Genomic DNA, 54,298 nt, shown 5'->3' with positions numbered 1-54,298 from the left:
CTGCCGGCGCATGCCGGGACATGCTCGTAAATTCGGTTTTCCCGTCGTTCCGGCGCGCGCCGGAATGCCGGGTCAGGGAGTACGTACCGCGACGCCCCGCGCCTGCAAGTATCGCTTGAGTACAGGAATCGCGATCGCGCCGGAATGGAACACGCTGGCCGCCAGCGCGCCGTCCACGTCGGCGTCGGCGAAGGCGTCGCGGAAATGCTCCGGTTCGCCCGCGCCGCCGGAAGCGACCAGCGGCACCCGGCAGATCGCCCGCACGGCCTTGAGCTGTTCGATGTCGTACCCCTGCCGCACGCCGTCGCTGCCCATGCAGTTGAGCACGATCTCGCCGGCGCCGCGCCGCTGCGCCTCGGCCGCCCAGTCGAGCGTGCGGCGTGCCAGTGCGCGCGTCTTCGTGGGGTCGCCGGTGTACTGGCGCACGCGCCATTCGCCATCGGCGTCGCGCAGCGAATCCACTCCCACCACCACGCACTGCACGCCGAAGGCGGCGGCCAGTTCGTCGATCAGTTCCGGCCGTTCCAGCGCCGGCGAATTCACCGATACCTTGTCCGCACCGGCGTGCAACACGGCGCGCGCCTCGTTCACCGAGCGGATGCCGCCGGCCACGCAGAACGGGATGTCGATCACCCGCGCCACCTTCTCCACCCAGCCGCGGTCCACGCTGCGCCCCTCGGGGCTGGCGGTGATGTCGTAGAACACCAGTTCGTCGGCGCCTTCGTCGCGGTAACGCAGCGCGAGGTCCACGATGCCGCCCATCGCCACGTGGTCGCGGAACCGCACGCCCTTGACCACCTGGCCGTCGCGCACGTCGAGGCAGGGGATAATGCGCCGGCTCAGCATGCCAGCGCTTCCGCTAGGCTGAAACGACCTTCCAGCAGCGCACGTCCGAGGATCACCCCCCGCGCGCGCGCCTCGCGTGCCGCGCGGATGTCTTCCAGCGAACGCACGCCGCCGGAAGCCTGCACGGCCAGTTGCGGCGCGGCTTCCGCAAGGTGGCGGTACAGCTCGAGGTTGAAGCCGGCCAGCATGCCGTCGCGGTCGATGTCGGTGCACAGCAGGTGGCGCGCACCTTGTGCGGCGTACCACGGCGCCAGTTCATCCAGCGTGCGCGACTCGGCCTCCGTCCAGCCCGCGCTGGGCAGGCTCCAGCGGCCGTCGACGCGGCGGGTGTCGAGCGCCAGCGTGAGGCGTTCGGCGCCATGTTCGCGCAACCAGCCAGCCACGCGTTCGGGATCGCGGATCGCCACGCTGCCCACCACCACGCGGCTCACACCGGCCTCGAACAGCCGCTGCAGGTCGGCATCCTCGCGCACGCCGCCGCCGGCCTGCACCTGCATGCCGTCCCTGGCGATCGCCTCGATCACGCCCAGGTTGTCCAGCGTGCCGGAGCGAGCGCCGTCGAGATCGACCAGGTGCAGCCAGCGCGCGCCGGCCGCGGCGTAGCGTTGCGCCAGGGCGCGCGGATCGTCCGCGTAGGTTGTCTGCTGGGCGTAGTCGCCCTGCTTCAGGCGCACCACGCGGCCGCCGCGCAGGTCGATGGCGGGAATGACAGCAAAAGTCATACGGTGCTCGTCATAGCGCAAGGAAATTCCCGAGGAGCTTCGCGCCGACGGCGGCGGAGCGCTCGGGATGGAACTGCATGCCGTGGAAGTTGCCGCGCGCGACCACGGCGGAGAACGCATCGCCGTAGTCTGCGGTGGCCAGCGTCCACTCGCCCGTGGGCACCGCGTAGCTGTGCACGAAATACGCCTGCTCGCCCTCGCCCAGGCCGGCCAGCAGCGGATGTTCCCGCTGCACCGACAGCGGATTCCAGCCCATGTGCGGCACGCGCAGGCCGGGACGCTCGACGAAGCGACGTACCCTGGCCGGAATCAGGCCAAGGCACTCGGTATCGCCCTCCTCCGAATGCGCGCAGAGCAGCTGCATGCCCAAGCATACGCCCAGCACCGGCTGGGTCAGCGAGCGCAGCAGGTCGACCAGGTCCAGTTCGCGCAGGCGCGCCATACCCGGCCCGGCCGCACCCACGCCAGGCAGGATCACCTTGTCGGCGGCGCGGATCGCCGCCGCGTCCGAGGTCAGCGCCGCATCCGCGCCCAGGCGCTGCAAGGCATAGCGCACCGAGCCGATGTTGGTGCCGCCCGCATCGACCAGGACCACCGTCATGTGCATCCTCCACGCAGAAGCCCACCCTGCGCGCGATGGCTCTGGCGCTTGTCGAAGCATGAGCATTCGCGCACAAGGTGCGCTCCTGCACCCGGGCGTGTCGATTGCGGCATCACAGGCTCCCCTTGGTGCTGGGGAGTTCGTCGCCCTCGCGGCGGATCGCCTGGCGCAGCGTACGCGCCACCACCTTGAAGCAAGCCTCCACCATGTGGTGCGCGTTGTCGCCGCGCACCGCGAGATGCAGGTTCGCGCCCAGCGTCTCGCACAGCGAGCGGAAGAAGTGCGGCACCAGTTCGGTGGGCACCTCGCCCACGCGCTCGCGCGGGAAGCTGCCCTCGAACACGAAATACGGCCGGCCAGACAGGTCCAGCCGTGCCTCCGCCGCACTCTCGTCCATCGGCAGCGAGAAGCCGTAGCGGCCGATGCCGCGCTTGTCGCCCAACGCCTGCTTCAGCGCCTGGCCCAGCGCCAGGGCGCAGTCCTCGATGGTGTGGTGCTCGTCGATATGGGTATCGCCGTCGCAGGCCAGCTCCAGCGCGAAGCCGCCGTGCTTGCCGATCTGCTCCAGCATGTGGTCGAAAAAGCCGAGGCCGGTGTGCACCTTGGGCTCGGCGACCTTGTCGAGATCGACCCGCACGCTGATGCGGGTTTCCCGGGTGTTGCGCACCACCGCGGCAACGCGCGGCGCATCGAGCACCTGGTGCGCCAGCTCGTCCCAGGCCAGGCCTTGCGCCCCCACCCGGAAGCCACGCACGCCGAGGTTAGCGGCAAACCGGAGGTCGGTCTCGCGATCGCCCACCATCACCGAAGCGGCCCGGCTCCAGCCGTCGTCGGCGAGCCAGCCGCGCATCAGGCCGATGCCCGGCTTGCGCGTGTCGAGGCCCTCGTGCGGGAAGCTGCGGTCGATCAGCACCTCGCGGAAGCGGACGCCCTGCGAGGACAGGATGCGCATCAGCAGCTCGTGCGGGCCGGTGAAATGCGCCTCGGGAAAACCGTCCGTGCCCAGCCCGTCCTGGTTCGTCACCATCACCAGCTCGTAACCGGCGGCGACGAAGCGCTGCAAGGCAGCGATCACGCCTGGCAGCAGGGCCAGCTTCTCGTAGCTGTCGATCTGCTCGTCTGCCGGCTCCTCGATCAGGCAACCGTCACGGTCGACGAAAAGAATTCTCCGACGGGTCATGCCGCCCCCCGCGCAGCCATGGGAGTTGCCAGGGCGGCCAGCACCCGCTCGTTCTCCGCCGGCGTGCCGATCGTGATGCGCAGCGCATCGTCCAGGCCCGGATAGCGCCGCACGTCGCGCACCACGATGCCGGCCTCGTACAGGCGGCGATACGTGGCGCCGGCATCGTCGAAACGCACGGCGAGGAAATTCGCCTGCGAAGGCAGCACGACGCGCACGCCAGGCAGGCGAGCCAGGGCCACGCGCATGCGCGCCCGCTCGGCACGCACGATGTCGATGTGCGCGCGTGCGTTCGCTTGCCCCCAACCCGACAGCGCAAGCAGGGCCGCGTTCACGCTGGGCAGCGGCAGCGGATACGGCGGGATGATCTTGCGCAACAGGGCCACCACGTCCGGGTGCGCCAACAGGCAGCCGATGCGCGCACCGGCCAGCGCCCAGGCCTTGGACAGCGTGCGCAACACGGCGAGGTTATCGTGGCGGGCGAGCAGATCAACCAAGCTGCCCTCGTCGGCGAACTCCACGTAGGCCTCGTCCACCACCAACAGCGCGCGGCCGGCCAGCTCCCGCGCCAGCTTCTCGATGTCGGCGCGCGGCACCACGCTGCCGGCAGGGTTGTTCGGCGTGCAGACGAACACCAGCTTCACCGCGCTGGTCACTGCGGCCAGCGTGGCGTCCACGTCCAGCGTGAAGTCGCCGCGCAGCGGCGCCTCGACCACGCCCGCATCCTGGATGCGCGCGCATACCGCGTACATGCCGAAGGTGGGCGGCTGGATCAGGACCGCGTCGCGTCCGGCACGGCAGAACGCGCGCACCAGCAGGTCGATCGCCTCGTCGCTGCCGCGGCTCACCAGCAGTTGTTCGCGGCGCACGCCGTACAGGCGCGTCAGGGCGTCCACCAGGGCCGCCGGCTGCGGTTCCGGATAACGGTTGCAGCCGGTGCCGCCGTCGCCGGTGGGCTCCCATGCGGACTCGTTCGCGTTGAGCAGCAGCTCGCCGCCGCTGGCCTCCATGCGCGCCGAGGAATACGGCTGCAAGGCGCGGATCTCCGCCCGCGCGAGATCGAGCACACTCATGTCATTGACTCCAGTTCGGCCAGTCGCAGGGTCACCGCGCGGCGATGCGCCTCCAATTGCTCGGCGGCCGCCAGCGTGGCGGTGCACGGGCCGATGCCGCGCAAGCCGTCTGCGCTGAGCTCCTGCACGGTGATCTGTTTCTGATAGCTGGCCACCGACACGCCGCTGTAGCTGCGCGCATGGCCGTAGGTGGGCAGCACATGGTTGCTGCCGCTGCAGTAGTCGCCCACCGACTCCGGCGTCCACGCGCCGAGGAAGACCGAGCCGGCACTCTCGATGCCGTCGAGCAGGCGCCGCGGCGCCGTCACCTGCAGGATCAGGTGCTCGGGCGCGTAGCGGTTGCTCACCTCCACCGCCTGCGCCAGCGAAGCCACCGCGATGAGCCGGCTCTGCGCCAGCGCCTGTCGCGCGATCTCCGCACGCGGCAGTTCGGCACACTGCCGCTCGACCTCGCGCGCGACGCGATCCAGCAGGGCGGCCGAATCGCTGAGCAGGATCACCTGCGAATCCGGTCCGTGCTCGGCCTGCGACAGCAGATCGGCGGCGACGAAGGTGGGATTCGCCGCCACGTCGGCGATCACCAGTACCTCGGACGGCCCGGCCGGCATGTCGATCGCCGCGCCGTCGGGTTCGGACGACACCTGCAGCTTGGCCTCGGTGACCCAGGCGTTGCCAGGACCGAACAGCTTGTCGCACTTGGGCACGGAAGCCGTGCCGTACGCCATCGCCGCGATCGCCTGCGCGCCGCCCAGCTTGAACACCTTGTGCACGCCGACCAGACGCGCGGCATACAGCACCGCCGCATCGCAGCTTCCGTCGGCGCGCGCGGGCGAGCACAGCACCACCTCGCGGCAGCCGGCGATGCGCGCGGGAATGCCCAACATCAGGGAGGTGGACGGCAGCGGTGCGCTGCCCGCCGGCACGTACAAGCCTACGCGCTGGATCGGCCGCAGCATGCGCTCCACCCGCACCCCGGGCGCGGTATCCACACCCACCGGCTGCGGTGCGGTCGCGCGGTGGAAAGCCTCGATGCGCGCCGCGGCCTCGCGGATCGCCGCCTTCAGCGCGGGATCGAGCGCCACCTCGGCGGCTGCGAATTCGTCGGCGGCGACTTCGATCTCCGTCAAGGCGCAGCGGTCGTATTTCGCGCTCAGCTCGCACAAGGCCGCATCACCCCGTGCACGCACTTCCGCGATGATGCGGCCCACGCCTTCGCGCAGTTCCACCGCACGCGACTGCGCCGGGCGCGCCAGCGCCTCGCTGCGCCCTTGTTCGTCCAGCGCATTCCAGTCGATCCGTTTCATGCAAGCCAGCTCTTCATGCCAACATCTTCTCCACCGGCAGCACGAACATCTCGCGCGCGCCGGCCTTCTTGATCTCTTCCAGCTCGCGCCAGCTCACCTCGCCCGCGCACAGGGCCTGCAACATCAGCTGGTCCGGCTGGCCGGCCACGGGAAGCAGGGTCGGCTGCGGGCCGCCGGGCAGCAGCCGGATCACCGCATCGAGCGCAGCGCGCGGCGCCTGCAGCAGCAGCAGGCGCGACTCGCGCACCTGGATCACGCCGTCGAGCCGCTTCAGCAGCAGCTCGGCAAGGTCGCCGCGCTCGTCCGCCGGCAGCGCCTGCGGGCCGGCCAACACCGCTTCGCTCTCCAACAGCACGTCGACCTCGCGCAACTGGTTCGCCACGAGGGTGCCGCCGCTCTGCACCAGGTCGCAGATCGCGTCCGCGGTGCCCAGCTTCGGCGCGATCTCCACGGAGCCGGCCAGGGTCACCACGCCGGCGGCGACCCCACGCTCGCGCAGCCACGCGCCGAGCAGGCCGGGATACGAAGTGGCGATGCGCTGGCCGGACAGCTGCGCGGGCTCGCGGTAGTCGAATTCCTGCGGCACCGCGATCGAGAGCCGACAGCGCCCGAAGCCGAGCGGACGCAGCTCGGCCAGCGGCTCGCTCTCGCGGCCGGCGGTGACGCGGAACTCGTCGAGCACGTTGCGCCCCACGATGCCCAGCTCGCACACGCCCTGCGCGATCAGCCCCGGGATGTCGTCGTCCCGCACCAGCAGCAGATCCACCGGCTCGCCCTCGCCGAAGCAGAACAGCTTGTCGCGGCTTTGCCGGAAGGTAAGCCCGCAGCGCTTCAGCAGCTCCAGCGCCGGCTCGGTGAGCCGGCCGGACTTCTGCATGGCGATGCGCAGGCGGTCGCGCGGCTTCATGCGCGCACCTTCTTCGCCGCCGCGCGACGGCGCGAGGCACGCGCCGCGGCCGCCAGGTAGCCGCCATTGCCCTGGGTGAGGAAACGCGCCACCCGGCCTATCGTGGTGATGCTTACCGCGGTGCGCTCGTGGATCTCTCGGTAGGCCACGCCGTCGAGCAGGTACGGCACTACGCGCCAGCGGTCCACCAGCACTTCCAGCTCGGCCGGCGTGCACAGGTCGTGCAGGAAGGCAGCCATCTCGTCCGCGTCCTTCAGCGACAGCAGCGCCTGGCACAGGCTGAGCTCGGCCGACTCGATGGGCGTCTCGGGATCCAGCGATCGACGTTTCATAATGTATTAGCGCATTAGTACAATGGAACACATTGTAGGCAGCCCCGCCGGCCGGCGCAAGCGGCCGGCGCCGCGCCGCATTCAGCGCACCGTCACGGGCCGGCCACCGATCGGAGTGCCCGTCCGCTCAAGCGCGCACGAAGCCGCCGGAGACGCTCTCCGCCCGCGCGGTACCGAGGGACGAACCCCAGGAATGCCGGGCACAAAAAATCGCCCGGAGCGATTTTTGACATCGCATCGCGATGGCCCGAAGGGTGCCTGCCAGGGATGGCGGGCACAAAAAAACCCCGCCTGGGCGGGGTCTTTCGTGATGCATGGTAGCCGCGGATCAGGCCGACTTCTTCTTCGGCGCGGCCTTCTTCGCTGCCGCCGGCTTGGTCACGGTCGGCTTGGCGCCGACCACGGCCGGCTGAGCACCGTGCACGCGGGTGTTGCCGTAGCTGCCACGGTAGGTCTTGCCGCGGCGGGTCTTGCGATCGCCCTTGCCCATGGGAATCTCCTCAATGCGTGATGGCTGCCCATGATAGCAGCGCCGCCGGCGGCGCCATAGCGGGAAACGGCGAACTCAGCCTTGGCCGTGACCGCTGCAATTCCGTGGCTGGTCGAGGCAGGCCTCCGTATCGATCTGCACCGTGACGTGCCGTATGCCGAAACGCTCGCCCAGCAGGCGATGGATCGCCCGCAGCGCCTGCGTGGCGGCGGCCGGATCGTGCAGCTCGGCATGCAGGGTCGCCATGCGCGAACCGGAGGCCAGTTGCCATACATGCAGATGATGGATGCCGCGGATCGAGGCATCGGCACTGCCCAACGCAGCCTCCACCTCGCGAGTGTCCATGCCGTCCGGCACCCCTTCCAGCAGGATATGGGCGGAACGGTGCAGCAGTCGCCAGGCGCTGGCCAGGATCAGCACCGCCACCAGCAACGACAGCAGCGGGTCGGCCCACAGCCAGCCGAACCTCCGGATCGCCAGCGCGGCGAGCACTGCGGCCACCGAACCCAGCAGATCGCCCAGCACGTGCAGGCTGGCGGCAGCCATGTTCACGTCGTCGTGCGCGTGGCCGTGCAGGCTGCGCAATACCAGCAGGTTCACCAGCAAGCCGACGACGGCCACGGCCAGCATCAGGCCCGACAGAATCTCCCCCGGATGCAGCAGGCGCCGGACGGCTTCATACACCACCCAGGCCACGAGCACGAACTGACTGAGCGCGTTAACGAAGCCGACCAGCACCTCCATCCGTCCGTAGCCGTAGCTGCGCCGCGCGTCCGCCGGTCGCAGCGCCATGCGCGCACCGACGAAGGCCATCAGCAGCGCCAATGCGTCCACCATCATGTGGCCGCCATCGGTGAGCAGGGCCAGTGAGCCCGACCACAGGCCGCCAACCACCTCGGCCAGCATGGTCAGCGTGGTCAGGACGAAGGCAAGCAGCAGCTTGCGGCCGCGCATGCCGGCATGCGAAGCGTGATCGTGCCCCTGCGCATCTGCCGAATGCGGGTGCCCGTGACGGTGCGGATGGGGGTGTGTGGCGTTCATGCACTCATGCTAGGAAGCGCAAGCGGCGTTACACAATCACCGCGCGGGCTGCCGACGCTCGTTCACCAGGGTACGACCCGGCCAAAACGATCGAGATACTCCAGGCCGGGCGCGCCGCGCTTCGACATCAGCACGTCAACCAGCAGCGGCACGCTCTCGTCGAGCGTAAACGGCGCGTCCGGCCCGCCCAGGTCGGTGCGAATCCACCCCGGAGCGAGCACCACCATGGCCCGCGGATGCGCGCCTTCGCGCGCCGCGAAGCTGCGCATGAACATGTTCAGTGCGGCCTTGCTGCCGCGGTAGACCTCGCGCATCCCGGTTTCGTTGTTGGCGATGCTGCCCTGCCCGGACGACATGGCGCCGATCAGTCCATCCGCCGGCACGAGATCCTGCAGTGATTCGATCACGCGCATGGGGCTAAGCGCGTTCGTCACCATCACGCGGATGAACTCTTCCGTCGCCACGTCACCGACGCGCACACCCTGGTCACGCGTGGTCGTTCCCGCGTTGACGAACAAAATGTCGAGCGCCCTGCCGGCAAGGCGTCCGCGCAACGCGGCGATCTCGTCCGGCGCGTTGATGTCGAGCGTTTCGACCTCGACGCGGCCCGGGTGCCTGTCCGCCAGGTCATGCAGTGCGGTTCGAGGGCCCGCCCTGACCGTGCCGATGACGTTCCAATCCCGTCCCAGGAATTCGGCAGCCAGAGCAAGACCCAGCCCCCGCGAGGCGCCGACGATCATGGTCGTGGCAGCGGATGGCACGGATTGGTCTCAATGCGCGCACTGCGCGCCGTGGACGTGCGCCGCCGCATGGCCACGTCGGCGATCGATATACAGGTTCACGAAATGCGCCGACGCGACCAGCAGGCCGCCGCAGGTCACCAACGTGCTGTGCACGGCGATCGGATACGCCAGGCCCCAGGTGACGCCCAGCAGCAGCAGCGCCAGCCCCGGCAGCGCCAGCAGCAACGGCAACAGCCGGTGGTGCCGGCGATAGCCGCTGAGCAGCACGAACAGCGCCAGCGTGGCGGCGAACGTCACGAAGCCGCGCTCGAAGCGGTGCCCCGCCAGAAAGCCGAGGCCGAGCAGCGGCAGCACGGTCAGCACGAAGGGCAGCAGCGCGCAGTGGACCGCGCATAGGAACGAGGCCGTGGCCCCCACGCGATCAGCCAAGTGCCACCAGCGCGCGGATTTCGTCGCGTCGGCGACGGGCCCCATCGCCACGGGGTCCAGCAGCACCTGGTCGGCTTCGGCGGAGCTTGCGGTCCTGTCCATGCAGTCAATGTTACTTTATAACAATCACGCCACACAAGCGGCCGGGCTTCCCAGCGGCGGCGCCCGATCAGGACTTGCGGCAGCGCTTGCAGACACCGTGGACTTCCAGCGTCTGCGCCTGGGCGCGGAAGCCCAGCGCCTTGGCCTGCGCCTCGATCAGTTCCGCGACGCGTTCGTCGCAAACTTCCTCGGCACCGGAGCAGACATCGCAGATCAGGAACGGCACCTGGTGTGCCTCGGCCGGGTGATGGCAGGAGACGAAGGCGTTGATCGATTCCAGCTTGTGGATGAAGCCCTGCTCCAGCAGGAAATCCAGCGCGCGGTACACCGTGGGCGGTGCCGCGTTGCCATGCTTCTCGCGCAACTGGTCCAGCAGGTCGTAGGCCTTCACCGGCTTGGCCGCGGCAGCGACCAGCTCCAGCACTTCCATGCGCAGCGGGGTCAGGCGCAGGCCGCGCTCCTCGCTGACATGCGCCACCTCGCGCACGAAACCCTTCGCGTCATGATGGTGCGAATGATGGGCTTGCGGCTTGTGGGTGACGTCGTGTGCCAAGGTGCTCTCCTCGCGGGGATGATACATGCCCGCCGGCGGAAGATCGCAAGCCGGCCCGGTCCGTCAGCGCGGCAGTGGCGGCGGCACGGGACGTGCGCGGACACGCGTGCGCAGCCACAGCACGATCCAGCCGATGGGCCCCAGCACCCAGGCCCACGCGATGCCTTCCCAGAGGCGCCCACGCCACCAGCCCAGCAGCGCGCCCACCGCCACGAACAACAGGTTCCACCAAAACAGCGCGGCCCATGGCACCATCGCCCACAGGTTGAGGAAGACTCTCCAGAACGCTCCGGGAGCGTCCGGATCGACGCCCTGCAAGGCGCGGTTCAGCAACTCGTGCACGACGTCGCCCCGCCCGCCTGCGGCTTCAGCCGCGCGCCAGCACCAGCGCATGCTGGACGCGCTTCAACGCCTCGGCACGGCCGCACAGATAGATGGTGTGGTCGATCGACGGCGACACTTGGGTGCCGGTCATCGCCACGCGCAGCGGCTGGGCGACCTTGCCCATGCCCAGTTCAAGCTTCGCGGCCACTTGCTCGATCACGCCATGGATCGACTCCGGCTTCCAATCGACCTCGGCCAGCAGGTCCCCGGCTGCCTGCAGCACCGCGGCGGCGCCATCGTTCTTCAGGTGCTTGGCGACGGCCTTGTCGTCCCATTCCACGATGGGGCCGTACCAGAGCTTCGCGCGCTCGGCCATTTCCTTCAGGGTGTGCACGCGGTCGCGCAGCGCCACGATCACATCGGCTGGCGCAGGTCCCTTGGTCGCGTCGATGCCGGCGCGGGCCAGCTGCCATTCGAACTCGGGCGCCAGCGCGGCGGGATCGTCGGTCTTCAGGTAGTGCTGGTTCAGCCACTTGAGCTTCTCGGTATCGAAGCGCGAGGCGGCCTTGTTGACGTCGGCGACGTCGAACAGCGTGATCATCTCCTCGCGCGAGAAGATCTCCTGGTCGCCGTGCGACCAGCCCAGACGCACGAGATAGTTGAGGATCGCGTGCGGCAGGTAGCCCTCCTCGCGGTACTCCATCACGCTCACCGAATTGGTGCGCTTGGAGAGCTTCTTGCCCTCCTTGTCGAGGATCATCGGCAGGTGCGCGAATTCCGGCACCGGCTTGTCGAGGGCCTTGTAGATGTTGATCTGGCGCGGCGTGTTGTTGACGTGGTCGTCGCCACGGATCACCTCGGTGATGCCCATGTCGACGTCGTCCACCACCACCGCGAAGTTGTAGGTGGGCCAGCCGTCGGAACGGAAGATCACCAGGTCGTCCAGCTCGGCGTTGGACCACTCCACCCGGCCCTTCACCTTGTCCTCGAAAACCACCGAGCCTTCCAGCGGGTTCCTGAAGCGGATCACCCGGTTCGGATCGTCGCGGTACGGTTCGTTGCGGTCGCGGTAGAAGCCGTTGTAGCGGGGCTTCTCGCCCTTCGCCATCGCGGCTTCGCGCATTGCCTCGATCTCCTCCTTGCTCTCATAGGCGTAGTAGGCCTTGCCTTCGGCGAGCAGGCGTTCGGCCACTTCCTTGTAGCGGGCGAGACGATGCGTCTGGTAGACCGCAGCCCCATCGGCGGAGAGATCCAGCCAGGCCATCGCGTCGAGGATCGCCTGCACCGCCTCGTCGGTGGAGCGCTCGCGATCGGTGTCCTCGATCCGCAACAGGAACTCGCCCCCGCGCCGGCGCGCCTCCAGCCAGCAGTAGAGCGCGGTGCGCGCGCCGCCGATATGCAGGAATCCGGTGGGACTGGGGGCGAAGCGGGTGCGGACGGTCATCGGGACATGGCAACGATTGGAAACGCGCGATTCTACCCGATGGCCGCACGGCGTTTAGCGCCGGCCGAGGGCCTCGCAGGCCCAGCTTTCGCAGATTTCCGCGTTCGGTCCGGGGCCGGGCAAGCCGAGCCGGCGATAGGCCTGCCGCCCCCGGGACGGCGGCACGACCGCGGGCGCCTGGTCGTCGAACTGGATCCGCGGCAGACTGCCGTCACGCGCCGGCGCCGGCCGCAGCACAAACTTCAGCTCGAACAGATGTGAATGACGGCCCGCACCGGCGGACGGCTCCGGCGCGTCCTGCTGCATCGGCAGGCCGACCTGGGCAGCGCAGGGCATGGACAGGGCCAGGACAAACAGCATGCGCTTCACGGCGCGCCTCCGCGGGGACCGGATGGGCCGAGCCGCATAGTACGCTCGCGCGTGGTACCCGTCATGCCGACATCGCACCCACCACGGAACCCGGACATGAGATACCGACGATACGGCGACCGCTTGCAGTGTGCGCCTGCCGTGCTTGCGGCGCTGTTCGCGCTGGCGTTGCCGCATGCGGCCAGGGCCGACGACAACCCCGGTTATGACCGCCCCGGCCTCGGCTTCACGCCGGCCGTGCTCAAGGCCGGCGACCTCACCTGGGAACAGGGACTGCCCGACTGGAGTCGCGGCCGCGAGGCCGGCGTCACCAACGCTCAATACACCGCCGACGGCCTGTTGCGCGCAGGCCTGGGCGCCTCGCTGGAACTGCAGCTGGGCAGTGCGTGGAATAGCCTGCGCCAGAGCGGCGCAGGCACGGACCTTCGCAGCAACGGTCGCAGCGACAGCACACTGGGCGTGAAATTCGCGTTGCCCGCTTCCGGCGCCTTCAGCTGGGGCATGCTGGGCAGCGTGGAGTTCACCGACGGCGCACGTGCGTTCCGCAACCCACGGCGGCAATACCTGCTCGGCGCTGATTTCAACTGGCAATGGAATGCACGCAACACCGCGGCGCTGTACCTGCAGGACGTTCGGTCGGCCGGGCGCGACAGCAGGTTGCTGGCCTTGAATGACAGCTATGCGCTCACCCCCTCCCTGGGCGTCTATGCCGAAGCGGTGTTGTTGCAGGACGCCACGACCGGCCGCGGCAGCCTGGTCGGCGCCGGCGTTGCCTGGCTGGCCACGCCGCGCCTGCAACTGGACGCCAGTGCGCGTCATCACCTTTCCGGCCACACCGACGAATGGCAGGCCGGACTCGGCGTGTCGGTGTATTTCGGCCGCTGACCGCTGCAAGTGCGCGGCAGTCCGCCTGGACACCAGCGGCAGATCGAGTGATTGCCATCGTCCGGTTCCAGCCACAAGGCATGCGTGCCCGGCGGGGCCCCAGCTCCCGAGGCCGAGACGCCCGGGGCCAGCCACGTCATCGTCGCGTCACGCGGCAGCCACGCCTGCGCAAACCAGGGCCACGACACTGCACGCAATCCACGCGAGGGCCACCGTCATGCGTATCGGTATCGCCAGCGAGACCTGGCCACCGGAGATCAACGGCGTGGCGCTCACCGTGCACGGACTTGCCTCCGGACTCGCCGCGCGAGGCCATTCCATCGACGTGGTGCGGCCGCGCCAGGCGCGGCAAGGTGTGGCCGAACCGGGCTTCGACACCTTGTTCACGCGCGGCGTGGCGCTGCCGCGCTATCCCGGCCTGCGCTTCGGCCTGCCGGCCGGGCAGGCCCTGCGCGAACGCTGGACGCAACAACGTCCGGATGCGATCTACATCGCCACGGAGGGTCCGCTGGGGGTATCGGCGCTGCGCGCGGCCAACGCCTTGCGCATTCCGGTGGCGACCGGCTTCCACACACGCTTCGACAGCTATGCCAGCCACTACGGTCTGCGCTGGCTCACCCCGCTCGTACGGGGTCACCTGCGCCGCTTCCATCGTCGCGCCGGCGCCACGCTCGTGCCTACCGATGCGCTGGCGCAGGAACTCGCCGAACTCGGCGTGGACAACACCCGCCTGCTGCGCCGCGCGGTGGACACGCGACTGTTCCACCCCGGCCGGCGCGACCCGGCGCTGCGCGCGCAGTGGGGTGTCGATGCCGGCGCCCCGGTGATGCTTTACGTGGGCCGCATCGCGTCGGAAAAGAACCTCGAGCTGGCGGTGCAGTCCTTCCGCGCCGCGCAGCAGAACCTGCCCGCCATGCGCTACGTGTGGGTGGGCGACGGCCCGGCGCGCGCCGCGCTGCAGGACGCGAACCCGGATTTCGTCTTCGCCGGCACGCAACGCGGCGAGGCGCTGGCACGGCACATCGCCAGCGCGGACCTGTTCCCCTTTCCCAGCCTCAGCGAAACGTTCGGCAACGTGATCCTGGAGGCGCTGGCCAGCGGCCTGCCGGTGGTGGCGTATCGCGAAGGCGCGGCGCGCGAACACCTGCGCAGCAACTACAACGGCTATTGCATCGCCACCGGTGAGGCGGCCGCCTTCGTCGAGGCCACGGCCCGGCTGGCGGCCAACCCCGGCCTGATCCGCCACATGGGCCGGGCCGCGCACGAGAGCATGGCGCGGCTGTCGCCGGAAATGGTGATACGCGAATTCGAAACCCTGCTGCGCGAACTGGCCGAGGAGCGCGACCATGGGCACGATACAGTCGCCATCCATGCCTAGGAGCCTCGCGTTCGACCGCCGCGTCTGCATGGCGGCGAACCGCTGGGGCGCGCGCCGTGCGGTGGGCGTGTTCTTCGGCACGGTCAGCCGGCTCGGCAACGGCGTGTTCTGGTATGCGCTGATGCTGGCACTGGTCGCGCTGGATGGCTGGCGCGGCCTGCTCGCCGCCACACACATGGCCGCCACCGGCCTGGCCGCCCTGCTGCTCTACCGGCTGCTGAAGCGGCACACGCGCCGGCCACGCCCGTTCCGCGCCTGCCCAGGCGTGATCGCGCACGTGCCGCCGCTGGACGAGTTCAGCTTCCCGTCCGGCCATACCTTGCAGGCGGTGGGCTTCACCATCGTCGCGCTGGCCTGGTATCCGTTGCTGGCACCGCTGCTGCTGACGTTCACCACGCTGGTCGCCGCATCGCGCGTGATCCTGGGCCTGCACTACCCCAGCGACGTGCTGGCCGCGATCGGCATCGGCGGCTCCTTGGGGGCCGTATCGCTGTGGCTGCCACACGTCGTGACCGCAATCGCCTGAGCAACTCCTGCGCAAGCCGTCGCACTGCGCTGCACGCTCAAGCACTTGCGACACCTATCCACAGGCTGTGCCCATGCGCTTCCACAATCGCTGTGGAAAACGCGCGGCGCGCTGCGCAGAAAATCATCAATGCGTGCCAAGTGCTTGTCGCCAAAGCAGCGAACCGGGCTTGTCCACAGCTTTGTTTGGCAGGCATCCACACCGCTTGTGGAAAACCGCCGCGCCGGAAACGACGATGCCGCCCGCAGGCGGCATCGTGCGCGCGATGCAGCGGGTCGTCACGCCGCGCGCGGCGCCTTCTGCAGCAGGTTGAGCACATCGGCCACTTTGTCGCGCATCTCCCGGCGGTCGACGATCATGTCGATCGCGCCGTGTTCCAGCAGGAACTCGGAGCGCTGGAAGCCCTCGGGCAGGGTCTCGCGCACGGTCTGCTCGATCACGCGCGGGCCGGCGAAGCCGATCAGCGCCTTCGGCTCGCCGATGTTGATGTCGCCCAGCATGCCCATGCTGGCGGAGACGCCGCCGGTGGACGGGTTGGTCAGCACGCTGATGTAGGGCACGCCGGCATCGCGCAGCTTCGCCAACACGGCCGAGGTCTTGGCCATCTGCATGAGCGAGTACAGGCCTTCCTGCATGCGCATGCCGCCGCTGGCGGCGAAGCACACCAGCGCGCTCTTCTCGGCCAGCGCGCGCTCGCCGGCACGGGCGAATTTCTCGCCGCCCACCGACCCCATGGAGCCACCCACGAAGCCGAACTCGAACGCGGTGGCGACCAGGGGCCGGCCCTTCAGGCGGCCGCTCATCGCGACCAGCGAATCCTTCTCGCCGCTGGACTTCTGCGAGGCCACGATGCGGTCGCGGTATTTCTTGGAATCGCGGAACTTCAGCGGATCGGTGGCCTCCATGCTCGGCCACAGCTCCTGCGCGGAGCCTTCGTCCAGGAACGCCAGCAGTCGCGTGCGGGCGCGGATGGCGTGGTGGTGCCCGCACTTCGGGCAAACCATCAGGTTGCGCTCCAGCTCTGGCTTGTACAGCACCGAACCACAGCCCGCGCACTTTTCCCACACGCCCTCGGGCACCTTCCCCTTGCCGGCGGCGGGGCCATGCGTATGCACGCGCGGGGTCATGATCTTCTGCAGCCAGTTCATAGCGACGCCTCTGGTGAAGCGCGCATTCTAGCCGAGAACGAAGGAACGCTCCGGACGCCGGCGTGTGGTGTGGCGCGTGGCGCGCTCAGCCGGCATCCAGCGCCGCGCGGATCGGCGCGAGGAAATCCCTGACCCGTTCCTCGACCTCCACCACGGACGCCGCGCCTTGCAGCCGTTCCACCAGCGCGCTGCCGATCACCACCGCGTCGGCGAAGCCGGCGATGGCCTTCGCGCTCTGCGCGTCGCGCACACCGAAGCCCACCGCCACCGGCGCATTGGCGCGGCCGCGGATGTCGGCCACGCGCGCGGCGATGTCGGTGGTGCTCAAGCGCGCGGCGCCGGTGATGCCGGCGAAGGACACGTAATAGAGGAAGCCCTCCGCCGCTGCGCACAACTGCGCCAGGCGCTCCGGCGCCGTGGTGGGTGCGGCGAGCAGGATCTGCCGCAGTCCCGCGTTGCGCAACGGCGCCAGCACCGCCGATTCCTCCAGCGGGCAATCCACCAGCAGCACGCCATCCACGCCGGCCTGCACGGCCTCTTCGGCAAAGCGCGCGTAGCCGTGGATCTCGATCGGGTTGAGGTACCCCATCAGTACCACCGGCGTGTCGGCATCGCGCCGGCGGAATTCGGCCACCCAGCCCAGCACGTCGTCCAGACCCACGCCCCTGGCGATGGCACGCTCGCTGGCGTGCTGGATCACCGGACCGTCGGCCATCGGATCGGAGAACGGCACCCCCAGCTCGATCAGGTCGGCACCGGACTCGACCAGCGCGTGCATCAACGCCACCGCGTGTTCGGGCGAGGGATCACCCGCGGTGACAAAGGGAATCAGGCCGGTGCGGCCGGCGGCCTTCAACGCGGCGAAACGACGATCGATGCGACTCATACCTGCACCCCTTCGCGCGCGGCAATCGTGTGCACGTCCTTGTCGCCACGACCGGAAAGGTTGCACAACACGATGCCGTCCTTCGGGTACTCGCGTGCCAGCTTGATCGCCTGCGCCACCGCGTGGCTGGACTCCAGTGCGGCTAGGATGCCCTCGGTGCGCGCCAGCAGGTGGAACGCCGCCAGCGCCTCGTCGTCGGTGACGCCCACGTACTCGGCCCGTCCTGCGTCCTTGAGGAAGGCATGCTCGGGGCCGACGCCGGGATAGTCCAGGCCGGCCGAGACCGAGTGCGTCTCGGTGATCTGGCCATCGTCGTCGCACAGCACGTAGGTGCGGTTGCCATGCAGCACGCCGGGGCGGCCCGCCGAGAGCGACGCCGCGTGGTGGCCGGTGGCGATGCCCTCGCCCGCCGCCTCGGCGCCGACGATGCGCACGCCGCGGTCGTTGAGGAACGCATGGAACAGGCCGATCGCGTTGGAGCCGCCGCCCACGCACGCGGTCAGCACATCGGGCAGGCGCCCGTACTGCTCCAGCATCTGCGCACGCGCCTCCCGGCCCACGATGGCGTTGAAGTCGCGCACCATCAGCGGATACGGATGCGGGCCGGCCACGGTGCCGATGATGTAGAAGGTGTCGGCCACGTTGGTGACCCAGTCGCGCATGGCCTCGTTCAGGGCGTCCTTCAGCGTCTTCGAGCCGGAAGTCACCGGCACCACCTCGGCCCCGAGCAGCTTCATGCGGTAGACGTTGATCTTCTGCCGTTCGATGTCGGTGGCGCCCATGTAGACCACGCACTTCAGGCCCAGCCGCGCCGCCACCGTGGCGCTGGCCACGCCGTGCTGGCCGGCGCCCGTCTCGGCGATGATGCGGGTCTTGCCCATGTGCCGCGCCACCAGCGCCTGGCCCACGGTGTTGTTGATCTTGTGGGCGCCGGTGTGGTTAAGGTCCTCGCGCTTGAGCAGGATGCGCGCGCCGCCCACCTGCTTCGTCAACCGCTCGGCGAAATACACCGGACTGGGCCGACCCACGTAATGGGTGAGGTCGCGGTCCAGTTCGGCGATGAATGCCGGATCCTGGCGCAGGCGCAGGTAGGCCTCGGTCAATTCGGCCAGCGGCGCCATCAGGGTCTCGGCCACGTAGCTGCCGCCGAACTGGCCAAAGCGGCCCTGGGCATCGGGCCAAGCCTGGAAATCCCGAACTTCTTGCATGACGACCCCGGTATAAGATGCAGCAACAGGCTCACACCTTAGCGCCAGCCACGGCAATGAAAAAGCGAAAAGATCGCTTCGATACTTGAGCTAGACTCACAGCATGCCGGATCGCGACCTGCCCTCGCTGAATGCCCTGCGCGCCTTCGAAGCCGCCGCGCGGTTGGGCAGCATGAGCCTGGCCGCCGGGGAACTGCACGTGACCCATGGCGCGGTGAGCCGCCAGGTGCGCGCGCTGGAAGAGGCGCTGGGCCAGCCGCTGTTCGTCCGGCAGGGTCGCGGCGTCGCCCTCACCGCAATCGGCCAGCAACTGCGCGAGCAGTGCAGCACCGCCTTCGGGCAGCTGCGCGAGGCGTGGCTGCAGTTGCGGCATGCGCGTGCGACCGCGGCCTTCGTGCTGGGCTGCTCCGGCAGCGTGCTGGCGCGCTGGGTGATTCCGCGACTGGAGCGCCTGCGCCACGAATTGCCCGCGCTGACACTGCACCTCGCCGTGCAGGAGGAACCGGTCGCCGGGCATCTTGCCGACGTCGATGCCGCCCTGCTGCTGGCCGCGCCACCATGGCCCGCCGACTGGCAAGTGCACGAACTGGCACCGGAACGCATCGGCCCGGTGTTGAGCCCGCGCTATCCGGGGGCGGAGCGCCTGCGCGAACAGCCTGCGTCTGCCTTGTGCGACGAGCCGCTGTTGCACACCGCGTCGCGCCCGCAGGCGTGGCCGGACTGGGCGCGGGCGATGGAACTGCCGCCCGAATCGCTGCAGCAGGCCCAGGCGCTGCCGCATCTCTACTTCCTGCTCGAAGCCGCCGCGGCCGGCCTGGGCGTGGCGATCGCGCCGCAGCCGCTGGTGGCCGACGACCTCGCCAGCGGTCGGCTGCTGGCTCCCTGGGGATTCCGCGAGACGGCTGCACGCTGGGTGTTGGCGAGTTCGCGGCACGCGGGCGACAGCCGCATGGGAGCGCTGGCGGACTGGCTGCGCACGGAACTGTCGGATCAGAGATAGCGCCGGATGCGCTGGCGCAATTGCTCCACCTGCCCGGGCGTCAGCGGGCCGAGCATGCCGCGGCGCTCTTCCGGAATGTGCGCGGCGACATCGCCGTCGCCGAAAACGTAATGGTCGAGCAGGATTTTCCAGCCCGCCTTTTCGCCGGGCGTAAGCGCCGCGAAGCCAAGGATGCAGTGGAACAGCGCACCCAGCGCGAGATCCGAGGAACGGCCCGCCTCCGTCGTGGGCTGCCACCAATAGTTCACCAGCGCGTTGAGCCGTTCCAACGATTCGACGTGGTGCCACCACATCGGCGGGATGTAGATCGCGTCGCCGGGATGCAGCTCCGCCACCAGCGCCGCGGCCAGTGCCAGCTTCAGGCGCGGATAGCGCGGATCGTCCGGGCGATCCAGCCGGGCCATGCCGATCGCGGCGCCGGTGGGTGCGAAGTCCAGCGGACCGATGTAGAGGTTCGGCAACTGCTCGGGCGGCAACAGCGTGAAACGCCGCGCACCGCACACCACGCAGGCGATGTTGTGATAGGCGTCGAAGTGCACCGGCGTGGTGACCCGGTTGCCGATCCACAATCGCGGCTCCACTCCGGCGTCGACGAACGGCAGCGCGTGCTCCTCGCGGAAGCCGGGCAGGCTGGCGCTGATGAGCGCGCTCTGGATCGCCAGCCCCGGCGCGCGATCCTGCCGGCTGTATTGCGCCAGGCGCTGCAGTCCCTGGGTCACCGTGACGCGGTGATGCGCGTAGTTGAGCTCGCCGAGATCCGGCGTGTAGCCCACGATGCCGTCGCATTCCGGCGGGATCAGCAAGGTGTCCACCGGCGTGCCGTTGTCGAGTTCGGCCAGCCGCTGCGCAAAAGCGGTGTCCGAATGCCGGGCCAGTTCCACGATGGGCCAGTCGCGCACCAGGCCACGGATCACCAGCGGGCGATCGCGGCCGACCAGGTCGGCCGCGCCGAAAGACCGCCCGTCCGCCGGATATTCGTCGATGGCAGCGGTCACGGGGAGGTCTCGGCACGCACCGCGCCGACGAAGGCCGCGAGTTTCGCCGCATCCTTGATCCCCGGCGCCGACTCCACGCCGCTGGCCACGTCCACCGCCCACGGCCGCGCCGCGCGGATCGCCGCGCCCACGTTGCCCGCGTGCAGGCCGCCGGCGAGGACCACCGGCTGGGCGAGATCGCGCGGCAGCAGCGACCAGTCGAACGCCTTGCCGCTGCCCCCGGCCTCGCCCGCGGCGTGGCCGTCCAGCAGCAGCGCGGCGGCACGCGGGTAACCGTGCAGGCGCGGCAAGGCCGCGGCCCCCTCGCCCATCGCGATGGCCTTGAGGTAGCGCCGATCGAACTGCGCACACCAGTCGTCGGTTTCGTCGCCATGGAACTGCAGCAGGTCCGGCTGCACCACCGCGATTACTTCGTCGACCAGGGCCGCCTCGTCGCCCATGAACAGCGCCACCGCGTCCACGAACGGCGGCAGCGCACGACGGATCGTCCGCGCCTGCTCCAGCGACACCCGCCGCTTGCTGCGCGCGGTGAACACCAGACCGATCGCATCGACGCCGAGCCGCGCCGCCAACAGCGCGTCCTCGACACGGGTCATGCCACAGCACTTGATGCGCGTCATGGCTGGCTCACTTCGGCCGGCAGGCCCCAATGCGCCTCGTAGCGCGGCCCGAGAAAGGTGAGTCCGGACGACGGCGCGGTCGGCCCGGCCGCCCCGCGGCTGCCTCCCGCCAGCAACTCGCCGATCCAGGCAACGGGCTGCTCGCCGCGTCCCACTGGCAACAGCGAACCTACGATGTTGCGCACCATGTGGTGCAGGAAGGCGTTCGCCTCGATCTCCACGATCACCTGTTCGTCCTCGCGCCGCACCCCCACCGCCAGCACGCACCGGCGCGGATGCGTGGCCTGGCAGGACACCGCACGGAACGCGGAGAAGTCGTGTTCGCCAAGCAAGGCCTGCGCCGCGACGTGCATGCGCGCCGCGTCCAGCGGCTGGCGCTCCCAGGTCACGTAGCGCGCATCCAGCGCCGCGCGCACCGGCCGGTTGAGTATGGTGTAACGGTAGCGCCGGCTGCGTGCGGAAAAGCGCGCGTGGAATCCGCCGGCTACCGGTTGCGCCCACAGCACCGCCACGCTGGGCGGCAGGTTGGAGGTGGCGCCCAGCAGCCAACCGCGCATCTCGCGCGTCACCGGGGCGTCGAAGTGCACCACCTGGCAACGGCCATGCACCCCGGCATCGGTGCGGCCCGCGCAGGTCACCTCGACCGGCTGCGCGGCGACTTTCGACAGGGCGGCTTCCAGCACGCCCTGCACCGTGCGACCGTGGCTCAAACGCTGCCAGCCGAGGAAGTCGGTGCCGTCGTATTCGATACCCAGGGCGATGCGCATGGATCGTAAGAATCGCGGAAAGTGCGCAGCGTAACAGTCCTCCCTGGTCGCGAAAATCAAACGGGCCGGCATGGCCGGCCCGTTCGGGGTTTCGAGTGTGCGCAGGCAGCTCAGTGCAGGTCGTCGAGCATGCGCTTGGCCACGTCGCGCTGCGTCTGGCTGCCTTCGTGCAGCACCTCCTCGAGCATGGCGCGGGCGCCGTCCGGGTCGCCCATGTCGAGGTAGGCGCGCGCCAGGTCGAGCTTGGTGTCCACCGGGTCGTCGCTGAAATCGCGCGGCTCGATGTCGTGCCCGGCCGGCTGCACCTGCAGTTCCGGTTCGTCGAAGTGCCAGCTCGACGCCGTCTCGCGCAGCACCGTCGCGTCGTCGTCCGCCCCGGCGGCGCGGCCTGCCGCAGCGGGGGCGGCCTCGACGCTGTCGGCCCGCTTCGGTGCGGCTTCGTGCGCCGGCGTCAGGTCGAAGTTGAAGTTGTACTCGCTTACCTTCACCGGGTTCGCAGGCAGCGGCGGCGGCCCGGACGCAGCGGGCGCCGCCGGGGCCGGCGCGGCCGCGGGCTCGGCGGCGTACTGGTCGATGTCGAAGCCCTGATGCGCGTCGCGCTCGTCGGCCGACATGCCGTCATGGCCGGCGAACAAGGGATGACCGGGCACCAGATCCTCGCCCATGTGCAGCACGTCCTGCCACTCCTCCTGCTGCGGATCGGTGACGTGGGCGTGCATGGCCTCGGCGGCGGCCTCGAAGTGCTCGACGTCGCGGCGGCTGTAATACAGGCTCACCAGTTCCAGGTGCAGGCTGATGTCGTCGGGATGCTCGGCCAGCTGGTCGAGCAGCATGTTCTGGTCGGCATCGTCGCCACCGTCGGCGGACGGCGCATCGCCGAAGCGATCGGCCAGCGACGGCGCCAGCTTCGGCGACACGGCCGCGGGCTTCGCCTTGCGCCGGCGACCAAGCAGCGCGCCCAGCAACAGCAGCAGGATGACGACGGCGCCCAGCGCCTGTGCCCACAGCTGGGTGTACCAGGGTTCCTCGCTGGCAACCGGCGCCGGCTTGATGGCCGTTGGCTTGATCGGCATGGTGCTGGCCGCCGCGGCGACCGGCTTGGCCGCCGCAGGTGCGGTCGATGCGGCAGCCGGGGTCTGCGCCGTGGCGGCCGTGGCCACGGCCTCGCTCCCGGCTGTCGGGGCCGAGGCGGCACCGGCCGGCGACTCCGCCGCCTTCGACGCGTTCGCCGCGGCTACCGGTGCCGCGACCGTCGTGGCCGCGTGCGCCGGCTCCGCTGGCTGGCCGGCTGCCTGGCGTGCCGCGGCGAGCTTCTGTTGCAGCTCGGCGATCTCGTTGTCCTTGAGCGCCAGCAGGCGTTCGTTCTTGCTGTTGATGTCGCCGAGTTCTTTCAACCGCGATTTCAGGTCCTCTCCCTGCTGCTGCAGGCTGGCCATGGCCTCCTGGCTGCGCTGCAGGTCCTGGCGCAAGGCCTTGTCCGACCCGCCGGACGTCGGGGCCGCCTTGCTGCCCTGCTTCGCCGGCACCAGGGCCAGGTGATCGCCGGAGCTGCCGGCAGCCGCGGTCGGGGAACTGGAGGTGGTGGCGCGCGTGCCGGCGTCGGCCACGCTCACCGGGGAACTGCTCACCGTGCCGCTGCGCCAGTCGCCATTCTGGCGGCGCACTTCCGCGGCGGCGGCGGCCACCGCGACCGCCTCGGCGGCGGCCTTGTCGGGAATGCGCAGCACCGCGCCGGCCTTCAGCGCATTGATGTTGTCGCGGTAGAACGCGTCGGGATTGGCCTGCTTCAGCGCCAGCAGCATCTGGTTGACGTCGACGCCGGCCGGTGCGGTCTGGTGCGCCACCGCGGACAGGGTCTGGCCGCGCTCGACCGGCCCGAAGCGGCCATTGGCGACCTGCTCGTCCGGACTCGCCTGACTGGCGGCCCGCGCGGCCGGTGCGGCCACCGCCGGGCGTGCCGTGCGGGTGGACGGCCGCGAGGCGACCTGCGTCGGTGCGGGGCTGCTGCCCGGCGGATCGAGCAGGATGGTGTACTCGCGCACGCTCTTGCCGCTGCCACCGTGGATCTCGATCAGCAGGTCGAGGAAGGGATCGTTGACCGCCGCATCGCTGGTGATGCGGATCACCTTGCGGCCATTGCCGCCATCGACCACATCGAAGTGCAACGGAATCGTGGGCCGCCCCCCGGCAACCCCCGCGCGTGCGAATTCCTCGCCCGAGGCCAGCTGCACGTTGAGCTGCTGCAACTCGGCGGGCGTGGCCTTCTGCACCGGAATCTCCGCCAGCAGCGGCTGGCCCAGCGCCGACTTGACCTGGATCTGGCCCAGGTCCAGCGCCAGGGCATGGCCGCTGCCAAGGGCCAATGCCACCAGCAGCGGCAGTTTCAACGAACGATTCATCACGCGCTCCCCCGAACAAGCCTTGGCGTCTGGTAAGGCCACCACGATGGCGGCGCTTCGCCCGGACGAGGCGCCACTTTAGTTAGATGCGGACGGATCAACAATAGCAGGATCGCAGACTTGCGACGTATTGCTGTCGCGCATTCCAGAACTTGCCGCGGGGCCCGGGGCCGTCCGGCGACCCTCAGCGCCCCTTGCCGGCGGCCGCCCCGGGCGGCTGCGCCGCCTGCAGCTGTCGCTGCAGTTCGGCTATTTCCGCGTCCTGCTGCTTGAGCCGCTGCGCGGCGGCATGGCTGCCGGATTCCTGCGCGGCGACGTCGCGCTGCAGACGCTGCACCTCGGCGCGTTGCCGGGCCACCGCAGCCGCCTGCTTGCGCACCTCCTTGGAGGCATGGGCGCCGGTCGACTGCTGCGCGCACGCCCACGGTGGCGCGGCCGCCAGCGCGCCGGCAAGCGCCAGCCAGTACAAGCCGCGCCTCACAGGAAGTCCTCGACCAGCAGTTCGGCGATCTGCACGGCGTTCAGCGCCGCGCCCTTGCGGATGTTGTCCGAGACGATCCACAGATCGAGGCCGCGATCGTGCGAGATGTCCTCGCGGATGCGGCCCACGAACACCGGGTCCTTGCCGGCCACGTCGCCCACCGGGGTGGGGTAGCCGCCGGCCTTGCGCTCGTCCATCACCACCACGCCCTCGGCCTGCTCCAGCAATTCGCGGGCCTGTTCCGCGCTGATCTTGTCGCGGGTCTCGATGTGCACCGCCTCGGAGTGCCCGTAGAACACCGGTACGCGCACCGCGGTGGGGTTCACGGCGATGGACTCGTCCTCAAGGATCTTGCGCGTCTCCCACACCATCTTCATCTCTTCCTTGGTGTAGCCGTTGGGCTGGAAGTCGTCGATGTGCGGGATCACGTTGAAGGCGATCTGCTTGGGAAACTTGGCCTTCTCCACGTCCTGGAAGCTGAGCAGCGCCGCGGTCTGCCGGCCCAGCTCCTCCATGCCCGAGCGGCCGGCGCCCGAGACCGACTGGTAGGTGGCCACGTTGATGCGCTCGATGCCCACCGCGCGGTGGATCGGCGCCAGCGCCACCAGCATGCCCATGGTCGAGCAGTTCGGGTTGGCGATGATGCCGCGCGCGGTGTACTGCGCGATGGCGTGCGGGTTCACCTCGCTCACCACCAGCGGGATGTCGTCCTGGTAGCGGAACTCGGAGGTGTTGTCGATCACCACCGCACCGGCCGCCGCCGCGCGCGGCGCATGCACCTTGCTCACCGAGCCGCCAGCCGAGAAGAAGGCAATGTCCACGCCCGCGAAGTCGTAGTCGGCGAGGTTCTTCACCGTGACCTGCTTGCCCGCGAACTCCACCGTGCCGCCGGCCGAACGCTCGCTCGCCAGCGGCACCAGCTCGCTGACCGGGAAGTTGCGCTCGGCGAGGATGGCGAGCAGGGTCTCGCCCACGGCGCCGGTGGCGCCGACCATCGCAACTTTGTAACTGCTCTTCTTGCTCATCGGGTGGGTTCTTCGCGGGTGGGTAAAGGGGCGCCGGCCATGGCCGGCGCTGCGGGGTTCAGGAGGTTCGGCGGATGCCCGGCATGCGGACCGTGGCCGAAGAACGCCAGCACATTGTCCACGGCCACTGCGGTCATGGCACGGCGGGTATCGGTCGTGGCGCTGGCGATATGCGGGCTGAGCAGCACGTTGTCGAGCGCAAGCAGGTCCGGATGCACCCGCGGCTCGCCCTCGAAAACATCCAGGCCGGCCGCCGCGAGCCGGCCTTCGCGCAAGGCGGCGGCCAGCGCCGCGTCGTCCACGATGCCGCCGCGCGCCACGTTCACCAGCACCGCGGTCGGCTTCATCTGCGCCAGCTCGGCGGCGCCGACGGCGTGGCGGGTTTCCGCCGTCAACGGCAGCACCAGCACGAGGCAGTCCGACTCGCGCAGCAGAGTGGGCTTGTCCACGTGGCGGCCGCGGCACGACTGCTCGACGGCCGACGGCAGGCGCGAGCGGTTGTGGTACAGCACCGGCATGCCGAAGCCCTGCGCGCGCCGCGCGATGGCCTGGCCGATGCGGCCCATGCCGAGGATGCCCAGCGTGCGGCCACGCACGTCCGTACCCAGCCAGCCCCTGAATTCGGTGGCGTGCCACTGCCCCGCGCGCAGCCAGCGCTCGGCCGCACCCATGCGCCGCGAGGCACCCAGCAGCAGCGCCCAGGCGTAGTCGGCCACGCTCTCGTTGAGCACGTCGGCGGTGTTGGAGGCGGCGATGCCGGCCGCATCGAGTGCGGCGAGATCAAGGTTGTCGTAGCCCACGGCAAGGTTGGCCACGATGCGCAGGCGCCCGGCGCGGGCCAGCTCGGCCGCGCCCACGTGCTCCTTCAGGCCCACGATGGCGGCGTCGCAGCCGGCCAGCTTCCCGGCCAGCTCGGCGGAGGTGAACTTCGTTTCCGCCGGCTCGGCCGATACATGGAAATGCGGCTCCAGCCGGGCGATCACGTCCGGGAAGGTCGGGCGCGAGATCCATACGCTGGGCTTGGCGGCCGTCCCCATCCGGTCAGCCCCCGGCGGCCGGCAGGATTTCGTCGGCGATCCAGAACCACGCCAACGCCATGCCGAACAGCGTGCCCACAAGCCAGAGCAACCAGCGCCACCGGCGCCAGCCGTCCCGGAAGGCCGAGAGCTGCACCGGCACATCCACCAGGTAGGCCGCGCAGTAGCACACATTGGCCAGCACGGCGAGCACGAACAGCGCGAGCAGATGCTCGACGCCGAGCAGCCCGCGCAGGCGTGTCCATGCCACCGCCAGCCAGCCCAGGACCACGCCGGCCAGCGCGAGGTTGTAGCCGACGCGCCGCGGCTCCCAGTAGCGGATGGCGTCGCTGAGCACGTTGCCCGGCGGCAGTTGCGAACCGGTATGCGGTGCGGCTGGCATGCTCATGGTCGGCGGCTCCTCTCAGGGAATGCGCGGCGTCACCTCACCCACGTCGCCGCACTGCGCACGGTGGCGCAGCGCGTGGTCCATCAGTACCAGCGCCATCATCGCCTCGGCGATGGGCGTGGCGCGAATGCCGACGCAGGGGTCGTGGCGCCCCTTGGTGACCACGTCCACCGGCTCGCCAGCCAGGTTCACGCTGCGGCCGGGGATCAGGATGCTGGAGGTGGGCTTCAGCACGATCGAGGCGACCACCGCCTGCCCCGTGCTGATGCCGCCAAGGATGCCACCCGCATGATTGGACGTAAAGCCGTCCAAATGCATCTCGTCGCGGTGCTCGCTGCCGCGCTGCGCGACCGCGGCGAAGCCGTCGCCGATCTCCACCCCCTTCACCGCGTTGATCGACATCAGCGCACTGGCGAGGTCGCCGTCCAGCTTGCCGTAGATCGGCTCGCCCCAACCGGGCGGCACACCCTCGGCTACCACGCTGACGCGCGCGCCCACCGAGTCGCCGGACTTGCGCAGGGCGTCCATGGCCTTTTCCAGCGCCGGCACCTGTTCGGCGCAAGGCCAGAAGAACGGGTTCTGTTCCACCGCGGCCCACTCGAAGCCGTCCGGGGCGATCCCGCCGAGCTGCGCCAGGTAGCCGCGCACGCGCACGCCGTAACGTTCGGCCAGCCATTTCTTGGCGATCACGGCGGCCGCCACGCGCATGGTGGTCTCGCGGGCCGACGAGCGTCCGCCGCCGCGCGGGTCACGGATGCCGTACTTCTGCCAGTAAGTGTAGTCCGCATGGCCCGGGCGGAAGGTCGAGGCGATGTCGCCGTAGTCCTTGCTGCGCTGGTCGGTGTTGCGGACCAGCAGCGCGATCGGCGTGCCGGTGGTGCGGCCTTCGTATACGCCGGACAGGATCTCCACCTCGTCCGCCTCGCGCCGCTGCGATGTATGGCGCGACTTGCCGGTGGCGCGGCGATCGAGGTCTTGGCGGAATTCCTCCTCGCTGATCGCCAGACCCGGCGGGCAACCGTCGATCACGCAGCCGATGGCCGGCCCGTGGCTTTCGCCGAACGTGGTGACGGTGAAGAGTTTGCCGAAGGAATTGCTGGACACGGGCCTGGACATCCGCGGGAAACCGCCAAAGCTTACCGCAATGCAGCAATCCCCGCGTCCTTGCCGGCGGCGTCAGTCCACTCGCGCGCCAGCAGCCCGAAAACGACGTCGTCGACCCATTCGCCGTGGAACAGCAGGCTTTCGCGGAAATGAGCCTCCTTGCGCATGCCCATCGCCTGCAACAAGGCCACGCTCAGCGCGTTGCGCGGGTCGACCGACGCGTGCACGCGATGGATGCCCACCTCGCCGAACAGCCAGCCGAACAGCGCATGCAGCGTCTCGCGGGCGTAACCGTTGCCCTGGGCGGCGGGCGCCAGCGTGATGCCGAATTCGGCCTGGGCATCGGCAAGGCAAAAACCAAGGTCGCCGATCAGTGTGCCGTCGCCGCGATGGCGGATGGCGCGCTGGCACCACTGGCCCTGCGACGGCACGGCCACCGCCGACTGCTCGCCGATGAAACGCTCGGCATCGGCCAGGGCGGCCGGACGCCAGCCCTGGTAGCGGCAGACCGCGGGATCGGCGCGATAGGCGAACAGCGCCACGGCATCGTCGTGGCGCAGCGCGTCCAGCCACAGTCGCGCCGTAACGAGCTTCATGGCCTCAGCGGCGCACGGCCGCAGCGGCCCGGATCGCCGCGTGATGCTCGACCAGGTCGCGCCGCTCCAACGCGAACACGCCCATCTGGCCTACCTTGAACTCGATCCAAACGAAGGGCACTTCCGGCAGCAGCGCCGCCAGCGCGTGCTCGCTCTCGCCCACCTCGACGATCAGCAGGCCGTCGTCGGTCAACAGGTCGGCGGCCTCGTCGAGGATGCGCAGGCAGATGTCCAGACCATCCTCTCCCGAGGTGAGGCCGAGCTTGGGCTCGTGCGCATATTCGCCGGGCAGCGCGACGTATTCGTCCTCGGTGACATAGGGCGGGTTGGAGACGATCAGGTCGTACCTGCGGCCGCGCACGCCCTCGAACAGGTCGGACTTCACCGCCTCGACGCGCGACTCGACGTGCTGGAACGCGATGTTCTCGCGCGCCAGCGCCAGCGCTTCGTCGCTGATGTCCACGATGTCCACGCGCCAGTCCGGGTTGTACTCGGCCATCGCGATGCCGATACAGCCCGAGCCGGTGCACAGGTCCAGCGCGCGTTCGACGTGGCGTTCGTCCAGCCAGGGTGCGAAGCCGGACTCGATCAGCTCGGCGATCGGCGAGCGCGGCACCAGGGCGCGGCGGTCGCTCTTGAATTTCAAGCCAGCGAACCAGGTCTCGCCGACCAGGTAGGCCACCGGCAGGCGCTCCGTGACGCGGCGCTCGATCAGCGCCAGCACGTTCGCGCGCTCCTCGGCCGTGAGCCGGCCCGCGCCATAGGCCGGCGGGATGTCCGGCGGCAGGTGCAGGCTGGCCAGCACCAGGTGGGTGGCCTCGTCGATCGGGTTGTCATGGCTGTGGCCGAAGGTCAGCCCGGCCGCCGAGAAACGGCTGGCACCGTAGCGGATGAAGTCGATGATGGTGGCGAGTTCGGCGGTCACGGCGATCCGGGAGGCGGCAGGTCGGCCGGCGATTATAAGCCCCGCGCCGTTCGCCCTGGACGCAGCGGGGTCGAAGGACCTCCCGCACCGTTCGCCCTGAGCGTAGGCCCGCAGGGCTGACGCGGAGAGCGGCCATGGATGGCCGCGTGTTCAAGAGCGAAGAAGTCGAAGGGCATGCTCCCTGCGGGGCGGCCCTTCGACTCCGCTTCGCTACGCTCAGGGTGAACGGTGCGGGAATCGCTACGGCGGCCCCGTATACTGGCCGGATGACTTTGAAAGTAATCCTCCAATACATCCTTCCGCACCGCTTCCTCTCGCGCCTGGTCTATTGGGGCACCCGCTGGACCTTCGGGCCATGGAAGAACTGGCTGATCGGCACCATCGTGCGCAACTACGGCGTGAACATGGCCGAGGCCGCACAGCCTGATCCGCTGGCCTACCAGCACTTCAATGCCTTCTTCACCCGCAAGCTGAAGCCCGGTGCGCGCACGGCCGATGCGGACCCTGCCACCCTGCTGTCGCCCGCCGACGGCCGCATCAGCCAGGCCGGCGCGATCGTGGACGGGCGCATCTTCCAGGCCAAGGGCCAGGACTACAGCGCCGCCGAACTGCTGGGCGACGAAGCGGCCGCCGCGCCGTACCGCAACGGTCGCTTCGCTACCGTGTACCTGTCGCCGCGCGACTACCACCGCGTGCACATGCCGCTGGCCGGCACGCTGAAGGAAACCGTCCATGTGCCGGGGCGCATCTTCAGCGTGGCGCCGTTCGCGGTGGAAGCGATCCCGCGCCTGTTCGCGCGCAACGAGCGGCTGGTCTGCCACTTCGAGGGCGAGCTGGGCCCCTTCGTGGTGGTGATGGTAGGCGCGATCCTGGTGTCCTCGGTGGCTACCGTGTGGGACGGACTGGTGATCCCCCCCTACGCGCCCACCATCCGGCGCAAGTCGTTCGAGGGCCGCAACATCACGCTGCCGCGTTTCGCCGAGATGGCGCGCTTCAACATGGGCTCGACCGTGATCGTGCTGCTGCCCGAGGGCGTGGCCGAACTGGATGCCCTGCAACCGCAGCAGGCCGTGCGGGTGGGCCAGCGACTGGGGCAACTCGCGCGCACAAACTGACGCGAGGCGTCATTTTGTGACGCACTGGGCGCCTCGTGCGTCACCTGCCCACTATCCTCCCGCCATTGCCGCGCCGGTCGCGGTGTCAGGGGACGAGGATTCCATGCAGCTGCTCAGCCCGGCCATCGCCTTCTTCCGCGCGTACCAGCTCACTCGCCAGTTGCGCGAGATCGAACGCAGCGTGCATGCGCTGCCCCAGCGCAGCCGCTCCCAGCTGAGCCTGCTCACCCTGCGCGAGATCGGCCAGGCGGCACGCAGCGAATATCCCCACCTGTACGGCACACCGCCGGAAGCGCGTTACCTGCCCTGGGGTCATGGCACCGGCGCCGGCTACGAGCGGGCGCGTTCGGACAATCCCGAGGTGGCGCTGCGTGGCATCGCACTGTGGCTGGCCGTGGCCTACCACGAGACCAAGCACTCGCCGCAGGATCGCCTGCAGCTGCAGCATCTGGCGGTGCTGCGGCTGCTGAACGAGCTGAAGCGCCTGCATCGCCCGACCGACACGGTCAAGGACTGGATGCGCGCAGGCGCCACTGCCTGACGGTCACCTGCCCGGCCGCGGTTTCAGCGGCACTCCGGCACCGTCAGCTCCTGCCCCACCGAGATCCGGTGGTGATGCAGCCGGTTCATCTCGGCGATCTCCTGCACGCTGGAGCAGCGCAGCTTGCGCACGATGCCGACCAGGGTGTCGCCGTGGCGCACCTTGTAGCGGCGGGTCCTGGCCGGCTCTGCCGGCGGCGGCGGAGCGGCCACCACCGGCGCGGCCGCGTTGTGCAGGTCGGCAGCGAGGATCGGCCAGGGGCCGTCCACGCAACGCGAGGCGTAGGAGTGCTCCAGCAGCTTCGGCACCTGCAGCACCATGCCGGCCGGCTGCTCCTGCTGGGGATCGAGCCGCGGATTGAGATTGCGCAGGGTACGGAACCAGCCCTCTTCCATGCCGCCCGCCGAACCGAGACACACGGTGAGCTCGTCGAGCGAGGCCGGCCGCTTCAGCGTGATGCTGCCCGGCACGCCGTCTATCCTCGGGAAGCGCAGGTTGTAGCTGTCCGGATGCAGGAACAGCCACGCCGCCGCCAGCACCGAGGGCACGTAGTCGCGGGTCTCCTGCGCGAGCTGGTCGTAGATGCGGGGATCGTAGAAACTCACCGAGGTGTCCGGCCCCACCAGCCGCTTCATGCGACCTTCGCCGGCGTTGTAGGCCGCCAGCGTCAACTCCAGATTGTCGTTGAACACCTTGAGCTGTTCGTTCATGTACTCGGAGTTCGCGCGCGCCGAGGCGGCCGGGTCGAAGCGCAGGTCGAAGCCGTTGTAGTTGGTGAGACCGAACCGCATGCCCGTGGCGTACATGAACTGCAGCGGGCCGGCCGCGCCGGAGCGCGACACCGCGTGCACCTTGCCGCCGGATTCCTTGGCCATGATGCCGAACAGCAACGCCTCGGGCAGGTCAGCATTCTTGTACTGCGGCCACATCTCGCTGCGCAGGTACTGGTAGTTGATCCAGGCGTCGATCAGGTTCGGCCGCCACTGGGTCAGCCACATCTGCAGTGCGGCCTTCACCGCGCCGTTCATCGCGATCAGCTCGGACAGCTTCTGTCCGTGCAGCAGGGTCACGCTGCGCTGCGCCTCGGGCAGTGCAGCGGCGCTGCGCTGGTCCAGCGCCATGCCGGTCTGCGGTTCGTCGTCGGGACTCTCGTCGCCGATGAAGCTGCCGTCCTTGAGGCGCAACATGCGGTCGTAGGCGGAGAAGAAGCGTTGCGGGTCGCAACCGGCGGTGCTGCCGCATTGCAACGAGGCGTTCCTCAGCGTATCCAGCGCCTGGCCCAGCGTCTTCTGTCCCGCCGCGTTGTTGCCGGCGCGGACCTGCTGCAGCGCGGTCTGGTAACCCTGGGTGGCCTGGTCGAGCCGGGTGTACAGCGCAGCCACCGAGGGCTGTGGCTTGGCGCCCCCCGTGCCCGCACAGGCGGCCAGCAATCCGACGGCCGCCGCCAAAGGTGCGAGACGCAGGGATCGAACGACAGCAACAGACCGCATGAGCAAAACCACCCGGCGAAAAAGGGGACACCATAGCCCGCGGCATCCGCGGACTCAATGAACCGATACGGGACAACGGCTGGCTACAATCGGGCGGGCCCGCAACGGAAGGACTCCCATGACCGACAAGCTGACCGACGACGCGCCGGCTGGCACCCCCGGCGGCAGACGCTGATGCCCCGCATCGAAGTGGTGGCCGCCGATACGCCGTTCGGCGAGCGCCTGGTGTCCGGCTTCGGCTACCCGTTGCGCGGCGCCGGGCTGGCCACCTGCACCGCACTGACCCTGGCGCATTACGCGGGTCTCCTGCCCGGCATCGGCACGCTGGCCAGCCTGGTCGTGTGGGCAGCGACGTGGCGCTACGCCGCCGAGTGCATGCAGCACACCGCGAACGGCTACGCCGATCCGCCCGACGTGGGCATGGACGAAGCCGGCGCCGCCGGCTGGGCGCTTACTTTGATCCACTTCGCGGCGGGAGCGCTGTTCATCGCATGCACCCTGCTCGCTCCGTCCATGCTGTGGCTGCTGGTTCCCGTGCTGGTGCTGGCCTTGCCGGCCATCGACATGTCGCTGGCCTTCGACGGCAACGCGCTGCTGGCACTCAACCCGGCCACCTGGTGGCGCATCACGCATGGCTTCGGCGGCAGCTACCTGGTGCCGGTGGCGATCAACCTGATGCTGGGCGCGCTGATCGCGGCGGCTACGCTCACCTCCCACCTGCTGCCGCATTTCCTTGCGCTGCCGCTGTTCGGCTTCGCCTACACGTACCTGATCGTGTTGGCCTTCCACCTAATGGGCGGGCTGATCCACCAGCGCCACGAAGGCTTCGGGCTGGAGCCCGAGGCGCCGAAACTCGCCAAGGCCGCGGGCCAGGACGAGGACAGCCATCTGCTCGACGAGGCGCGCTCACTGGCGGAAAGCGACCCCATGGCGGCACTGCGCCAGCTGGCCGGACGCCTGCGCCAGCGCACCGCCCCTGCACCGGTACACCAGCTCTACCGCGAACTGCTGCGCCGCCAGGGCCTGCGCGACGACTTGCTGGTACACGGCCAGATCTGGATCGCCGCGCTGGTCGCCCAAAGCGAGGCGCGCCGCGCCCTGGGCGTGCTGCAGGAGTGCTGCACCATCGACCCCGCCTTCATGCCCGACGACCAGCGCATCTGCGGCGCGCTGGCCGATCTCGCCGGGCGGCTGGGCATGACGCGCCTCGCCATCCACCTCGGCCGCGGCTATCTCGCGCACTGGCCGCACGATCCGCAGGCGCCGCACTACGGCCTGCTCGCCGCGCGCCAGCTCGGCGCACAACCCGAGCGTCGCGCCGAAGCCATCGTGTTGCTGGAAAAGCTCGCCGCGGCGTGGCCCGACCACCCGCAGCACGGCGACATCGGCGCGCTGCAACGGCAACTGGCGAATGGCGCATGAGCCGCTGGCGGCCGCCCGCGCCAGGCTCCACGGCGATCATCACCCGTGCCGGCTTCGAGAAGCTCAAGGCCGAACTCGACCACCTGTGGCACACCCTTCGCCCCGAAGTGGTGAAGGCACTGGCCGCCGCCGCGGCCGAGGGCGACCGCTCGGAAAACGCCGAATACACCTACCGCAAGAAGCAGCTCGGCGAGATCGACCGCCGCGTACGCTACCTCAGCAAGCGCATCCCATCGCTCAAGGTGGCCGAAGGCGTCCCGGCGGACCGCGAGGCGGTGTTCTTCGGCGCCACCATCGCGCTGGAGAACCTCGCCAACGGCGAGGAAGTGAACTACCGCATCGTCGGCCCCGACGAGACCGATGCCAGATTGGGCTGGATCAGTATCGACTCGCCCATGGCCCGGGCGGCGCTGAAAAAGCGCCTCGACGACGAGTTCGAGGCGGAGCTGCCCGGCGGACGCACGCGCTTCCTGATCGTGGACGTGCGCTACGGGACGTGAGCCGCGCGAACGAAGTATCCGCGCCACGAAAAGCCGCCCCGCAGGCCGGGATTTATTCGGACGACGCATGCCGGGAGCGGGCGGCCGGCACAAGTCCCGGCCCACCGAGGGTCGCGCGGCGCAGTGATGCGAGGCCCTCGTGACGGGCACCCATCCGCGCCGCCGCGCCTTCAATCCGCCTGCTGCGCCAGCGCCTCCGCCAGCGCCAGGTACTCCCTGCCCTGCTGCAATCCGTCGATGAAACGCCGCGGAATCGCCTCCAGCCCGCCGATGGCGCCGCACAGCGCGCCGGTGAGCATGGCGCGTGCCTGGTTCTGTCCACCCGCATTCACCGCGCTGAGCATGGCCTGCCCGGCATCGCCCTGGAAGCGCGCCGCCAGGTAGTAGGCGGCGGGGAACTGGTGGTACACCGCGCATGGCAAGCCATAGACCAGCCCGACCTTCGACGCCGGCTCGATGGCGACGCCGGGATCGTGCGCTGCCCGCGCGATGGGCGACACCGTGAGCAAGGCATCAGGCGAGGCGAACTGGCCCGCCTGCAGGGGCGCCTCCGTATCCTGCGGCACGTCCAGCGCGCCGCTGGTCACGGTGTGGAACGGCAGCTCGCCGGACTTCACCATGCCCATCAGCCGGCCGGACAGATCCCCGTCCAGCGCCACGCCGTTCGCCAGTTGCCCCAGCACCGCCGCGAACGCCAGCGTCATCGCGCCCACCGTGGGGTCGCGCTGGGTGAGCGCCACGTTGCTGCTCACGTGTCGTGCCAGCTGCGCCGGCTCGCCCGCGTAACGCAGCGCGATCGCCAGCACCCGCTCCGCCGCCTCGGTGTTGTCCGCCAGCCCGGCCACCTGCCCCCACGGCAAGCCGGCGCGGCGCTTGCGCCACGCCTCGCGGATCGACTGGCTGGTGTAGCCGCCCGGGCCCGCCATCGGCGTGCCGTCGATCACCGCGAACAGCTCGCGGTCCAGCCGCGCGCAAAAATCCGCCTCGTCGTAGCCGCCGCAATCCACCAGCGAACGCGTCATCAACGCGAGGATGAAGCCGGCCTGCGACGAGGCGCCCGCCGGCAAGCCTTCGTGGTAGCGCCCCGGCCTCGGCGCCGTGTAGTCGCCGATCCAGTCACCGTAATCGCGCCGTAGCGCGGCCAGGTCGTAGTACCAGTGCGGCCCCAGGGCCAACGCGTCGCCGATGAAGGCGCCCATCAGGGCGCCCTGGATGCGGCTTTTTCTCGAAGGGTGGGATGTGGCTTGCGGCATGTCGACGTCCTCTGCGGCGGGGACCACAGAGCATCGTACGCCCGGCTCCCACACTTCCCAAGGCATGCGGACGCGGTTCCGGCGCGAACTCAAACCGGTGAGTCGAACCGATCGTCCTGTGTCCCCCATCCCTGCAACGTGACCGCAGTGCCGGTGCGGATGGTGTTGTGAACCTCGGCGACCTGGTCGGTTATGGCAAGCAGCTCGGAGAGCTGGTCTTGCCCGGCATCGGACTTGATCCGGGCCGAGTAGTGGACATTTTCGGCCGCCAGGCCGATCCCGGGAAAATCCGCGGAGACCGCGACCTCGACTTCATCGAGAACAATCCCGAGATGCCCGGCCTCGCGAAACAGGTCATTGCAGTAGCAGGTGGCCAGTGCGGCCAACAGTAGCTCGCCACCATTGACGCTCGAACCACGACCGACGGACCTCGGAGGAATCGACAGATCTCTGGACACGCCATCCGTAGCTACCGCCAGGGCGTGATCGGAGGGACTGTTGCGGACCAAGGCGCGGATCTTCATGGGCTCCCCCTGGAAACCGATGGCGCAGGCTGGCACGTGACTTTGCGTCAGCGTACGGAGCGGCACGCTGGCGCGATGCTCTCACCTGGCGATCCGGTTCGCGAGCGAAAGAGGGACGGGGTAGATGCGCCCCGCGCGCAGCGGACAGAAGCACGCTGCCTCACGACAGAATGACTCACGCCCGTTGTCCGCATGCCAGCCGGGCACCCCGGCCAGCGGCAGGGGGCGCAGCCCGAGCGGATCGCACAGCACCTGGCCTGCATGGATCGCTCCCGTACTGGCGCCGATGGCTGCCGCCGGCGAGACATCGGGGCCAGCCACCACCAGCGCCTTGCCGACCAGCAACTGCGCGGGTGTAAGCGCGTGTTCGAGCAGGGCATGACCGAACACCTCCACCTGGATGCGGCCGTCCAGCCAGGCCTCGCGCTCGCGCCAGAACAGGCCGTGCCAGTCGTGGGCATCCCATAGCGGGAGCAATGCCGGATCGCGCAGCGCGACCACCACGCCGGCTTCGTCGAAATGGGTGAGTGCGTACTGGGCGCGGGAGCGTTGCCTGGTGCCCATGTGGGCGATCTCGGCGATCTGCCGCGCGTTGAGCGCGCGCTTCAAGGCCGGATGGCGCAGCCAGACCAGCGCATTGAACAGGTCGTGCCAGTTGTTCTCGCGGGTGGCGATGCCGCCGCGTTCGGCGATGCGCTGTTCGTAGTGCAGGCCGTCGGCCAGCAGTTCGCGGGTCTGCGCCGCGAAGCGTTCGCGCATGCCGGCGGGGCGCCGGGCGTTGAGTGCCTCGATGCCCGGCCATGCATGGGTTTCGATCAGGTTGGCGTAGTCGCGCCATGCAGCCAGCGGCATCCGCCCGAACACCTGCGGATCGACCGCGCCGCGGGCAGGTGCGATGTAGCGGGTTTTCTTCATGCGCCTCCCATGTGCTAGCCCCGCGATGACTGCCCTTCGACTCCGTCGCTGCGCCGCTACGCTCAGGGGCGAACGATGAGGGCTGGCATCGAGCATCGGGATACCCGCAACGACCAGGCGTCAGATCACCTTGAGCGTGGAAGGCGCCAGGCGCGCATGCAGGTCGTGCTCGCCGGCGCCCTCGACCACCACGTCGACGAACTGGCCGGGCTTGAGGCCCTGCCCGTCGGCGATCAGCACGCTGCCGTCGATCTCCGGCGCGTCGGCGGCCGAACGGGCCACGGCGCCTTCGGCGTTCGCCTCGTCCACCAGCACCTGAATGGTGCGGCCGACCTTGCGCTGCAGCTTGGCGGCGGAGATCTCCGCCTGCACCGCCATGAACTGTTCGAGGCGGTCTTCCTTCAGCTCCTCGGAAACGGCGCCGGGCAACTCGTTGGCCTTGGCGCCGTCCACCGGGGAGTAGGCGAACGCGCCCACGCGATCCAGCTCGGCCTCGCGCAGGAAGTCCAGCAGTTCCTCGAACTCGGCGTCGGTTTCGCCGGGGAAGCCCACGATGAAGGTGCTGCGGACTGTCAGGTCGGGCACCTGCCTCCGCCAGTCCTGGATGCGCTCCAGCGTCTTTTCGATGTTGCCGGGACGCTTCATCAGCTTGAGGATGCGCGGGCTGGCGTGCTGGAACGGGATGTCGAGATACGGCAGCAGCTTGCCTTCCGCCATCAGCGGCATCACCTCGTCCACGTGCGGGTACGGATAGACGTAGTGCAGCCGCGTCCACGCGCCCAGCTCGGCCAATCCCTCGCACAGCTCGGTCATGCGCGTGCGGTACGCCTTGCCGCGCCACTCGCGCTCGGCGTACTTCAGGTCCACGCCGTAGGCACTGGTGTCCTGCGAGATCACCAGCAACTCCTTCACGCCGCCCTTGACCAGCTTCTCAGCCTCCAGCAGCACCTCGTCCACCGGGCGCGAAACGAGGTTGCCGCGCATCGAGGGGATGATGCAGAAGCTGCAGCGGTGGTTGCAGCCTTCGGAAATCTTCAGGTAGGCATAGTGCTTCGGGGTCAGCTTGATCCCGGTGTCCGGCACGATGTCCAGGAACTTGTTGCGCCTGGGTGGCAGCGCCTCGTGCACCGCGTGCATCACGCTGGCGTAGTCCTGCGGGCCGCTGATCGAGAGCACGTCCGGATAGGCCTCGCGGATCAGCTCGGCGCGCTTGCCGAGGCAGCCGGTGACGATCACCTTGCCGTTCTCGTTGAGCGCCGTGCCGATGGAATCCAGCGACTCCTGCACGGCCGCGTCGATGAAGCCGCAGGTGTTCACCACCACCGCGTCGGCCTCGCCGTAGCTGGGCACGATCTCGTAGCCCTCGACCTTGAGCTGGGTGAGGATGCGCTCGGAATCCACCAGCGCCTTGGGGCAGCCGAGGCTGACGAAACCGATTTTCTGCGACGCTTGCGACATGGCGGCGGCAACGTTGGACGAGGTAAAGCGACAAATTATAGAGGTACTCGGCTCGCGCCGACGATCGACGGAGGATACCGTTCGTGCCGGGCGCAGCTTGCGCGGGCAAGCGCACGCAGAGAGCGGTCATGGGTGACCGCGCACCGGGGAGCGAGGGCGGCGAAGCGCCTTCATCCTGTCCCTTCGACCGCGGCCTTGCGGGGCCGCGCCCAGCGCGAACGAAGAAGGCGCCGAACGGGTCTTGCCGTCCGGCGGCAACGGTACAGCGCAGGCCCGGGCATGGCCGGCACTTTCACCGCCCTCTTGCATCCTCGCCCGCTAGAATCCCCCGCATCGCCGCACCGGAGACGGCCGCCATGGGCCAGCACGTCAACATCCCCACTTCGCGCACGCAGTGCATCGGCGGCTACCTCGCCCAGCCCGAGGGCAAGCCGAAGGGCGGCATCGTGGTGGTGCAGGAGATCTTCGGCGTCACCGCGCACATCCGCAGCGTGGCGGACCGCTTCGCCGCGGCCGGCTACACCGCGATCGCGCCGGCTTTCTTCGACCACCTCGAAGCGTGGCTAGAACTGGACTACGACGAGGTGGGCATGGCGCGCGGCAAGGCGCTGGTGGGCGAGCTGGGGCTGGACCGGCCGCTGGAGGACGTGGCGAGCGCCGCCGAATCCATCGCCTCCTCCGGCAAGGTCGGCGTGGTGGGCTACTGCTGGGGCGGCACGATCGCCTTGCTCGCCGCGCTCCGGCTGGGCCTGCCCGCGGTGAGCTACTACGGCGCCCGCAACGTGCCGTTCCTCGGCGAGAAGCCGAAGGCACCGGTGATGTTCCATTTCGGCGAGGACGATTCCTCGATTCCGGCGGAGGCGGTGGCGCGGCACCGCGAGCTGCTGCCGCAGATGGAAGTGTTCAGCTACCCGGGCGCCGGCCACGCGTTCAATCGCGACGTGCCGGGCGACAAGCACTACCACGGGGCCAGCGCGATGCTGGCGTGGCAGCGCACGCTGGAATTCTTCGACAGGCAGCTGGCCGGCCAATGAACGCAGCCGCGTTCGCACTCGACCCGCGCCTGCAGGCCGACACCCGCTCCGTGGCCATGCTGTCGCTGTGCGAGCTGCGGCTGATGGACGACGCGCGCTATCCGTGGCTGGTGCTGGTGCCGCACCGTGCCGGCATGGTCGAGGTCGCCGACCTCGCCGAAGCCGAACAGGCGCAGCTGTGGCAGGAGGCGAACCAGGCCGCCGCCGCATTGCGCGCCGTGGCGCCCTGCGACAAGCTCAATTTCGGCGCGTTGGGCAACATCGTGCGCCAGCTGCACCTGCACGTGGTGGCGCGCACCGAAGGCGACGCGGCCTGGCCCGGCCCGGTCTGGGGCAGCGGGGCGGCCGTGCCCTACGCCGCCGATGCGTTGGCTGCGCGATTGGCCGCGCTGCGGCAGCGGCTCACCTAGGAGCGCACCCGACGGGTGGCGAGGCGCCCGCCAAGGGCCACCGCCCGCGGACCTGCGCCAGGAAATGGAAAGTGCGGCCGTGGGTCGCCGCCCGGTGGGTCCTCGCGATCAGGGACCGTGGCAAAGCCAAGGCAAAAAGCCCGCGGATCGCTCCGCGGGCTTTTCGGCATGCAGCGGGAATCCGGCTCAGTGCTGCTGTTGCGCGGCCTGATCGACGGAATCGCACCCGGCGGCGGTCTTGCATTGCTGGCCGTCGTCGATCTTCACCGGCGCGTGGTGGTCTTCCAGCTGCCGTGCCTTGGTGTTGATCGCGTTGATCTCGGTGAGCTTGCCGCCGTTGTCGTAATAGGCGGTGAAGCCGTAGTCGATCGACATGCGTGCCAGGTACTGCAGGTGCACCTTGCGGATCTTGGAATCGTCGCTGGGCAGCAGCAGCACGGTCTTCGGCAACTTGCCGGCGTCCTTGAGGTAGGCGAAATGGCTGCCTGCGTCGACCGCCGACAGCACCGCACCGTCGATCACGAACTGGCCTTCCTTGTAGGCCTCGATGGTGGTGTCGAATCTGCCCTTCCACTGGGCCTCGCTCGCCTGCTCCTTGACGCCGCCCTTGTGGCAGCCGCCGAGTACGAGCGCACTGCCGATCACCAGCGCAACGGCGATGCGGGTCAAGAGGGTGGAAAGACGGATCATCGGGTTCTCCTGCATAAAGCGGTCGTGATGGCTTGGCGAGTTTAGCGCGGCGCCCCGCGCCGGGCGGTGGCGGCGGGTGGCCGTCGAACGCCGGTTCAGGTACGCGGCAGGGTCACGCCCTGCTGGCCCTGGTATTTGCCGCCGCGGTCCCTGTAGCTGGTTTCGCAAGGTTCGTCGGATTCGAAGAAAAGCATCTGCGCCACCCCCTCGTTCGCGTAGATCTTCGCGGGCAGCGGCGTGGTGTTGGAGAACTCCAGCGTCACGTGCCCCTCCCACTCCGGCTCCAGCGGGGTGACGTTGACGATGATGCCGCAACGCGCGTAGGTGCTCTTGCCCAGGCACACCACCAGCACGTCGCGCGGAATGCGGAAGTACTCCACCGTGCGCGCCAGCGCGAACGAATTCGGCGGGATGATGCACACGTCCGAGGTCACGTCCACGAAGCTGTTCGGGTCGAACGCCTTCGGGTCGACGATGGTGGAGTTGATGTTGGTGAACACCTTGAACTCCCGCGCGCAGCGCACGTCGTAGCCGTAGCTGGAAGTACCCCAGGACACCGCGCGGCCGCCGTCCTCGCGCACCTTCATCTGGCCCGGCTCGAACGGCTCGATCATGCCGTGGCCTTCGGCCATGCGGCGGATCCACTTGTCGGACTTGATGCTCACGTGTGCTCCGCGGTCGGCGTGGCGCCCGGGCGGGCCGGGCGAAAGCGGCAAAAATACATGGTCGGGGCGCTTGCGCGCCAGCGGATCAGGCCAGCTCGGCCGCCAGGTGGTCCAGCGCCGCGCGCAACTCGGTGCAACGCTCCGCGCTGGCCAGCAACTGCTCCGCCGTGCAGCCCGCGCCGGGCAGCGCCACCGGGAAGGGCCGGGTGGACAGCAACTCGGCCGACATGGTGCGCAGGATCTCGGCCAGTGCCTCCTGCGCGTGGTACGAGCCGCGCGCGGAGGTATTCAGCAGCAGCGCCGGCTTGCCGGGGAACTCCAGGCTGCCGACCAGCCAGTCCAGCAGGTTCTTGAAAGCGCCCGGCACGCCGTGGGCGTATTCGGGACAGGCGACCAGCAAGGCGTCGGCCTGCCCCACCGCCGCGCGCAACGCCAGCACGGAGGGCGGCAGCGGATCGCGCTCGTCGTCGGGGTTGAACAGCGGCAGGCTGGCGAGGCCGTCGTATATCGCCAGTTCCAGCGACACGGGCGCCAGTTGCTTCGCCGCTTCCAGCGCGGCGCGGCAAGAAGAAACCCGGCGCAGGCTGCCGCAAAGGCACAGCACGCGCCGGGTTGCGTTCATGCTTGAGAACCTGTCCGGAAGCGTAGCGGGCGGACGCAGGGCGGGCGTGGACGACGCGCAGAGACCGGAGTGTATGGGTCAATACATGAGGATTTCGAGCATTGACCGCGCCCGCCCTGCGTTCGCGCAGCAGCTTCCGGACGGGTTCTCACGGGGCGCCTTGCACCACGATCTTGCCCAGGCCCAGCGACTTGTTGCGCGGCTGGCGCGACAGCCGCCCCGCCGCGTTGCGGGCGATCTCGCGATAACGCGCGGCGAGGTCGGAATCGGGCATCGCCACCACGGTGGGCGTACCGCCGTCGGCCTGCTCGCGGATGCGGATGTCCAGCGGCAGCGAGCCGAGATACGGCACGCCGTATTGTTCCGCCATGCGCGCGCCGCCGCCTTCGCCGAAGATGTGCTCCTCGTGGCCGCAGTTCGAGCAGACGTGGGTGGCCATGTTCTCCACCACGCCGAGCACCGGCACTTCCACCTTCTCGAACATCTTGAGCGCCTTGCGTGCATCCAGCAGGGCGATGTCCTGCGGCGTGGTGACGATCACCGCGCCGGCGACCGGCACTTTCTGCGCCAGGGTGAGCTGGATGTCGCCGGTGCCGGGCGGCAGGTCGATCACCAGGTAATCGAGCATCTCCCAGCGCGAGTCGGTAAGCAGCTGCATCATCGCCTGGGTCACCATCGGGCCGCGCCAGATCATCGGCGTCTCCTCGTCGACGAGGAAGCCGATCGACATCGCCTGCAGGCCGTGCGCCTGCATCGGCGTGATGCTCTTGCCGTCGGGCGACTCCGGCTTGCCGCCGATGCCGAGCATGCGCGGCTGGCTGGGGCCGTAGATGTCGGCGTCGAGCACGCCCACCCGGGCGCCCTCGGCCTTGAGCGCCAGCGCGAGGTTGGCGGCCACCGTGGACTTGCCCACGCCGCCCTTGCCCGAGGCCACCACGATGATGTTCTTCACGTTGGGCAGCGGCGCCAGCGTGCCCTGCACCTTGTGCGACTGGATGCGGCTGGTGACCGACACGGTGGCCGCCGCGATCGCCGGATCGGCCTCCAGCGCCTGCGTGGCCTGCGCGGCCAGCGCCCCAGCGGCTCCGCTGGCGGGATAGCCCAGCTGCAGATCCACCGATACGTTCGCGCCAGCCACGCCCACCGCGCGCACGGTTTCGGCCAGCGGCGCGCCGGTATGGGTGTCGGTCAGCCCGCCGAGAATCTGGCGGACCAGGGCTTCGTTCGCCTGCGTCATGTCGGGTCGGAATGCTTCATGGGGACAGGGCATTATGCCAGCCGCGGCCAAAGTGCCGGCTGATCCAGATCAGCATGGCGCGGCGCAGCTTGACGGCTTGGCCGGGCATCGGCAGGCTCGGACCATACTGTTTCGTACGGGGAGTATCGCCATGAAGCACGCTGTTCGTCTCGCCCTCGCCCTCGGCCTGCTGCTGGGCGCCGGCGCCGTGTCCGCCACCGACACCAGCACCCCGGTCGGCACCTGGAAACAGGTGGACGACGTCACCGGCAAGGTGAAGTCCATCATCCAGATCAGCGAGACGAATGGCACGCTGGAAGGCAAGGTGATGCAGCTCCTCAACCGCAGCCCGGAAGCCATCGCCCGCGACGGCGAGCACCCGAAATGCGTGAAGTGCGACGGCGCGCGCAAGGACCAGCCTATCGAGGGGATGACCATCATGTGGGGCGTGAGCAAGGACGGCGACGTATGGGACGGCGGCAGGATCCTCGATCCCAAGAACGGCAAGATCTACAAGGTGAAGCTCACGCTGGAGGACGGCGGGCGCAAGCTCGACGTGCACGGTTACATCGGCTTCGCCCTGCTGGGCCGCAGCCAGACCTGGGAGCGGCAGCAGTAAGCGCCTCGCGGCCACGCTGGTGCGCTGACGGAACGCGGGCCGCCGGCCCGCGTTCCTCGTTGCGCTAGTCGCCGGCGGCGTCGGCCCGGTGCACCGCTACGCCACGCGCCGCGTAGGCACTGCGCGTGGCCTTGTCCACGTCGCGTTCCACCACCAGATGGTGCACTTCCGCCAGCCCGGCCACCCGGTGGGTGGCGACCGCGCCCAGCTTGTCGCTGGTGACCACCACGACGGTTTCGCCGCTGGCTTCCACCATCGCGCGCTTGAACAGGGATTCCTCGCTGTCGAATCCCCACAAGCCGCCAGCCACGTCCAGCGCGCACGCGCCGGGGAAGCATAGGTCGGCGCGGATCCGCTGCAGCTCCCTTACCGCCTGCGCACCCAGCGCACCGCCGATGTGCGGATCGACGCGGCCGCCGATCAGCTGGATCTCGAAACCCTCGCGGTCCAGCAAGGCCAGCACGACATCCGGCGCGTTGGTGACCACCGTGAGCCCGCAGCGCTCGGGCAAGGCGGCGGCGATCGCTGCGTTGGTGGACCCGGCATCGATCAGCAGGACCTGGCCCGGACGCACCAGCGTCGCCGCCTTGCGTGCCAGCGCCTGCTTGCGGCCGGTGTGCTCGACGCGCCGCTGCTTCAGCGGCGGCACCGCCACCGGCAGCGGCAAGGCGCCGCCATAGACGCGCCTGCAGAGCCCTTGCGCCGCCAGTTCGCGGAGATCGCGGCGCACGGAATCCTCGGAAACCGCGAACTCGGCCGCCAGCTCCACGGCCACCACGCGGCCGTGGCTGCGCAGGCGCTGCAGGATCCACTGCTGCCGCTCCTGGGGCATCGCCTCGCCCCGGGGAATCGACGCCGTCACCCGCGACTTGCTCATGCCGACACCAGTCCGTGCGAAGCAAGCCACTCGCGCAAGCCCTCGGGGCCGCGGAACCACCACGCATGCATTCCCTGCGCCGCCGCCGCTTCGACGTTGCGCCGCGCGTCGTCGATGTAGGCCGTGCGCGCGGGGTCGATCGCATAGCGCTCGAACAGGCGCTGGTAGATGCGCGGATCCGGCTTGATCAGCCGCTCCTCGCCGGAAACGACGATGCCCTCGAACCAGTGCAGGAAGCCGAACATCCCGATTTCCCTGGCGTGCGGGAAGGTCTCGTGCGACCAGTTGGTCAACGCGTACAGGCGTACCCCGCGCGCCTTCAGCTCGGCGAGCAGATCCACGCTGCCCTGGATCACGCCGCCCAGCATCTCCCGCCAGCCGTCGCGATAGGCGGCGATCAGGCCGGCGTGCTCGGGGAACCGTGCGCTGAGGCTGGCCACCGCCTCGTGCCAGGGGCGGCCCGCGTCCTGCTGCTCGTTCCACGCACTGGTGCAGACCTCGGCGAGGAAGCGCTCCATCGCCGCCTCGTCGTCGAACAGCCGGCGATAGAGGTAGCGTGGGTTCCAGTCGATCAGCACGCCGCCCAGGTCGAATACCACCGTATCGATCATGTCGAGTTCTCCGTTCATCGCCGCACGATCCTTGCGGAAAAGGCCACCAGCAGCAGCAGGCCCGACACCACGACCAGCGCCAGCGGCAGGCCGGCCAGCCGGGACATCAGGCCGATCAGGGCCGGTCCGCTGAGCAGGCCCGCATAGCCGAGCATGGTGACCGCCGCGATGGCGATCGCCGGCGACACACCCGGCAGGCGTCCCGCCGCGCTGAACATCACCGGCACGATGTTGGAGGCGCCCAGGCCGATCAGCACGAATCCGGCCAGCGACGCCTCCGGCCACGGCGCGCATGCCGCCAGCGCGAAGCCCGTCGCGGCGAGGCCGGCGCCCGCGCGCACGGCCCATACAGGTCCGATCCGCTGGACCAGGCGATCGCCGCCGAGCCGGCCCAGCGCCATGGCAATCGAGAAACAGGCGTAGCCGATGCCGGCCGTGCTCGGCGCGAATCCGCGGCAATCGCGCAGGAATACCGCGCTCCAGTCCAGCATCGAACCCTCGGCCATGAAGCTCACGAAGCACAGCAGGCCGAGCAGCAGCACCAGGCCGTGCGGCACACGGAACGGCCCGTGCCCGGCGACCGTCCCGGTCACGCCGGGCAACAGGCCTCCGCGCAAGCGCAACACCAGCGCCGCCAGCAAGGCCGACACCGCCAGCGCAGCCAGCGGCAACGGCAGGCCGAACGCCAGCAAGGCGCTCATGCCTGCGGCGCCGCCCAGGCCGCCCACACTGAACAAGCCGTGGAAACCCGACATCAGCACACGGCCTTCGCGCCGCTCGACCTCGACCGCGTGCGCATTCATGGCCACGTCCACGGCGCCCAGCATCACGCCGAAGTAGAGCAGCGCCATGGTCAGCACGGCCACGTTCGGCGCCAGCGCCAGCACGGGCGGCGCCAGGCAAAGCAGCCATCCCGACGCCACGATCACCCGCCGGTTGCCGAAGCGGTGGCTCAGCCAGCCCACCAGCGGCATCGAGGCCATGGAGCCGCCGCCGAACGCCAGCAGCATCAGCCCCAGTTGCGCGTCGTCCAGCCCGAGCCGCGCCTTGGCATAAGGCACCATCGGCGCCCACGCCGCCATGCCGATCCCCGACAGCAGAAAGATCAGCCGCGTGGAGCGCGTGGCGGCCGCAAGCCGGTCGCGCCCGACCGGCACGGGTTGGGAAAGCATGTCCAAGGGCGGTCCGGGGCGCTCAAAATAACAGGCACCATCGTATACAAACATGCATAAACGTGCAAAAGACCCATCTGCACGCGACAGCCAGGCCGCATCCGGCAACAGGCACCGTGCCATGCTCCCGCAACGCGTCCGTCGCCGGAGGCAAAAGCCTGCCGAGGATTCCGGATGCGACGCCCGGACCTGCCTATGCGACAACCAGTCGCGGCGCCGCCTTCCTGCTCGTGACGGTGAGTGAAGCCGGGACCAGCGATGAGCCCGTCGCCGCTTCTTCGAGCGCCTCGATGCGGATCGTGCCGGGGCTGCCGGTGGCCTGGATGACGAGCTGCGCCAGGCCGTTGAACAGCGAGCGCCTGGGCTCCTTGTCGCTCTCGTGGCAATTGGGGTCGCCGTTGCCCACGCCGATCAGCCGGCCCGCGCCGGAAACGCGGAACGCGAGCTTGTGGTTCGCCGTCGGCACCGGGCGCCCCTGCGCGTCGAGCGCGTCGACCGTGAGCATCGCCACGTCCTGCCCGTCGGCCATGATCTCCACTCGATCGGCCGCCAGCCGCAACTTGCGCGCGGGGCCGGTGGTTTCGCGGCGATCGACCAGCACGATATGGCCGTTCCTGCGCCCGCGCGCCTCGATCACGCCCGGGGCGTAGACGACCTTCCACTGCACGTGGCCGAAGCGCGGCACTTTCTGCACGCCCAGGCTCTTGCCGTTGAGCAGCAGCTCGACCTCGTCCAGGTTGGTATAGACCCACACCGGGATTTCCTGGCCCTCCCTGCCCGCCCAGTTCCAGTGCGGAAACACGTGCAGGCTGGGCGCCTTCGTCCACCAGGCCTTGTAGTAGTAGTAATAGTCCTTGGGGAAGCCGCACAGGTCGACGATGCCGAACTGCGAACTCACTGAAGGCCAGCCGTAGGGCGTCGGTTCGCCGCGGTAGTCGAAGCCCGTCCAGGCGAATCCGCCGGCCAGCCAGTCGCGCGTGGCGTAGAAGCTCCACCATTGCTCCGGCGTTTCGCCCCAGGGCACCACGCCGTCGTAGCTGTTGACCGTGTTCTTCTTCGGGTCGGTCACGTATTCACCGCGCGTGGCGATGGCGCTGGAGGTTTCCGAGCCGTACACCGCGCGCCCCGGGTGTTTCCGGTGGAACGCGTCCGGGTACTTCAGGTTGTAGTTGAAGCCGATGACGTCCAGCGCATCCGACACGCCCTGCTCGTTGTCGCCGTTGACCGCCGCCGACACGACGCGGGTGGGGTCGAGTTCGTGGCAACGCTCGACCATCGCCGCGCCGATGCGCTCGCCCTGCTGTTCCAGCTGGCCCTTCTGCAGCCGCCACTCCTCGTTGCCGATCGACCAGAGGATGACCGAGGGCGAATTGCGGTAGCGCTTCACCATCGTTTCCAGCTGCCGCATGCCGCCGGGGCTGGAGCTCATGTGCCGCGTCTCGCACATCATCAGCATGCCCAGGCGGTCGCAGGCCGCCACCCATTCCGGCGTCGGCATGTTGTGCGAGGTGCGCACGGCGTTGCAGCCCATGCCCTGCAGCACGCCCACGCGGAACGCCTGCAGCCGGTCCGGCAGGGCCGCGCCCACGCCCGCATGGTCCTGGTGGTTGCAGGTGCCCTGGATCTTCAGCGGCTTGCCGTTGAGGAAGAAACCGCGCTCGGGGTCGAACCTCGCCGTACGTATGCCGAACGGAAATTGCTCGGCGTCGCGCGTCGCGCCACCGACGACGAGCTTCACCAAGGCCGTGTAGTGGTGCGGTTCATCGGGCGACCACAGCTTGGGCGCGTCGATGCGCGCCGTCGCCCGGCAATCCGCCGAAGCACGGGGCGCGATGACCTGGGCAGGCGTGGCCGCCCGCGCCACCACGCGGCCGGAAGCATCCGCGATGCTCCATTCGAGCGAGGCATGGACGGCATGCCCGCTCTCGTTCTCGACCAGGGTGGCCAGCGCCAGCGTGGCCGCATCGCTCTCGACCACCGGTCGCACCACGCTTTCCCAGCGGCCGAGATGCACGGGATCCATCTTGGTCAGCCAGACGTGGCGGTAGATGCCGGCGCCCTCGTAGAACCAGCCGTCGCCGAAGCTGGCGTCGACGCGCAGGGCGACGACGTTCTTGCCACCGTAGTTGAGGAAATCGGTGAGGTCGAAGCGGAACGGCGTGTAGCCGTCGTCGTGCCGGCCGATGAAGCAGCCGTTGACGAGCAGCACGATGTCGCGCATCGCGCCGTCGAACTCGATCCAGATGCGGCGGCCGCGGTCGCTTGCCGGAATCTCGAACGTGCGCCGGTACCAGCCCACGCTGGTCGCCGGGTAGCGGCGCCCCAGCGGCTTGTAGCCGTGCGAGGTCAACCGGGTGTCGTCGTCGCCGCTGTCGTCGTGGACGGGGGCCAGCTCCACCGCCCAGTCGTGCGGGAGATCCAGCGCACGCCAGCCGGCGTCGTCGAAGTCGGAAGTGGCGATCTTGAAGTCGCCGGTCTTGGAAAAATCGCCCTGGCCGAATCCGTAGCCGAAATCCTTGGCCGGATCGCAGCCGTTGCCGAACGCGAAGCGCCAGTCGAAATCGAACAGCCATTGCTCGCGCGGCGCCACCGGCGACTCGCCGTGGTGCACGGGCAGCGATGATTTTCCGTCGGTCGCACCAAGGCCGGCCCACACGGTACGCGGCAGCAGACAGGAACCCGCCAGGCCGATGCCGGAAAGGATGAAGGTGCGGCGCGTCGTATCGACCATGAGGTCGGATCCCGGTGGCGTGCGATGTCCATTAATACTACATAATGCACCACCCGTTTCCAAGCTTGCGGCAAGCGCAGGCGTGGCGCACCCGTGGATGCCATAATGCACGGTCCCACGGAGTGCCTGCCCACCATGAGTCGCCGCCTGCTCGTCACCCACGCCCTGCCCTACGCCAACGGCCCGCTGCACCTGGGCCACATGCTGGGCTACATCCAGACCGACATCTGGGTGCGCGCGCAGCGGATGATGGGCAACGAGGTGCACTTCGTGGCGGCGGACGACGCGCACGGCACGCCTATCATGCTGGCCGCCGAGAAGGCCGGCACGACGCCGGAGGCTTTCATCGCCGGGATCCGCGCCAGCCACGAGGCCGATTTCGCGGACTTCCACTTCAGCTACGACCACTACCACACCACCCACTCGGACGAGAACCGCGAGCTGGCCGCGCTGATCTACGCGCGCCTGCGCGACGCCGGCTATATCGCCAGGCGCAGCATCCAGCAGCTGTACGACCCCGAGAAGCAGATGTTCCTGCCAGACCGCTACATCAAGGGCACCTGCCCGAAGTGCGGCACACCCGACCAGTACGGCGACAACTGCGAGAACTGCGGCGCCACTTACGCCCCCACCGACCTCATCAATCCGTATTCGGTCGTCTCCGGCGCCACGCCGGTGCTGAAGGACTCGGAGCATTACTTCTTCGAGCTCTCCAAGTTCGAGGCTCTGCTGCGCGACTGGTTCGCCGGCAAGTACACCGGCGGCAAGCCGGTGGCGAACAGCGGCGTGGCCGCCAAGCTGCGCGAATGGCTGGACGGCGGCCTGAAGGACTGGGACATCTCGCGCGACGCGCCCTACTTCGGCTTCCCCATCCCCGACGCCCCGGGCAAGTTCTTCTACGTGTGGCTGGACGCACCGGTGGGCTACCTCGCCAGCTTCAAGGCACTGTGCGAGCGCACCGGCCTGAAGTTCGACGACTACCTCGGTGCGGACAGCACCACCGAGATGCACCACTTCATCGGCAAGGACATCATCAACTTCCACGGCCTGTTCTGGCCGGCGATGCTGCACGGCGCGCAGATGCGCGTGCCCACCGCGCTGCACGTCAACGGCTACCTCACGGTCAACGGCGCGAAGATGTCCAAGTCGCGCGGCACCTTCATCCAGGCGCGCACCTACCTCGACGCCGGGCTCAATCCCGAGTACCTGCGCTACTACTTCGCCAGCCTGCTCAACGACACGCCGGTGGACGTGGACCTCGACCTCAAGGCCTTCGAGGAGCGCGTCAACTCGCACCTGGTCGGCAAGTGGGTGAACATCGCCAGCCGCACCGCAGGCTTCGTGCACAAGTTCTCCGGCGGCAAGATGGCGGATGGCTTCGACGTGGAACACGCCGCGCTGTGGCAGGCCCTGCTGGCGCACTACGACGGCATCGAGGCGCTTTACGAGGGCGGCGAATTCGCCGAACTCACCCGCCGCTTCGTGCTGATGGCCGACCTGGTCAACGGCCACATCGCCGAGAAGGCACCCTGGATGATGGCGAAGGACGAGGGGCGCCGCACGGAGCTTGCGCAGGTGTGTTCGTTCGCGCTGGCCGCGTTCCGCCTGCTCGCGGGCCTGCTGAAACCCATACTGCCCGCCACCGTGGCTGCCGCCGAGCAGTTCCTGGCCGCGCCGATCGGCGGCTTCGCCGACGCACGCGATGCGCTGCATGGCCATACGATCAACGCCTTTGAACCGCTGCTCGCACGCCTCGATCCCAAACGCATCGAGGCGATGGTCGAAGCCTCGAAGGAATCGCTGGGGGCAACTGCGCCCGCTGCCGAACCACCGAAGAAAAAGCCCATGAACGACACCGTCAAGCCCGCCGCCCCCGTTGCCACCGACACGTCTGCCACGACAACGCCTGCCACCATCGCCATCGACGACTTCGCGAAACTCGACCTGCGCGTGGGCAAGGTGCTGGCCTGCGCGTTCGTGGACGGTTCGGACAAGCTGCTGCGCTTCGAGCTGGACGCCGGCGCGCTGGGCAAGCGGCAGATCTTCTCCGGCATCCGCGCCGCCTACGGCGAGCCGGAGAAGCTGGTGGGCCGCAACGTGGTGTTCATCGCCAACCTCGCGCCGCGCAAGATGCGCTTCGGCCTCTCCGAGGGCATGATCCTCTCCGCGGGCGACGGCGGCAGCGACCTGTTCCTGCTCGACGCCGACCAGGGGGCGCAGCCGGGCGCCACGGTGCGCTGAGCCCCGCGCCCTCTCTCCGCCGGGAGGGGGGACACACTCGCCGTGACACAGCAACTCGCCGACCGCATCGACGCCCTGTTGCCGCAGACCCAATGCGAGCAATGCGGCTACCACGGCTGCCGCCCCTACGCGGAGGCCATCGCGCGGGGCGAGGCGGAGATCAACCGGTGTCCGCCCGGCGGTGCCGCCGGCATCGCGAAGCTCGCCGCCTTGCTCGGCCGCCCCGCCCTCCCGCTAGCCCCGGAACACGGCGTCGAAAAGCCGCGCATGCTGGCACGGGTGGTCGAGGACGAGTGCATCGGCTGCACCAAGTGCATCCAGGCCTGCCCGGTGGATGCCATCGTGGGCGCGGCCAAGCTGATGCACACCGTGCTGGCCGACGATTGCACCGGCTGCGAGCTGTGCGTGCCGGCCTGCCCGGTGGATTGCATCCTGCTGGAGCCGATGCCGTTGGCGCAGATCGACCAGGCACATGCCGACGCGGCGCGCGAGCGCTTCCAGCGCCGCGAGGCGCGGCTGGCGCGCGAAGCTGCCGAGCGCGAGGCGGAGCTGGCCGCGCGCAAGGCAGGCGTGGACGCGGCCGCCGCGGCCGACCCGGTGCTGGCCGCGCTGGCCCGCGCTCGCGCGAAACAGGACAAGACCCCATGAAACGCGCCGACGTCGTCGAGCTGTTCACCCGCCTGCGCGAGCTGAACCCGCAGCCCACCACCGAGCTCACCTACACCACGCCGTTCGAGCTGCTGGTGGCCGTGGTGCTCTCCGCGCAGGCCACCGACGTGGGCGTGAACAAGGCCACGCGCAAGCTTTACCCGGTGGCGAACACGCCGCAGGCAATCCTCGCGCTGGGCGAGGACGGGCTGAAGAAATACATCGGCACGATCGGCCTGTTCAACGCCAAGGCGAAGAACGTGATCGCGCTGTGCGGCCTCCTGGTCGAGCGGCACGGCGGCGAGGTGCCACGCACCCGCGAGGCGCTGGAGGCGCTGCCTGGCGTGGGCCGCAAGACCGCGAATGTGGTGCTCAACACCGCATTCGGCGAATCCACCATTGCGGTGGACACGCACATTTTCCGCGTCGCCAACCGCACCGGCCTCGCTCCCGGCAAGGACGTGCGCGTGGTGGAGGACAAGCTGGAGAAGGTGGTGCCCGCGGAGTTCAAGCGCGACGCCCACCACTGGCTGATCCTGCACGGCCGCTACGTGTGCAAGGCGCGCAAGCCGGATTGCCCGCACTGCGCGATCCGCGACCTGTGCCGCTACAAAGACAAGACGCCGGCGGCCTGAACGTCACGCCGCCACCGGCGAAAAGCAAACGGCGGGCATCATGCCCGCCGTTTTTCCGTCCCTGGGTCGAACTCCCTTGCGATAAGCGATTCCGCGCTCCTGTCGCCGCGTCCGTCCATGGCGGCGTTCCGCCGATACCCGCGGCGGCTACGCCGGCTCAGAACTTGTAGGCGATCATCACGCGGTTGTAGGTGAACGAGCCGTTGCCCGGGTTCAGGCCGTTCTCGCCGCCGCTGGAACGCTCCCAGCGATTGCGCAGCGACAGCCCCTTGAGCACGCCGTCCAGGTTGTAGGTCAGGTCCACGTAGACGTCGTGGCTGCTGCCGCGGAGTGCGGTGGTGTACTTGGCGTAGGCCAGCATGACGTTCAGCTTGTCGTTGAACAGGTTGTAGGTCAGCTTGGTCTTCCAGGCGTGGCCCGGACCCTGCTCCACCAGGCCGCGGATCATCGAGGTGGTGTACAGCGGATCGGTGGCGTAGGCGGCGGTGTACGGCGAAATGATCGCACCGTCGCCGACCGCGCCCGACTGCTGGTCAATCTTGTTGTAGGCCACTTCGAACTTGCCGTGGGGAATGTTCACGCCGACGTCGGCGCCCCAAGCGCGGCTCTTCACCTTGCTGCCGGCCACACCGAACAGCTTCGCGCTGTCCTGGACCAGGATGGAGCTGGAACCGGCGGTCTCGTCCAGGTACTGGCCGGCGATGAACGGGTCGAAGCCCGTACCGGTCTTGAAGGTGTAGGTGCCGTCGGCATAGCCCATGCGGGCAAAGTCGATGAAGTCGTAGTACCACGCCTGGCCCTTGAAGCCGCCAGCGGCGTAGAGGGCGCCTGCCGCCCACGTGCCGCGCGCGGCAGGGGCGCTGCTCGGCAGGCCGCCGATGCCGCCGTAAGAAGAGTCACCGCGATAGGTGGCCGGGTAATAGAGGTTGTCGAAGTGGAAGGAGTCGGAGGTACGGCCCTTCCAGCCGAAGCTGCGCAGGCCGACGAGATCCCAGCCCTTGGCCGGCTTGAAGTCGACCATGGCGGCCTGGTACGCCGCCGGCATCACGCGCGAATCGCT

Annotated in this window: 58 protein-coding genes (1 of these 58 running past the window's edge); 14 read left to right on the top strand and 44 right to left on the bottom strand. The window is 69.2% G+C overall.

Features of this window, described 5'->3' with window-relative positions; genetic code table 11:
• Positions 1-72 precede the first annotated feature (72 nt).
• The 16 genes from hisF to AC2EWF_RS03720 all read right to left on the bottom strand — a co-directional run bounded on the left by hisF (position 73) and on the right by AC2EWF_RS03720 (position 12,460).
• Positions 73-846: an imidazole glycerol phosphate synthase subunit HisF gene (gene hisF, locus AC2EWF_RS03795; RefSeq protein ID WP_483638015.1), complete on the bottom strand. Its 774-nt coding sequence runs from the start codon at positions 844-846 to the stop codon at positions 73-75.
• Positions 840-1,568, bottom strand: a complete 729-nt coding sequence (hisA, locus tag AC2EWF_RS03790; protein WP_483638014.1) for a 1-(5-phosphoribosyl)-5-[(5-phosphoribosylamino)methylideneamino]imidazole-4-carboxamide isomerase — start codon at positions 1,566-1,568, stop codon at positions 840-842. The genes hisF and hisA overlap by 7 nt, the downstream gene beginning before the upstream one ends.
• Before the next feature lie 10 nt (positions 1,569-1,578).
• Entirely contained in the window at positions 1,579-2,169 is a 591-nt protein-coding gene (gene hisH, locus AC2EWF_RS03785; RefSeq protein ID WP_483638013.1) for an imidazole glycerol phosphate synthase subunit HisH, read from the bottom strand.
• A 112-nt stretch (positions 2,170-2,281) separates the two neighbouring features.
• The gene (hisB, locus tag AC2EWF_RS03780) at positions 2,282-3,349 is read right to left on the bottom strand and encodes a bifunctional histidinol-phosphatase/imidazoleglycerol-phosphate dehydratase HisB (protein ID WP_483638012.1); all 1,068 of its coding nucleotides are present in this window, start codon (positions 3,347-3,349) and stop codon (positions 2,282-2,284) included.
• Positions 3,346-4,422, bottom strand: a complete 1,077-nt coding sequence (hisC, locus tag AC2EWF_RS03775) for a histidinol-phosphate transaminase (protein WP_483638011.1) — start codon at positions 4,420-4,422, stop codon at positions 3,346-3,348. The genes hisB and hisC overlap by 4 nt, the downstream gene beginning before the upstream one ends.
• Positions 4,419-5,726, bottom strand: coding sequence for a histidinol dehydrogenase (hisD, locus tag AC2EWF_RS03770; protein WP_483638010.1), 1,308 nt, complete (start codon positions 5,724-5,726; stop codon positions 4,419-4,421). The genes hisC and hisD overlap by 4 nt, the downstream gene beginning before the upstream one ends.
• 13 nt (positions 5,727-5,739) lie before the next feature.
• Positions 5,740-6,633 carry an ATP phosphoribosyltransferase gene (hisG, locus tag AC2EWF_RS03765; RefSeq protein WP_483638009.1) on the bottom strand — a complete coding sequence of 298 codons (894 nt, stop codon included), beginning with the start codon at positions 6,631-6,633 and terminating at the stop codon, positions 5,740-5,742.
• On the bottom strand, positions 6,630-6,965 hold the full coding sequence (locus tag AC2EWF_RS03760) for a YerC/YecD family TrpR-related protein (protein ID WP_483638008.1): 336 nt from the start codon (positions 6,963-6,965) through the stop codon (positions 6,630-6,632). The genes hisG and AC2EWF_RS03760 overlap by 4 nt, the downstream gene beginning before the upstream one ends.
• Positions 6,966-7,293: 328 nt before the next feature.
• The gene (locus AC2EWF_RS03755) at positions 7,294-7,455 is read right to left on the bottom strand and encodes a 30S ribosomal protein THX (RefSeq protein ID WP_077483554.1); all 162 of its coding nucleotides are present in this window, start codon (positions 7,453-7,455) and stop codon (positions 7,294-7,296) included.
• Between the two features lie 75 nt (positions 7,456-7,530).
• Positions 7,531-8,496, bottom strand: a complete 966-nt coding sequence (locus tag AC2EWF_RS03750) for a cation diffusion facilitator family transporter (protein ID WP_483638007.1) — start codon at positions 8,494-8,496, stop codon at positions 7,531-7,533.
• A 62-nt stretch (positions 8,497-8,558) separates the two neighbouring features.
• On the bottom strand, positions 8,559-9,236 hold the full coding sequence (locus tag AC2EWF_RS03745) for an SDR family oxidoreductase (protein ID WP_483638006.1): 678 nt from the start codon (positions 9,234-9,236) through the stop codon (positions 8,559-8,561).
• A 30-nt stretch (positions 9,237-9,266) separates the two neighbouring features.
• Positions 9,267-9,770: a MerC domain-containing protein gene (locus AC2EWF_RS03740; RefSeq protein ID WP_483638005.1), complete on the bottom strand. Its 504-nt coding sequence runs from the start codon at positions 9,768-9,770 to the stop codon at positions 9,267-9,269.
• A 67-nt stretch (positions 9,771-9,837) separates the two neighbouring features.
• Positions 9,838-10,350 (bottom strand): transcriptional repressor, encoded by a 513-nt coding sequence (locus tag AC2EWF_RS03735; RefSeq protein WP_483638004.1) that lies wholly within the window; start codon positions 10,348-10,350, stop codon positions 9,838-9,840.
• A gap of 36 nt (positions 10,351-10,386) precedes the next feature.
• Positions 10,387-10,665 carry a hypothetical protein gene (locus tag AC2EWF_RS03730; RefSeq protein ID WP_483638003.1) on the bottom strand — a complete coding sequence of 93 codons (279 nt, stop codon included), beginning with the start codon at positions 10,663-10,665 and terminating at the stop codon, positions 10,387-10,389.
• A gap of 25 nt (positions 10,666-10,690) precedes the next feature.
• Positions 10,691-12,091 (bottom strand): glutamate--tRNA ligase, encoded by a 1,401-nt coding sequence (gltX, locus tag AC2EWF_RS03725; RefSeq protein WP_483638002.1) that lies wholly within the window; start codon positions 12,089-12,091, stop codon positions 10,691-10,693.
• Between the two features lie 54 nt (positions 12,092-12,145).
• Positions 12,146-12,460 carry a hypothetical protein gene (locus AC2EWF_RS03720; protein WP_483638001.1) on the bottom strand — a complete coding sequence of 105 codons (315 nt, stop codon included), beginning with the start codon at positions 12,458-12,460 and terminating at the stop codon, positions 12,146-12,148.
• A 96-nt stretch (positions 12,461-12,556) separates the two neighbouring features.
• Here AC2EWF_RS03720 and AC2EWF_RS03715 point away from each other — a divergent pair, with 96 nt between their 5' ends.
• The 3 genes from AC2EWF_RS03715 to AC2EWF_RS03705 all read left to right on the top strand — a co-directional run bounded on the left by AC2EWF_RS03715 (position 12,557) and on the right by AC2EWF_RS03705 (position 15,249).
• A complete protein-coding gene (locus AC2EWF_RS03715; protein ID WP_483638000.1) occupies positions 12,557-13,345 on the top strand; it encodes a transporter in 789 nt (262 codons plus the stop codon).
• Positions 13,346-13,562: 217 nt separating this feature from the next.
• On the top strand, positions 13,563-14,723 hold the full coding sequence (locus tag AC2EWF_RS03710) for a glycosyltransferase family 4 protein (RefSeq protein WP_483637999.1): 1,161 nt from the start codon (positions 13,563-13,565) through the stop codon (positions 14,721-14,723).
• Positions 14,692-15,249 (top strand): phosphatase PAP2 family protein, encoded by a 558-nt coding sequence (locus AC2EWF_RS03705; RefSeq protein WP_483637998.1) that lies wholly within the window; start codon positions 14,692-14,694, stop codon positions 15,247-15,249. The genes AC2EWF_RS03710 and AC2EWF_RS03705 overlap by 32 nt, the downstream gene beginning before the upstream one ends.
• 278 nt (positions 15,250-15,527) lie before the next feature.
• Here AC2EWF_RS03705 and accD read toward each other — a convergent pair whose 3' ends face one another.
• From accD to trpB, 3 genes are all read right to left on the bottom strand, one after another.
• Positions 15,528-16,397 (bottom strand): acetyl-CoA carboxylase, carboxyltransferase subunit beta, encoded by an 870-nt coding sequence (gene accD / locus AC2EWF_RS03700; RefSeq protein WP_483637997.1) that lies wholly within the window; start codon positions 16,395-16,397, stop codon positions 15,528-15,530.
• Between the two features lie 85 nt (positions 16,398-16,482).
• Positions 16,483-17,283 (bottom strand): tryptophan synthase subunit alpha, encoded by an 801-nt coding sequence (trpA, locus tag AC2EWF_RS03695; protein WP_483637996.1) that lies wholly within the window; start codon positions 17,281-17,283, stop codon positions 16,483-16,485.
• A complete protein-coding gene (trpB, locus tag AC2EWF_RS03690; protein ID WP_483637995.1) occupies positions 17,280-18,491 on the bottom strand; it encodes a tryptophan synthase subunit beta in 1,212 nt (403 codons plus the stop codon). Before trpB ends, trpA begins: the two co-directional genes overlap by 4 nt.
• A gap of 103 nt (positions 18,492-18,594) precedes the next feature.
• Between trpB and AC2EWF_RS03685 the strand changes: the two genes are divergently transcribed.
• Positions 18,595-19,491, top strand: a complete 897-nt coding sequence (locus AC2EWF_RS03685) for a LysR family transcriptional regulator (protein WP_483637994.1) — start codon at positions 18,595-18,597, stop codon at positions 19,489-19,491.
• Here the strand turns inward: AC2EWF_RS03685 and AC2EWF_RS03680 are convergent.
• The 11 genes from AC2EWF_RS03680 to prmB all read right to left on the bottom strand — a co-directional run bounded on the left by AC2EWF_RS03680 (position 19,482) and on the right by prmB (position 29,828).
• Positions 19,482-20,486 (bottom strand): cupin-like domain-containing protein, encoded by a 1,005-nt coding sequence (locus tag AC2EWF_RS03680; RefSeq protein ID WP_483637993.1) that lies wholly within the window; start codon positions 20,484-20,486, stop codon positions 19,482-19,484. The genes AC2EWF_RS03685 and AC2EWF_RS03680 overlap by 10 nt on opposite strands.
• Entirely contained in the window at positions 20,483-21,106 is a 624-nt protein-coding gene (locus tag AC2EWF_RS03675) for a phosphoribosylanthranilate isomerase (RefSeq protein ID WP_483637992.1), read from the bottom strand. Before AC2EWF_RS03675 ends, AC2EWF_RS03680 begins: the two co-directional genes overlap by 4 nt.
• Complete coding sequence (gene truA / locus AC2EWF_RS03670; protein WP_483637991.1) at positions 21,103-21,873, bottom strand: tRNA pseudouridine(38-40) synthase TruA; 771 nt, start codon at positions 21,871-21,873, stop codon at positions 21,103-21,105. Before truA ends, AC2EWF_RS03675 begins: the two co-directional genes overlap by 4 nt.
• A gap of 110 nt (positions 21,874-21,983) precedes the next feature.
• On the bottom strand, positions 21,984-24,272 hold the full coding sequence (locus tag AC2EWF_RS03665; protein ID WP_483637990.1) for a motility hub landmark protein FimV: 2,289 nt from the start codon (positions 24,270-24,272) through the stop codon (positions 21,984-21,986).
• A gap of 184 nt (positions 24,273-24,456) precedes the next feature.
• On the bottom strand, positions 24,457-24,753 hold the full coding sequence (locus AC2EWF_RS03660) for a hypothetical protein (protein WP_483637989.1): 297 nt from the start codon (positions 24,751-24,753) through the stop codon (positions 24,457-24,459).
• Entirely contained in the window at positions 24,750-25,778 is a 1,029-nt protein-coding gene (locus tag AC2EWF_RS03655) for an aspartate-semialdehyde dehydrogenase (RefSeq protein ID WP_483637988.1), read from the bottom strand. Before AC2EWF_RS03655 ends, AC2EWF_RS03660 begins: the two co-directional genes overlap by 4 nt.
• Positions 25,775-26,815, bottom strand: coding sequence for a 2-hydroxyacid dehydrogenase (locus AC2EWF_RS03650; protein WP_483637987.1), 1,041 nt, complete (start codon positions 26,813-26,815; stop codon positions 25,775-25,777). The genes AC2EWF_RS03655 and AC2EWF_RS03650 overlap by 4 nt, the downstream gene beginning before the upstream one ends.
• Positions 26,816-26,819: 4 nt before the next feature.
• Positions 26,820-27,203: a hypothetical protein gene (locus tag AC2EWF_RS03645; protein WP_483637986.1), complete on the bottom strand. Its 384-nt coding sequence runs from the start codon at positions 27,201-27,203 to the stop codon at positions 26,820-26,822.
• A gap of 15 nt (positions 27,204-27,218) precedes the next feature.
• Positions 27,219-28,307, bottom strand: a complete 1,089-nt coding sequence (aroC, locus tag AC2EWF_RS03640) for a chorismate synthase (RefSeq protein ID WP_483637985.1) — start codon at positions 28,305-28,307, stop codon at positions 27,219-27,221.
• A gap of 32 nt (positions 28,308-28,339) precedes the next feature.
• Positions 28,340-28,903 carry a GNAT family N-acetyltransferase gene (locus AC2EWF_RS03635; protein WP_483637984.1) on the bottom strand — a complete coding sequence of 188 codons (564 nt, stop codon included), beginning with the start codon at positions 28,901-28,903 and terminating at the stop codon, positions 28,340-28,342.
• A gap of 4 nt (positions 28,904-28,907) precedes the next feature.
• On the bottom strand, positions 28,908-29,828 hold the full coding sequence (prmB, locus tag AC2EWF_RS03630; protein ID WP_483637983.1) for a 50S ribosomal protein L3 N(5)-glutamine methyltransferase: 921 nt from the start codon (positions 29,826-29,828) through the stop codon (positions 28,908-28,910).
• Positions 29,829-30,094: 266 nt separating this feature from the next.
• Between prmB and asd the strand changes: the two genes are divergently transcribed.
• Together asd and AC2EWF_RS03620 are read left to right on the top strand one after the other, a co-directional pair.
• On the top strand, positions 30,095-30,943 hold the full coding sequence (gene asd / locus AC2EWF_RS03625; RefSeq protein ID WP_483637982.1) for an archaetidylserine decarboxylase: 849 nt from the start codon (positions 30,095-30,097) through the stop codon (positions 30,941-30,943).
• Between the two features lie 103 nt (positions 30,944-31,046).
• Positions 31,047-31,484, top strand: a complete 438-nt coding sequence (locus AC2EWF_RS03620) for a hypothetical protein (protein ID WP_483637981.1) — start codon at positions 31,047-31,049, stop codon at positions 31,482-31,484.
• A 23-nt stretch (positions 31,485-31,507) separates the two neighbouring features.
• On the opposite strand, the gene AC2EWF_RS03615 is transcribed toward AC2EWF_RS03620, so the two are convergent.
• Complete coding sequence (locus AC2EWF_RS03615; RefSeq protein WP_483637980.1) at positions 31,508-32,974, bottom strand: transglycosylase SLT domain-containing protein; 1,467 nt, start codon at positions 32,972-32,974, stop codon at positions 31,508-31,510.
• Between the two features lie 174 nt (positions 32,975-33,148).
• Between AC2EWF_RS03615 and AC2EWF_RS03610 the strand changes: the two genes are divergently transcribed.
• Together AC2EWF_RS03610 and greB are read left to right on the top strand one after the other, a co-directional pair.
• Complete coding sequence (locus tag AC2EWF_RS03610; RefSeq protein ID WP_483637979.1) at positions 33,149-34,396, top strand: hypothetical protein; 1,248 nt, start codon at positions 33,149-33,151, stop codon at positions 34,394-34,396.
• Positions 34,393-34,896: a transcription elongation factor GreB gene (greB, locus tag AC2EWF_RS03605; RefSeq protein WP_483637978.1), complete on the top strand. Its 504-nt coding sequence runs from the start codon at positions 34,393-34,395 to the stop codon at positions 34,894-34,896. Before AC2EWF_RS03610 ends, greB begins: the two co-directional genes overlap by 4 nt.
• 170 nt (positions 34,897-35,066) lie before the next feature.
• Here greB and AC2EWF_RS03600 read toward each other — a convergent pair whose 3' ends face one another.
• The 4 genes from AC2EWF_RS03600 to rimO form a co-directional block, all read right to left on the bottom strand.
• Positions 35,067-36,149, bottom strand: coding sequence for an ADP-ribosylglycohydrolase family protein (locus tag AC2EWF_RS03600; protein ID WP_483637977.1), 1,083 nt, complete (start codon positions 36,147-36,149; stop codon positions 35,067-35,069).
• Positions 36,150-36,238: 89 nt separating this feature from the next.
• Positions 36,239-36,673 (bottom strand): OsmC family protein, encoded by a 435-nt coding sequence (locus tag AC2EWF_RS03595; RefSeq protein WP_483637976.1) that lies wholly within the window; start codon positions 36,671-36,673, stop codon positions 36,239-36,241.
• Positions 36,674-36,754: 81 nt separating this feature from the next.
• Entirely contained in the window at positions 36,755-37,588 is an 834-nt protein-coding gene (locus AC2EWF_RS03590; protein ID WP_483637975.1) for a DUF3025 domain-containing protein, read from the bottom strand.
• Between the two features lie 120 nt (positions 37,589-37,708).
• Positions 37,709-39,046, bottom strand: a complete 1,338-nt coding sequence (gene rimO, locus AC2EWF_RS03585) for a 30S ribosomal protein S12 methylthiotransferase RimO (RefSeq protein ID WP_483637974.1) — start codon at positions 39,044-39,046, stop codon at positions 37,709-37,711.
• Positions 39,047-39,402: 356 nt separating this feature from the next.
• On the opposite strand from rimO, the gene AC2EWF_RS03580 reads away from it, so the two are divergent.
• Both AC2EWF_RS03580 and AC2EWF_RS03575 read left to right on the top strand, forming a co-directional pair.
• On the top strand, positions 39,403-40,080 hold the full coding sequence (locus tag AC2EWF_RS03580) for a dienelactone hydrolase family protein (RefSeq protein ID WP_483637973.1): 678 nt from the start codon (positions 39,403-39,405) through the stop codon (positions 40,078-40,080).
• A complete protein-coding gene (locus tag AC2EWF_RS03575) occupies positions 40,077-40,490 on the top strand; it encodes an HIT domain-containing protein (RefSeq protein ID WP_483637972.1) in 414 nt (137 codons plus the stop codon). The genes AC2EWF_RS03580 and AC2EWF_RS03575 overlap by 4 nt, the downstream gene beginning before the upstream one ends.
• A 186-nt stretch (positions 40,491-40,676) precedes the next feature.
• Here the strand turns inward: AC2EWF_RS03575 and AC2EWF_RS03570 are convergent, their stop codons facing one another.
• From AC2EWF_RS03570 to apbC, 4 genes are all read right to left on the bottom strand, one after another.
• Positions 40,677-41,180: a hypothetical protein gene (locus AC2EWF_RS03570; protein WP_483637971.1), complete on the bottom strand. Its 504-nt coding sequence runs from the start codon at positions 41,178-41,180 to the stop codon at positions 40,677-40,679.
• Positions 41,181-41,275: 95 nt separating this feature from the next.
• On the bottom strand, positions 41,276-41,845 hold the full coding sequence (dcd, locus tag AC2EWF_RS03565; protein ID WP_483637970.1) for a dCTP deaminase: 570 nt from the start codon (positions 41,843-41,845) through the stop codon (positions 41,276-41,278).
• A gap of 85 nt (positions 41,846-41,930) precedes the next feature.
• Complete coding sequence (locus AC2EWF_RS03560; RefSeq protein WP_483637969.1) at positions 41,931-42,467, bottom strand: NADPH-dependent FMN reductase; 537 nt, start codon at positions 42,465-42,467, stop codon at positions 41,931-41,933.
• Between the two features lie 148 nt (positions 42,468-42,615).
• The gene (gene apbC / locus AC2EWF_RS03555) at positions 42,616-43,704 is read right to left on the bottom strand and encodes an iron-sulfur cluster carrier protein ApbC (protein WP_483637968.1); all 1,089 of its coding nucleotides are present in this window, start codon (positions 43,702-43,704) and stop codon (positions 42,616-42,618) included.
• Between the two features lie 151 nt (positions 43,705-43,855).
• Here apbC and AC2EWF_RS03550 point away from each other — a divergent pair, with 151 nt between their 5' ends.
• Positions 43,856-44,323, top strand: coding sequence for a DUF2147 domain-containing protein (locus AC2EWF_RS03550; protein ID WP_483637967.1), 468 nt, complete (start codon positions 43,856-43,858; stop codon positions 44,321-44,323).
• A 64-nt stretch (positions 44,324-44,387) separates the two neighbouring features.
• Here the strand turns inward: AC2EWF_RS03550 and AC2EWF_RS03545 are convergent, their stop codons facing one another.
• The 4 genes from AC2EWF_RS03545 to galA all read right to left on the bottom strand — a co-directional run bounded on the left by AC2EWF_RS03545 (position 44,388) and on the right by galA (position 49,714).
• Positions 44,388-45,200 carry a DeoR/GlpR family DNA-binding transcription regulator gene (locus AC2EWF_RS03545; protein WP_483637966.1) on the bottom strand — a complete coding sequence of 271 codons (813 nt, stop codon included), beginning with the start codon at positions 45,198-45,200 and terminating at the stop codon, positions 44,388-44,390.
• Positions 45,197-45,829, bottom strand: coding sequence for an HAD family hydrolase (locus AC2EWF_RS03540; RefSeq protein ID WP_483637965.1), 633 nt, complete (start codon positions 45,827-45,829; stop codon positions 45,197-45,199). Before AC2EWF_RS03540 ends, AC2EWF_RS03545 begins: the two co-directional genes overlap by 4 nt.
• Positions 45,826-46,983: an MFS transporter gene (locus tag AC2EWF_RS03535; RefSeq protein ID WP_483637964.1), complete on the bottom strand. Its 1,158-nt coding sequence runs from the start codon at positions 46,981-46,983 to the stop codon at positions 45,826-45,828. Before AC2EWF_RS03535 ends, AC2EWF_RS03540 begins: the two co-directional genes overlap by 4 nt.
• A 193-nt stretch (positions 46,984-47,176) precedes the next feature.
• Complete coding sequence (gene galA, locus AC2EWF_RS03530; RefSeq protein WP_483637963.1) at positions 47,177-49,714, bottom strand: beta-galactosidase GalA; 2,538 nt, start codon at positions 49,712-49,714, stop codon at positions 47,177-47,179.
• Positions 49,715-49,849: 135 nt separating this feature from the next.
• On the opposite strand from galA, the gene metG reads away from it, so the two are divergent.
• Genes metG through nth form a run of 3 tightly spaced genes read left to right on the top strand, consistent with a single transcriptional unit; the run spans position 49,850 to position 53,238 of the window.
• Positions 49,850-51,955 (top strand): methionine--tRNA ligase, encoded by a 2,106-nt coding sequence (metG, locus tag AC2EWF_RS03525; protein ID WP_483637962.1) that lies wholly within the window; start codon positions 49,850-49,852, stop codon positions 51,953-51,955.
• 42 nt (positions 51,956-51,997) lie between these two features.
• Complete coding sequence (gene rsxB / locus AC2EWF_RS03520; protein ID WP_483637961.1) at positions 51,998-52,603, top strand: electron transport complex subunit RsxB; 606 nt, start codon at positions 51,998-52,000, stop codon at positions 52,601-52,603.
• A complete protein-coding gene (gene nth, locus AC2EWF_RS03515; protein WP_483637960.1) occupies positions 52,600-53,238 on the top strand; it encodes an endonuclease III in 639 nt (212 codons plus the stop codon). The genes rsxB and nth overlap by 4 nt, the downstream gene beginning before the upstream one ends.
• 157 nt (positions 53,239-53,395) lie before the next feature.
• Here nth and AC2EWF_RS03510 read toward each other — a convergent pair whose 3' ends face one another.
• Positions 53,396-54,298: the 3' portion of an OprD family outer membrane porin gene (locus tag AC2EWF_RS03510; protein ID WP_483637959.1), read on the bottom strand. Its footprint extends 420 nt past the window's final position; only the last 903 of its 1,323 coding nucleotides appear in the window; the start codon falls outside the window, past its right edge — the gene reads right to left on this strand; the stop codon is at positions 53,396-53,398.

It is taken from the genome of Rhodanobacter sp. sgz306013 (genome assembly GCF_057031145.1).
The sequence above is the reverse complement of the archived record's forward strand: the minus strand, read 5'-3'. Positions and strand labels throughout refer to the sequence as shown.

Coding starts and splice junctions, on each gene's coding strand:
- hisF (WP_483638015.1), bottom strand. CDS start 846: ATGCTGAGCCGGCGCATTATCCCCTGCCTCGACGTGCGCGACGGCCAG.
- hisA (WP_483638014.1), bottom strand. CDS start 1,568: ATGACTTTTGCTGTCATTCCCGCCATCGACCTGCGCGGCGGCCGCGTG.
- hisH (WP_483638013.1), bottom strand. CDS start 2,169: ATGACGGTGGTCCTGGTCGATGCGGGCGGCACCAACATCGGCTCGGTG.
- hisB (WP_483638012.1), bottom strand. CDS start 3,349: ATGACCCGTCGGAGAATTCTTTTCGTCGACCGTGACGGTTGCCTGATC.
- hisC (WP_483638011.1), bottom strand. CDS start 4,422: ATGAGTGTGCTCGATCTCGCGCGGGCGGAGATCCGCGCCTTGCAGCCG.
- hisD (WP_483638010.1), bottom strand. CDS start 5,726: ATGAAACGGATCGACTGGAATGCGCTGGACGAACAAGGGCGCAGCGAG.
- hisG (WP_483638009.1), bottom strand. CDS start 6,633: ATGAAGCCGCGCGACCGCCTGCGCATCGCCATGCAGAAGTCCGGCCGG.
- AC2EWF_RS03760 (WP_483638008.1), bottom strand. CDS start 6,965: ATGAAACGTCGATCGCTGGATCCCGAGACGCCCATCGAGTCGGCCGAG.
- AC2EWF_RS03755 (WP_077483554.1), bottom strand. CDS start 7,455: ATGGGCAAGGGCGATCGCAAGACCCGCCGCGGCAAGACCTACCGTGGC.
- AC2EWF_RS03750 (WP_483638007.1), bottom strand. CDS start 8,496: ATGAACGCCACACACCCCCATCCGCACCGTCACGGGCACCCGCATTCG.
- AC2EWF_RS03745 (WP_483638006.1), bottom strand. CDS start 9,236: ATGATCGTCGGCGCCTCGCGGGGGCTGGGTCTTGCTCTGGCTGCCGAA.
- AC2EWF_RS03740 (WP_483638005.1), bottom strand. CDS start 9,770: ATGGACAGGACCGCAAGCTCCGCCGAAGCCGACCAGGTGCTGCTGGAC.
- AC2EWF_RS03735 (WP_483638004.1), bottom strand. CDS start 10,350: ATGTATCATCCCCGCGAGGAGAGCACCTTGGCACACGACGTCACCCAC.
- gltX (WP_483638002.1), bottom strand. CDS start 12,091: ATGACCGTCCGCACCCGCTTCGCCCCCAGTCCCACCGGATTCCTGCAT.
- AC2EWF_RS03715 (WP_483638000.1), top strand. CDS start 12,557: ATGAGATACCGACGATACGGCGACCGCTTGCAGTGTGCGCCTGCCGTG.
- AC2EWF_RS03710 (WP_483637999.1), top strand. CDS start 13,563: ATGCGTATCGGTATCGCCAGCGAGACCTGGCCACCGGAGATCAACGGC.
- AC2EWF_RS03705 (WP_483637998.1), top strand. CDS start 14,692: ATGGGCACGATACAGTCGCCATCCATGCCTAGGAGCCTCGCGTTCGAC.
- accD (WP_483637997.1), bottom strand. CDS start 16,397: ATGAACTGGCTGCAGAAGATCATGACCCCGCGCGTGCATACGCATGGC.
- trpA (WP_483637996.1), bottom strand. CDS start 17,283: ATGAGTCGCATCGATCGTCGTTTCGCCGCGTTGAAGGCCGCCGGCCGC.
- trpB (WP_483637995.1), bottom strand. CDS start 18,491: ATGCAAGAAGTTCGGGATTTCCAGGCTTGGCCCGATGCCCAGGGCCGC.
- AC2EWF_RS03685 (WP_483637994.1), top strand. CDS start 18,595: ATGCCGGATCGCGACCTGCCCTCGCTGAATGCCCTGCGCGCCTTCGAA.
- AC2EWF_RS03675 (WP_483637992.1), bottom strand. CDS start 21,106: ATGACGCGCATCAAGTGCTGTGGCATGACCCGTGTCGAGGACGCGCTG.
- truA (WP_483637991.1), bottom strand. CDS start 21,873: ATGCGCATCGCCCTGGGTATCGAATACGACGGCACCGACTTCCTCGGC.
- AC2EWF_RS03665 (WP_483637990.1), bottom strand. CDS start 24,272: ATGAATCGTTCGTTGAAACTGCCGCTGCTGGTGGCATTGGCCCTTGGC.
- AC2EWF_RS03655 (WP_483637988.1), bottom strand. CDS start 25,778: ATGAGCAAGAAGAGCAGTTACAAAGTTGCGATGGTCGGCGCCACCGGC.
- AC2EWF_RS03650 (WP_483637987.1), bottom strand. CDS start 26,815: ATGGGGACGGCCGCCAAGCCCAGCGTATGGATCTCGCGCCCGACCTTC.
- AC2EWF_RS03645 (WP_483637986.1), bottom strand. CDS start 27,203: ATGAGCATGCCAGCCGCACCGCATACCGGTTCGCAACTGCCGCCGGGC.
- AC2EWF_RS03635 (WP_483637984.1), bottom strand. CDS start 28,903: ATGAAGCTCGTTACGGCGCGACTGTGGCTGGACGCGCTGCGCCACGAC.
- asd (WP_483637982.1), top strand. CDS start 30,095: ATGACTTTGAAAGTAATCCTCCAATACATCCTTCCGCACCGCTTCCTC.
- AC2EWF_RS03620 (WP_483637981.1), top strand. CDS start 31,047: ATGCAGCTGCTCAGCCCGGCCATCGCCTTCTTCCGCGCGTACCAGCTC.
- AC2EWF_RS03615 (WP_483637980.1), bottom strand. CDS start 32,974: ATGCGGTCTGTTGCTGTCGTTCGATCCCTGCGTCTCGCACCTTTGGCG.
- AC2EWF_RS03610 (WP_483637979.1), top strand. CDS start 33,149: ATGCCCCGCATCGAAGTGGTGGCCGCCGATACGCCGTTCGGCGAGCGC.
- greB (WP_483637978.1), top strand. CDS start 34,393: ATGAGCCGCTGGCGGCCGCCCGCGCCAGGCTCCACGGCGATCATCACC.
- AC2EWF_RS03600 (WP_483637977.1), bottom strand. CDS start 36,149: ATGCCGCAAGCCACATCCCACCCTTCGAGAAAAAGCCGCATCCAGGGC.
- AC2EWF_RS03595 (WP_483637976.1), bottom strand. CDS start 36,673: ATGAAGATCCGCGCCTTGGTCCGCAACAGTCCCTCCGATCACGCCCTG.
- AC2EWF_RS03590 (WP_483637975.1), bottom strand. CDS start 37,588: ATGAAGAAAACCCGCTACATCGCACCTGCCCGCGGCGCGGTCGATCCG.
- rimO (WP_483637974.1), bottom strand. CDS start 39,046: ATGTCGCAAGCGTCGCAGAAAATCGGTTTCGTCAGCCTCGGCTGCCCC.
- AC2EWF_RS03580 (WP_483637973.1), top strand. CDS start 39,403: ATGGGCCAGCACGTCAACATCCCCACTTCGCGCACGCAGTGCATCGGC.
- AC2EWF_RS03575 (WP_483637972.1), top strand. CDS start 40,077: ATGAACGCAGCCGCGTTCGCACTCGACCCGCGCCTGCAGGCCGACACC.
- AC2EWF_RS03570 (WP_483637971.1), bottom strand. CDS start 41,180: ATGATCCGTCTTTCCACCCTCTTGACCCGCATCGCCGTTGCGCTGGTG.
- AC2EWF_RS03560 (WP_483637969.1), bottom strand. CDS start 42,467: ATGAACGCAACCCGGCGCGTGCTGTGCCTTTGCGGCAGCCTGCGCCGG.
- apbC (WP_483637968.1), bottom strand. CDS start 43,704: ATGACGCAGGCGAACGAAGCCCTGGTCCGCCAGATTCTCGGCGGGCTG.
- AC2EWF_RS03550 (WP_483637967.1), top strand. CDS start 43,856: ATGAAGCACGCTGTTCGTCTCGCCCTCGCCCTCGGCCTGCTGCTGGGC.
- AC2EWF_RS03545 (WP_483637966.1), bottom strand. CDS start 45,200: ATGAGCAAGTCGCGGGTGACGGCGTCGATTCCCCGGGGCGAGGCGATG.
- AC2EWF_RS03540 (WP_483637965.1), bottom strand. CDS start 45,829: ATGAACGGAGAACTCGACATGATCGATACGGTGGTATTCGACCTGGGC.
- AC2EWF_RS03535 (WP_483637964.1), bottom strand. CDS start 46,983: ATGCTTTCCCAACCCGTGCCGGTCGGGCGCGACCGGCTTGCGGCCGCC.
- galA (WP_483637963.1), bottom strand. CDS start 49,714: ATGGTCGATACGACGCGCCGCACCTTCATCCTTTCCGGCATCGGCCTG.
- metG (WP_483637962.1), top strand. CDS start 49,850: ATGAGTCGCCGCCTGCTCGTCACCCACGCCCTGCCCTACGCCAACGGC.
- nth (WP_483637960.1), top strand. CDS start 52,600: ATGAAACGCGCCGACGTCGTCGAGCTGTTCACCCGCCTGCGCGAGCTG.